The 57,671-nt window shown below is 59.2% G+C and carries 43 protein-coding genes and 2 pseudogenes (2 of these 45 only partly in view); 30 read left to right on the forward strand and 15 right to left on the reverse strand.

The features are described from left to right. The first annotated feature begins 298 nt into the window (after positions 1 to 298). From dnaA to BPHYT_RS00025, 5 genes are all read left to right on the forward strand, one after another. Positions 299 to 1,936 (forward strand): chromosomal replication initiator protein DnaA, encoded by a 1,638-nt coding sequence (gene dnaA, locus BPHYT_RS00005; protein WP_012431114.1) that lies wholly within the window; start codon positions 299 to 301, stop codon positions 1,934 to 1,936. Positions 1,937 to 2,156: 220 nt separating this feature from the next. After that, complete coding sequence (gene dnaN / locus BPHYT_RS00010) at positions 2,157 to 3,260, forward strand: DNA polymerase III subunit beta (protein WP_007180118.1); 1,104 nt, start codon at positions 2,157 to 2,159, stop codon at positions 3,258 to 3,260. A gap of 114 nt (positions 3,261 to 3,374) precedes the next feature. Then, positions 3,375 to 5,846 carry a DNA topoisomerase (ATP-hydrolyzing) subunit B gene (gene gyrB, locus BPHYT_RS00015; protein ID WP_012431115.1) on the forward strand — a complete coding sequence of 824 codons (2,472 nt, stop codon included), beginning with the start codon at positions 3,375 to 3,377 and terminating at the stop codon, positions 5,844 to 5,846. Positions 5,847 to 5,900: 54 nt separating this feature from the next. Next, on the forward strand, positions 5,901 to 6,305 hold the full coding sequence (locus BPHYT_RS39400; RefSeq protein ID WP_012431116.1) for a PAAR domain-containing protein: 405 nt from the start codon (positions 5,901 to 5,903) through the stop codon (positions 6,303 to 6,305). Positions 6,306 to 6,419: 114 nt separating this feature from the next. Then, positions 6,420 to 6,785, forward strand: coding sequence for a contractile injection system protein, VgrG/Pvc8 family (locus BPHYT_RS00025; protein WP_083772024.1), 366 nt, complete (start codon positions 6,420 to 6,422; stop codon positions 6,783 to 6,785). Positions 6,786 to 7,368: 583 nt separating this feature from the next. On the opposite strand, the gene BPHYT_RS37995 is transcribed toward BPHYT_RS00025, so the two are convergent. After that, positions 7,369 to 7,584: a hypothetical protein gene (locus tag BPHYT_RS37995; protein WP_148225053.1), complete on the reverse strand. Its 216-nt coding sequence runs from the start codon at positions 7,582 to 7,584 to the stop codon at positions 7,369 to 7,371. A 101-nt stretch (positions 7,585 to 7,685) separates the two neighbouring features. Here BPHYT_RS37995 and BPHYT_RS00030 point away from each other — a divergent pair, with 101 nt between their 5' ends. The 8 genes from BPHYT_RS00030 to BPHYT_RS00065 all read left to right on the forward strand — a co-directional run bounded on the left by BPHYT_RS00030 (position 7,686) and on the right by BPHYT_RS00065 (position 19,692). Continuing rightward, complete coding sequence (locus tag BPHYT_RS00030) at positions 7,686 to 10,244, forward strand: type VI secretion system Vgr family protein (RefSeq protein ID WP_012431117.1); 2,559 nt, start codon at positions 7,686 to 7,688, stop codon at positions 10,242 to 10,244. Between the two features lie 7 nt (positions 10,245 to 10,251). After that, positions 10,252 to 11,259, forward strand: a complete 1,008-nt coding sequence (locus BPHYT_RS00035; RefSeq protein WP_012431118.1) for a DUF4123 domain-containing protein — start codon at positions 10,252 to 10,254, stop codon at positions 11,257 to 11,259. A 45-nt stretch (positions 11,260 to 11,304) separates the two neighbouring features. Next, a complete protein-coding gene (locus BPHYT_RS00040; RefSeq protein ID WP_012431119.1) occupies positions 11,305 to 14,187 on the forward strand; it encodes a T6SS effector BTH_I2691 family protein in 2,883 nt (960 codons plus the stop codon). Continuing rightward, positions 14,184 to 14,939: a putative type VI secretion system effector gene (locus tag BPHYT_RS00045; protein ID WP_012431120.1), complete on the forward strand. Its 756-nt coding sequence runs from the start codon at positions 14,184 to 14,186 to the stop codon at positions 14,937 to 14,939. The genes BPHYT_RS00040 and BPHYT_RS00045 overlap by 4 nt, the downstream gene beginning before the upstream one ends. Positions 14,940 to 14,957: 18 nt before the next feature. Continuing rightward, positions 14,958 to 15,692: a putative type VI secretion system effector gene (locus tag BPHYT_RS00050; protein ID WP_012431121.1), complete on the forward strand. Its 735-nt coding sequence runs from the start codon at positions 14,958 to 14,960 to the stop codon at positions 15,690 to 15,692. A gap of 72 nt (positions 15,693 to 15,764) precedes the next feature. Further along, complete coding sequence (locus BPHYT_RS00055; protein ID WP_012431122.1) at positions 15,765 to 16,016, forward strand: PAAR domain-containing protein; 252 nt, start codon at positions 15,765 to 15,767, stop codon at positions 16,014 to 16,016. 104 nt (positions 16,017 to 16,120) lie between these two features. After that, complete coding sequence (locus tag BPHYT_RS00060; protein ID WP_012431123.1) at positions 16,121 to 18,958, forward strand: T6SS effector BTH_I2691 family protein; 2,838 nt, start codon at positions 16,121 to 16,123, stop codon at positions 18,956 to 18,958. Further along, the gene (locus BPHYT_RS00065; RefSeq protein WP_012431124.1) at positions 18,955 to 19,692 is read left to right on the forward strand and encodes a putative type VI secretion system effector; all 738 of its coding nucleotides are present in this window, start codon (positions 18,955 to 18,957) and stop codon (positions 19,690 to 19,692) included. Before BPHYT_RS00060 ends, BPHYT_RS00065 begins: the two co-directional genes overlap by 4 nt. A 251-nt stretch (positions 19,693 to 19,943) precedes the next feature. Here BPHYT_RS00065 and BPHYT_RS00070 read toward each other — a convergent pair whose 3' ends face one another. From BPHYT_RS00070 to BPHYT_RS00095, 6 genes are all read right to left on the reverse strand, one after another. Beyond that, entirely contained in the window at positions 19,944 to 21,122 is a 1,179-nt protein-coding gene (locus BPHYT_RS00070) for a Wadjet anti-phage system protein JetD domain-containing protein (protein ID WP_012431125.1), read from the reverse strand. Beyond that, positions 21,119 to 24,493, reverse strand: coding sequence for an ATP-binding protein (locus tag BPHYT_RS00075; RefSeq protein ID WP_012431126.1), 3,375 nt, complete (start codon positions 24,491 to 24,493; stop codon positions 21,119 to 21,121). The genes BPHYT_RS00070 and BPHYT_RS00075 overlap by 4 nt, the downstream gene beginning before the upstream one ends. After that, positions 24,486 to 25,133, reverse strand: a complete 648-nt coding sequence (locus BPHYT_RS00080; RefSeq protein WP_012431127.1) for a DUF4194 domain-containing protein — start codon at positions 25,131 to 25,133, stop codon at positions 24,486 to 24,488. The genes BPHYT_RS00075 and BPHYT_RS00080 overlap by 8 nt, the downstream gene beginning before the upstream one ends. A gap of 2 nt (positions 25,134 to 25,135) precedes the next feature. Then, positions 25,136 to 26,590 carry a DUF3375 domain-containing protein gene (locus BPHYT_RS00085; protein WP_012431128.1) on the reverse strand — a complete coding sequence of 485 codons (1,455 nt, stop codon included), beginning with the start codon at positions 26,588 to 26,590 and terminating at the stop codon, positions 25,136 to 25,138. Between the two features lie 204 nt (positions 26,591 to 26,794). Then, the gene (locus tag BPHYT_RS00090; RefSeq protein WP_322786741.1) at positions 26,795 to 28,060 is read right to left on the reverse strand and encodes a reverse transcriptase family protein; all 1,266 of its coding nucleotides are present in this window, start codon (positions 28,058 to 28,060) and stop codon (positions 26,795 to 26,797) included. Positions 28,061 to 28,837: 777 nt separating this feature from the next. Continuing rightward, positions 28,838 to 29,704 carry an AraC family transcriptional regulator gene (locus BPHYT_RS00095; protein WP_041758156.1) on the reverse strand — a complete coding sequence of 289 codons (867 nt, stop codon included), beginning with the start codon at positions 29,702 to 29,704 and terminating at the stop codon, positions 28,838 to 28,840. A 280-nt stretch (positions 29,705 to 29,984) separates the two neighbouring features. Here BPHYT_RS00095 and eat point away from each other — a divergent pair, with 280 nt between their 5' ends. Genes eat through eutC form a run of 3 tightly spaced genes read left to right on the forward strand, consistent with a single transcriptional unit; the run spans position 29,985 to position 33,620 of the window. Continuing rightward, on the forward strand, positions 29,985 to 31,388 hold the full coding sequence (gene eat, locus BPHYT_RS00100) for an ethanolamine permease (protein WP_012431131.1): 1,404 nt from the start codon (positions 29,985 to 29,987) through the stop codon (positions 31,386 to 31,388). A gap of 43 nt (positions 31,389 to 31,431) precedes the next feature. Beyond that, complete coding sequence (locus BPHYT_RS00105) at positions 31,432 to 32,826, forward strand: ethanolamine ammonia-lyase subunit EutB (RefSeq protein WP_012431132.1); 1,395 nt, start codon at positions 31,432 to 31,434, stop codon at positions 32,824 to 32,826. Beyond that, the gene (gene eutC, locus BPHYT_RS00110) at positions 32,823 to 33,620 is read left to right on the forward strand and encodes an ethanolamine ammonia-lyase subunit EutC (protein ID WP_012431133.1); all 798 of its coding nucleotides are present in this window, start codon (positions 32,823 to 32,825) and stop codon (positions 33,618 to 33,620) included. The genes BPHYT_RS00105 and eutC overlap by 4 nt, the downstream gene beginning before the upstream one ends. Positions 33,621 to 33,625: 5 nt before the next feature. Here the strand turns inward: eutC and BPHYT_RS00115 are convergent, their stop codons facing one another. Together BPHYT_RS00115 and adh are read right to left on the reverse strand one after the other, a co-directional pair. Then, complete coding sequence (locus BPHYT_RS00115; RefSeq protein WP_012431134.1) at positions 33,626 to 34,021, reverse strand: DUF779 domain-containing protein; 396 nt, start codon at positions 34,019 to 34,021, stop codon at positions 33,626 to 33,628. 64 nt (positions 34,022 to 34,085) lie between these two features. After that, positions 34,086 to 35,606, reverse strand: coding sequence for an aldehyde dehydrogenase (adh, locus tag BPHYT_RS00120; protein WP_012431135.1), 1,521 nt, complete (start codon positions 35,604 to 35,606; stop codon positions 34,086 to 34,088). Positions 35,607 to 35,940: 334 nt separating this feature from the next. Here adh and BPHYT_RS00125 point away from each other — a divergent pair, with 334 nt between their 5' ends. Further along, positions 35,941 to 36,990 carry a helix-turn-helix domain-containing protein gene (locus tag BPHYT_RS00125; RefSeq protein WP_012431136.1) on the forward strand — a complete coding sequence of 350 codons (1,050 nt, stop codon included), beginning with the start codon at positions 35,941 to 35,943 and terminating at the stop codon, positions 36,988 to 36,990. 43 nt (positions 36,991 to 37,033) lie between these two features. Here the strand turns inward: BPHYT_RS00125 and BPHYT_RS00130 are convergent, their stop codons facing one another. Next, positions 37,034 to 39,406 carry a heavy metal translocating P-type ATPase gene (locus BPHYT_RS00130; RefSeq protein WP_148225054.1) on the reverse strand — a complete coding sequence of 791 codons (2,373 nt, stop codon included), beginning with the start codon at positions 39,404 to 39,406 and terminating at the stop codon, positions 37,034 to 37,036. 79 nt (positions 39,407 to 39,485) lie between these two features. Between BPHYT_RS00130 and cadR the strand changes: the two genes are divergently transcribed. The 6 genes from cadR (at position 39,486) to BPHYT_RS00165 (ending at position 45,026) form a co-directional block, all read left to right on the forward strand. Then, on the forward strand, positions 39,486 to 39,917 hold the full coding sequence (cadR, locus tag BPHYT_RS00140; protein WP_012431139.1) for a Cd(II)/Pb(II)-responsive transcriptional regulator: 432 nt from the start codon (positions 39,486 to 39,488) through the stop codon (positions 39,915 to 39,917). Between the two features lie 114 nt (positions 39,918 to 40,031). Next, positions 40,032 to 40,232: a hypothetical protein gene (locus BPHYT_RS00145; protein ID WP_012431140.1), complete on the forward strand. Its 201-nt coding sequence runs from the start codon at positions 40,032 to 40,034 to the stop codon at positions 40,230 to 40,232. 43 nt (positions 40,233 to 40,275) lie between these two features. Beyond that, positions 40,276 to 41,679 carry an ATP-dependent RNA helicase DbpA gene (gene dbpA, locus BPHYT_RS00150; protein ID WP_012431141.1) on the forward strand — a complete coding sequence of 468 codons (1,404 nt, stop codon included), beginning with the start codon at positions 40,276 to 40,278 and terminating at the stop codon, positions 41,677 to 41,679. A 302-nt stretch (positions 41,680 to 41,981) separates the two neighbouring features. Then, positions 41,982 to 43,136 carry a pyridoxal phosphate-dependent aminotransferase gene (locus BPHYT_RS00155; RefSeq protein WP_012431142.1) on the forward strand — a complete coding sequence of 385 codons (1,155 nt, stop codon included), beginning with the start codon at positions 41,982 to 41,984 and terminating at the stop codon, positions 43,134 to 43,136. 124 nt (positions 43,137 to 43,260) lie between these two features. After that, a complete protein-coding gene (locus BPHYT_RS00160) occupies positions 43,261 to 44,049 on the forward strand; it encodes an ABC transporter substrate-binding protein (RefSeq protein ID WP_012431143.1) in 789 nt (262 codons plus the stop codon). Between the two features lie 131 nt (positions 44,050 to 44,180). Then, complete coding sequence (locus tag BPHYT_RS00165; protein ID WP_012431144.1) at positions 44,181 to 45,026, forward strand: helix-turn-helix transcriptional regulator; 846 nt, start codon at positions 44,181 to 44,183, stop codon at positions 45,024 to 45,026. A 22-nt stretch (positions 45,027 to 45,048) separates the two neighbouring features. Here BPHYT_RS00165 and BPHYT_RS00170 read toward each other — a convergent pair whose 3' ends face one another. After that, complete coding sequence (locus BPHYT_RS00170; RefSeq protein ID WP_012431145.1) at positions 45,049 to 45,636, reverse strand: LysE family translocator; 588 nt, start codon at positions 45,634 to 45,636, stop codon at positions 45,049 to 45,051. Positions 45,637 to 46,197: 561 nt separating this feature from the next. Beyond that, positions 46,198 to 47,072 (reverse strand): annotated as a pseudogene (locus BPHYT_RS00175) (transposase); the annotation flags it as partial. A gap of 511 nt (positions 47,073 to 47,583) precedes the next feature. Here BPHYT_RS00175 and BPHYT_RS39540 point away from each other — a divergent pair. Beyond that, positions 47,584 to 47,913 (forward strand): annotated as a pseudogene (locus BPHYT_RS39540) (TonB-dependent receptor plug domain-containing protein); the annotation flags it as partial. Positions 47,914 to 48,396: 483 nt separating this feature from the next. Here the strand turns inward: BPHYT_RS39540 and BPHYT_RS36960 are convergent. The 3 genes from BPHYT_RS36960 to BPHYT_RS00190 form a co-directional block, all read right to left on the reverse strand. Further along, positions 48,397 to 48,915 carry a cyclophilin-like fold protein gene (locus tag BPHYT_RS36960; protein WP_012431146.1) on the reverse strand — a complete coding sequence of 173 codons (519 nt, stop codon included), beginning with the start codon at positions 48,913 to 48,915 and terminating at the stop codon, positions 48,397 to 48,399. A gap of 7 nt (positions 48,916 to 48,922) precedes the next feature. Continuing rightward, positions 48,923 to 50,053 (reverse strand): MFS transporter, encoded by a 1,131-nt coding sequence (locus BPHYT_RS00185; RefSeq protein WP_021158343.1) that lies wholly within the window; start codon positions 50,051 to 50,053, stop codon positions 48,923 to 48,925. An 89-nt stretch (positions 50,054 to 50,142) separates the two neighbouring features. Continuing rightward, on the reverse strand, positions 50,143 to 51,294 hold the full coding sequence (locus tag BPHYT_RS00190; RefSeq protein WP_081712824.1) for an alpha/beta hydrolase: 1,152 nt from the start codon (positions 51,292 to 51,294) through the stop codon (positions 50,143 to 50,145). Positions 51,295 to 51,436: 142 nt separating this feature from the next. On the opposite strand from BPHYT_RS00190, the gene BPHYT_RS00195 reads away from it, so the two are divergent. Continuing rightward, the gene (locus tag BPHYT_RS00195; RefSeq protein WP_012431149.1) at positions 51,437 to 52,348 is read left to right on the forward strand and encodes a LysR family transcriptional regulator; all 912 of its coding nucleotides are present in this window, start codon (positions 51,437 to 51,439) and stop codon (positions 52,346 to 52,348) included. A gap of 746 nt (positions 52,349 to 53,094) precedes the next feature. Then, positions 53,095 to 54,552 carry an amidase gene (locus tag BPHYT_RS00200; protein ID WP_202945176.1) on the forward strand — a complete coding sequence of 486 codons (1,458 nt, stop codon included), beginning with the start codon at positions 53,095 to 53,097 and terminating at the stop codon, positions 54,550 to 54,552. 185 nt (positions 54,553 to 54,737) lie between these two features. Further along, positions 54,738 to 55,496 carry a DeoR/GlpR family DNA-binding transcription regulator gene (locus BPHYT_RS00205; protein WP_012431151.1) on the forward strand — a complete coding sequence of 253 codons (759 nt, stop codon included), beginning with the start codon at positions 54,738 to 54,740 and terminating at the stop codon, positions 55,494 to 55,496. Then, the gene (locus tag BPHYT_RS00210; protein WP_012431152.1) at positions 55,474 to 56,766 is read left to right on the forward strand and encodes a Zn-dependent hydrolase; all 1,293 of its coding nucleotides are present in this window, start codon (positions 55,474 to 55,476) and stop codon (positions 56,764 to 56,766) included. The genes BPHYT_RS00205 and BPHYT_RS00210 overlap by 23 nt, the downstream gene beginning before the upstream one ends. Before the next feature lie 10 nt (positions 56,767 to 56,776). Further along, positions 56,777 to 57,671, forward strand: the 5' portion of a protein-coding gene (locus BPHYT_RS00215) for an aminoglycoside phosphotransferase family protein (RefSeq protein WP_012431153.1). The gene runs 56 nt beyond the window's last position; the window shows 895 of its 951 coding nt (coding positions 1-895); the start codon lies at positions 56,777 to 56,779; its stop codon lies off the right edge, out of view. Then, positions 57,652 to 57,671, forward strand: partial view of a choline kinase family protein gene (locus BPHYT_RS00220; protein ID WP_202945177.1) — the start only. The gene runs 1,003 nt beyond the window's last position; only the first 20 of its 1,023 coding nucleotides appear in the window; it begins with the start codon at positions 57,652 to 57,654; the stop codon falls past the right edge of the window. Before BPHYT_RS00215 ends, BPHYT_RS00220 begins: the two co-directional genes overlap by 76 nt.

A 57,671-nucleotide genomic window follows, 5' to 3' on the forward strand; every position in this document is an offset into this window, starting at 1 on the left:
TTAAACCGGTTTTTCGTTGACCGTCAATAGTTTAGCCTGGTTCGGGCCGGCTCCATGAAGAGCAAGCCTCGTGATCCGTCCCTGTGGATAACTCCCTTGCGGGTCCGTTTTGGCGTTAGAATCTCGCCTTACTTCCCAAAAATCCTGCACGCCGCTCCGGCTCGCTTGCCCCGCAAACCCTTGTGGCACAAGCGCCTGGAGCCATTACGCCTGGTTAGCCTGGCTGCTCAGGGCCTTGTTGCGTGCGCGCGACAGGGGCAGCGGCAACCGCCGTGCACACCATAACGACAGCAACTCGATGAACGATTTCTGGCAACACTGTTCCGCATTGCTGGAGCGCGAGCTGACGCCCCAGCAGTACGTGACGTGGATCAAACCGTTGGCCCCGGTCGCCTTCGACGCCGCTGCGAACACGCTCAGCATCGCCGCGCCGAACCGCTTCAAGCTCGACTGGGTCAAGAGCCAGTTCTCCGGCCGCATCGCGGATATGGCCCGCGATTTCTGGCAGGCTCCCGTCGACGTCCAATTCGTGCTCGACCCGAAAGCCGGCATGCGTGCCCCTGCCGCAGCCGCGCCGGCCCCGGCTTCTGCGCGTCCGGCTTCCGCGCCTGGCTCGATGGGCGGCAGCGCCGGCAATGGTGCCGCGGTGGACGCAGCCGTCGGCGCCGTGCAAGCGGCGCAGGCCGCGCGCGCCGCTGGTACGAACGGCGCGAACAACGCGATGGCCAATCTCAACGCCAATGCCCGCGCCGCAGCTGAACAAAATGCGAACGCGCGCGCCGCGGCCGCTGACGATTCCGCCGACCTCGATCTGCCAAGCCTCGACGCGAACGAAGCGGCAGCCGCCCGCCGCACGTGGCGACCGGGCCAAAGCGCCAGCTCGAACGGCAACGGCGAGACCGACTCGATGTACGAGCGCTCCAAGCTGAACCCGGTTCTGACCTTCGACAACTTCGTGACCGGTAAGGCCAACCAGTTGGCACGCGCCGCGGCGATTCAGGTCGCGGACAACCCCGGTATCTCGTACAACCCGCTGTTTCTGTATGGCGGCGTGGGCCTCGGCAAGACCCACCTGATCCACGCGATCGGCAACCAGCTTCTAATGGATAAGGCCGGCGCGCGGATTCGCTACATCCACGCGGAGCAGTACGTGTCCGACGTGGTGAAGGCCTACCAGCGCAAGGCGTTCGACGATTTCAAGCGCTACTATCACTCGCTCGACCTGCTGCTGATCGACGATATTCAATTCTTTTCAGGCAAGTCGCGCACACAAGAAGAATTCTTCTACGCGTTCGAAGCGCTGGTCGCGAACAAGGCGCAGGTGATCATTACCAGCGACACGTATCCGAAGGAAATTTCGGGTATCGACGACCGGTTGATCTCGCGCTTCGACTCCGGCCTGACCGTGGCGATCGAGCCGCCCGAGCTGGAAATGCGCGTCGCGATTCTGATGCGCAAGGCGCAATCCGAGTTCGTGAGCCTGAATGAAGACGTCGCGTTCTTCGTCGCGAAACACTTGCGTTCGAACGTGCGTGAACTCGAAGGCGCACTGCGCAAGATCCTCGCGTACTCGAAGTTCCACGGCCGCGAAATCACGATCGAAGTCACCAAAGAAGCGCTGAAAGACCTGCTGACGGTGCAGAACCGGCAGATTTCGGTGGAAAACATCCAGAAGACCACGGCTGACTTTTACAGCATCAAGGTCGCGGACATGTATTCGAAGAAGCGCCCCGCGAACATCGCGCGGCCGCGGCAGATCGCCATGTATCTGGCGAAAGAGCTGACCCAGAAGAGCTTGCCGGAAATCGGCGAACTGTTCGGCGGACGCGACCACACCACCGTGCTGCACGCGGTGCGCAAAATTGCCGACGAGCGCAGCAAGGACGCGCAACTGAACCACGAACTGCACGTGCTGGAGCAGACGCTGAAGGGCTGAGCGGTCTGTCTGGAAAAAACGACCTGTTTATTTCCAAACTCGCCCCCATTTTAGTGAGGCGGTTCCGTTTTCAGGCACAATACAGGTTTAACCGCCCGGCGGCCGCGGGCGGATTTCACGCCGTGACAGGCGCAGCGTGGCGCCGGCGGGGAGTCGTGGCTGCGCGCGAGAAAGCTTGCCTGGCAAGGCGCGCAGGCCGTTATATCAACGAAGGAACTCTATGCAACTGGTCAAGACCGAACGCGATAACCTCCTCAGGCCGCTGCAAACTGTGAGCGGCATCGTCGAACGCCGCCATACGTTGCCGATCCTCGCCAATTTGCTGATTACCAAGAACGGCCCCGATGTGTCGTTCCTGTCCACCGACCTCGAGTTGCAGATCACCACGCGTGCCGATTTCGGCGTGGGCGGCGATTCGGTGGCGACCACGGTGGCAGCGAGAAAGCTCCTCGACATTCTGCGCGCCATGCCCGACGGGCAGGTCACGCTCACGCTGAACGACAAGCGTTTGACCGTGCAATCCGGCAAGAGCCGCTTTGCGCTGCAAACGCTCGCCGCGGACGAATTCCCGACGGTCGCGCAAGCTAAAGACTACGGCGCGAACCTCGTGGTTCCCCAAAAGACGTTCCGCCAGTTGCTCGGTATGGTCCATTTTTCGATGGCCCAGCAGGACATCCGCTATTACCTGAACGGCATGCTGCTGGTGGTGGACGGCGACCAGCTGATGGCGGTCGCAACGGACGGCCACCGTCTGGCGTTCTCGTCCATGAAGATCGAAGGCTCGTTCCAGCGTCAGGAAGTGATCATTCCGCGCAAGACGATTCTGGAACTCCAGCGCCTGCTGGAAGATATCGACGACACGCTGAAGATCGACATCGCGCAGACGCAGGTCAAGTTTACGTTTGGCCAGGTTGAACTGGTGTCGAAGCTGGTGGAAGGCAAATTCCCCGACTTCCAGCGCGTGATTCCGAAGTCGCACAAGAATCAGTTCGTGATCGGCCGTGAAGAACTGCAGCGCTCGCTGCAACGCGCCGCGATTCTGACCTCGGACAAATTCAAGGGCGTGCGCTGCATTATCGAGCCGGGCCAGTTGAAGATCATGTCGACCAACGCCGATCAGGAAGAGGCGCAGGAAGAACTGGAAATCGCATACGACGGCGACAGCGTCGATATCGGGTTCAACGTCACGTATCTGCTCGACGTGCTCGCGAACCTGAAGGTCGACACGTTGCAAGTGAGCCTGGGCGACGCCAGCTCCAGCGCGTTGATCACGATTCCCGAGAACGACGAATTCAAATACGTCGTGATGCCGATGCGCATCTAACGCGTCCAACACCAAAGAACACACCAAGGGGCGCAGCGCCCCTTTGGCGTTTTTATGGTGATTTGAAAAGTCCCGAGCAGCAACCTTGCAGCAACGCAGAACCGGAAAAAATCCATGACTGAAACGAACAATTCGCAACCCGACAACAGCTACGGCGCATCCTCGATTCAGATCCTCGAAGGTCTGGAGGCGGTGCGCAAGCGGCCCGGGATGTACATCGGGGATACATCGGACGGGACCGGTCTGCATCACCTCGTATTCGAAGTGCTGGACAACTCCATCGACGAAGCGTTGGCGGGGCATTGCAACGACATCCAGGTGATCATTCACGCGGACAACTCCATTTCCATCACCGACAACGGCCGCGGCGTGCCGACCGGTCTGAAGATGGACGACAAGCACGATCCGAAGCGCAGCGCCGCTGAAATCGTGATGACCGAGCTGCACGCCGGCGGCAAGTTCGACCAGAACAGCTACAAGGTGTCCGGCGGCCTGCACGGCGTGGGCGTGTCGTGCGTGAACGCGCTGTCGGCGTGGCTGCGTTTGACCATTCGCCGCGACGGCAAGAAGCACTTCATGGAATTCCACCGTGGCGTGCCGCAGAACCGCATTATCGAAGAGATCGACGGCGTGGCTGTTTCGCCGATCCAAGTCACCGGCGAGACCGAGAACCGCGGTACCGAAGTGCACTTCCTCGCCGACGAGACGATTTTCGGCAACATCGAATATCACTACGACATTCTGGCCAAGCGGATTCGCGAACTGTCGTTCCTGAATAACGGCGTGCGAATCAAGCTGACCGACCAGCGCACCGGCAAGGAAGAAGATTTCGCGTTCGTGGGCGGCGTGAAGGGCTTTGTCGAGTACATCAATAAGAACAAGTCCGTGCTGCACCCGAACATTTTCCACATCAGCGGCGAGAAAGACGGCGTGGGCGTGGAAGTGGCGATGCAGTGGAACGACAGCTACAACGAAAACGTGCTGTGCTTCACGAACAACATTCCGCAGCGTGATGGCGGGACGCACTTGACCGGGTTGCGTGCCGCGATGACGCGCGTGTTGAACAAGTACATCAACGATCACGAAGTCGCGAAGAAGGCGAAGGTTGAGACTTCTGGCGACGATATGCGTGAAGGGTTGTCGTGCGTGCTGTCGGTGAAGGTGCCGGAGCCGAAGTTCAGCGCGCAGACGAAGGACAAGCTGGTGTCGTCGGAAGTGCGCGCGCCGGTGGAAGACGTGGTCGCGAAGGCGCTCGAAGAGTTTCTGCTTGAGACGCCGAATGACGCGAAGATTATTTGCAGCAAGATTGTCGATGCGGCGCGCGCGCGGGATGCGGCTCGGAAGGCGCGTGAGATGACGCGTCGCAAGGGTGTGCTCGACGGCGTGGGTCTGCCTGGGAAGCTGGCAGATTGCCAGGAGAAAGACCCGGCGAAGTCCGAGATTTATATCGTCGAGGGTGACTCGGCAGGCGGGTCGGCGAAGCAGGGCCGGGATCGGAAGTTTCAGGCGATTTTGCCGCTGCGCGGCAAGGTGCTGAATGTGGAGAAGGCGCGGTATGACAAGCTGCTTTCTTCGGAGCAGATTGTGACGCTGATTACGGCGCTCGGCTGCGGGATTGGTAAGGAAGACTACAACCTCGATAAGCTGCGTTATCACCGCATCATCATCATGACCGATGCTGACGTTGACGGTGCGCACATTCGGACGCTGTTGTTGACGTTCTTCTATCGGCAAATGCCGGAGATGATCGAGCGTGGGTATATCTATATCGCGCAGCCGCCGCTGTTTAAGATCAAGGCCGGGAAGGATGAGCGGTATTTGAAGGATGAGGCTGAGGTTAATGCTCACATTCTGAAGCTGGCGCTGCAGGGGTCGGAGTTGTCGGCTTCTGAAGGTTCGACTCCGATTACAGGCGATGCTTTGGGTGAGTTGGCCCGGGCTTATTTGCTGGCTCAGGCGGTTGTTAATCGGTTGAGCCGGTTGTATGACGCTGGGGCGCTCGAGGCCATCATGGATGGGATTGCGATCGACCTGTCCAGCGAGGAAGCGGCTGATGCGTCCGCCAAGGCTCTGGAAGCGAAGCTAAGGGATGATCCGTTGAAGCCTGAAGTTAAGGTTACGACGATGTATGACCCTGTGCGTGAACTGCGCTCGCTGCGGGTTGCGAGGACGCATCATGGGAATCAGAAGATTTCTGTGTTGGATCAGGATTTTCAGCTCACTGCTGACTATCAACAGCTGATCAATACCGCTAATACGTTTAAGGGGTTGATTGGGACTGGCGCTGTCATTAAACGTGGCGAGCGGAGTATGGCTGTTACTGACTTTAAGTCGGCGATGAAGTGGTTGCTGGCTGATGCTGAACGCAACATCTCGAAGCAGCGCTATAAGGGTCTCGGTGAGATGAACCCTGGGCAGCTTTGGGAGACAACGATGGATCCGACTGTGCGTCGTTTGCTGAGGGTGCAGATTGAGGATGCTATTGCGGCTGATGGCATTTTCACTACGCTCATGGGGGATGATGTGGAGCCGCGTAGGGCTTTCATTGAGTCGAATGCGTTGCGGGCGGGGAATATTGATGTTTGATGGCCGAACGCTGCTGAGATAAAACGCATGCCGTAAGAATATAGGGCCCGTAAGTTGAGAAGCTTACGGGTCTTTTTTATAGTTCGGACTGTCCGCGTCCCGCGGTATCTCATAGACGCCTTTGTTGAAGATTTTTCACCGATCCATTTTCGTCCGCACCGGCGATCACGCACTAAAGCAGCCATCGAGTTTCATTCCGCCGACATCATATTAAAGTATTCTCCCGCTTCCCATAGCCACGGCGGGCATGTGACGTCGGGCGCGTCGAACTCGAAAACTGGCGGGCAACCCATCGCCCGTCTGGGTGACGCCGCAATGTGCGAGATCCACGGCATTACTTCGATTTCCAAGGTTTCGGGCAAGGTCATGCTCGACGGCAAGGAGGCCGCGTGTGATGGCGACGAACTCGCCTGCGGCGGTCGATTGATAGCGAGTCAGGTCGACACGGGTAGCCGCTGAACGTTACCGCTGTCGGTGCAGATGGTCACCGACCGTGGCGCCTTGCACCCGATCTGCGCGATCGTCACCGACGCGCGCGCGGGCTAGTCGGACGGGGCGCTGGCGACCTAACAGTTGACCCTGCGCGAGACGTTATCGGTGCTGGAGGGGCGGACCAATACGCCCATCTTCCGCACGCTGAGCGTGTCCGATGTGATCGAGAAGCTGCTGGGCGAATGGCAGAAAAAGAGTCCGGCGTTTGCGCGCGCGCTCGATTTCGACCTGTCGTCGCTGGATCACGCGAAGTATCCGGTGCGCGAGACGCTGTTGCAGTTTCACGAGTCGGACGCAGATTTCATCCGGCAAGGAGAGGGCGGAAGCGTAGCTGCGCGAACCTTGAAGCGCATCCTTTGCGTAGTATGCAGTCCACCCACCTTTGAGCATTTTGTGACGCGCGCTGACGTAACTTGCGTTTTTCTTGGGGTGTGCATACCAAGATAGTGCAACGACACCCCCTCAGTCGCCAGACACTGGCAACAGACAGCGCCATCAAGAAAACAATCACAAATTTTTCATTCTTTCCGCGTCCGGTTGGAGGGCTAAGCATATTTGTGCGCCTCGACATTTCGACAAATGCATCCCTCAATAAAATCCGTTACAGCGCTTCGTCTTGCCGAATTTCCGCTATTTTCTCACGACTTTTGCGAAGATTCACTGTCGAAGCGCTATTGGCGGAATTCACTGTTCTTTCGTGATACGACATGATTCCATTCGAAATTACTTCAGTTTCAATCGCCTTCCCGCTCGGAGCTGCAATCGACGCCCATTCGTGCGAGGTGGCAAGCTGAGTATCATCGACACTACATGACCTTTCTTGACGAAGGCGGCCAACTTTCCGTCTCCTGCTTCGTTAAGCAGACAGACATGAAATTCTTCTGCATGGCCGAATTGTAATTTCGTCTCCGGTTAGCGTATCGCTTTGACGCCGACCTAGTCCAGGACAGAAAACCGAGACATAACTCGCTGGCTCATCTCTCTAACGCCGACGGGCAAAGTAAAAATTCCCCACCAGTGGATACGGGGATCATCTTCCCGCAATAACTACCGGTTTAACAATTGATTTCCCAGTTTGGATTGCCGCTTTCGTCTTACCTTTTGTATTATCGCGGATAATGCTGCGAGCTTCGCGTGTGGCGCCGCGTGATGCCATTTGCATATTCCATTCGAAACCAATGCGGATCAGCGTTTGGCACGGATTTGACAAGCTGCAATTGATGCATTTAACAGATTGGAATTGCATCCGGCAAAGTTTCTGATTGCCCCGTCGGTCTTTATTAGACTGACCGCAATAGCCGGATCGGCCTTCCATCCATAAGAAAGTGAAAAACGAAAGGATTCGCGATGAGTACGCAAGACGGGATAAGCGCCATCACGGGCGGATTAATTCAGCAAGACCGCCTGCTTAAACTGGATACGCCGCTGGGGACAAACGCACTGGTGCCGCAGCGTGCGGTAGGCCGTTCGCGTATTGGCCGTCATTTCGAATTCACCGTCGACGTGGTATCCACGTCGAGCACCGTCGAGCTCAAAACCCTGATCGCACAGCCGGTCACACTGTGGATCCAGCAGGCCGACAAGTCCTATCTGCCGCACAACGGCTATGTGCACACCGCACGGCGCCTCGGATCGGATAGTGGGCTCACAAGCTATCAATTGGGCTTCGCGTCGTGGATGCACTTCCTGAAGTTTCGCCGCGACCAGCGCATCTGGCAGGACAAGAGCGTAGACGAAATCGTGACGGACGTATTCAATGCGCATCCGCAGGCGCAAGGGATGTTTCAGTTCGCCTTGTCACAGCCGCTGCCGTCCCGTTCATACTGCCGTCAGGATGAAGACGACTGGAACTTCGCGCACCGGCTGCTGGAGTCGGAAGGTCTGTTTGGTCTCTGGCAACAGGCGCAGGACGGCAAATCGCATACGCTGGTCATCACGGACAGGTTGGCGACCGCGAAAGGCATGTCTCCGGAAGCGGTCAAGTTCTACCGGGCGGGCACCGGCAGCGAGACTGACGCGTTGACGCAGTGGTCGGGCACGCGCACGTTGCAGAGTACAACGCTCACCACGCGTACATTCGACTACAAAAGTCCCTCAACTCAGTTCAACCCGAAAGGCACCAACGTACCGACCATGCCCAACCAGGGCTCGTTGCCGGATCAGGCTGAAGTGTATGAGTACACGGGCGCATACACCTACCCGAAGCAAGATCGCGGCGACCAACTGTCCAAATTGCGGATGGAGGAATGGGAATCACGCGCGAAGCGCTTCCATGGCGAGGGTGGGTTGCGAGGGATCGACGCCGGACTGCGCTTTACGCTGACCGGCCATCCCGATCACGACCGAGACGCGGCCGATCAGAAAGAATTCGCCGTGATCGAGACCGCGTGGGTAATCGAAAACAATTTGCCGATCGGCGGCCCGGCGGCTGGCTTTCCGAACAGTTTGCAAACAACACTGCTGCAGGTGCGCGAAACCCACGCGGGCGTTAGCACATTCAAGGTGCCGCACGCGGATGGATCGGAAGGGTTTTATCGCGTGGAGATAGAAGCTCAGCGCACGACGGTCCCGTACCGCAGTCCATTCGAACACCGGAAGCCGCAGACGCATCTCGAGTCGGCGATCGTCGTCGGCCCAAGCGGTGAAGAGGTCTATACCGACGAGCTGAATCGCATCAAGGTGCAGTTCATCTGGGACCGCTTGAACAGCGGCGATGAACAGGCTTCATGTTGGGTGCGCGCGGCACAAGCGGACACCGGGAGCGGCTACGGCGGAGTTCACATGCCGCGAGTCGGTGAAGAAGTGCTTATCGATTACGTCGGCGGTGATTGCGACAGACCGGTTGTCATATCGCGGCTCTATAACGGCGCGACAAAGCCGCAATGGCATTCCAATGGTTTGCTGTCTGGCTACCGCTCGAAAGAGTACGGCGGCACCGGTTACAACCAGATGGTAATGGACGATGCCACGGGTCAGAACCGCGTGCAACTCTACAGTAGCAGCGCAAATTCGCAATTGCACCTCGGTTATCTTGTGCAGCAGACGGATAACAGTCGCGGTGCGTTTCTCGGTAATGGCTTCGATCTGAAATCGGATGCCTACGGCGCAATCCGTGCAGGTCAAGGTTTGTACGTGTCGACCTATTCCGCCACGGTCAACCAGCCGCTCGATGTGAGCCAGGCGAACAAACAACTGGTCAGCGCGGAAAGCGTGGTCGAGATGCTGTCTGAGGCAAGTAGCGCGAATCAGGCAGAAAGTCTCGAGGACGGTCAGAACGCACTTAAGAAGTTCACTGATGCTACCCAATACAGCACGTCCGGCAGCAGCGGATCCGGTGGCCACACGGCGGGCGGTGGCACAGGCAACGCTAACGGTTTCTCGACACCGATCATGCTGGTGGCGAGTCCCGCAGGTTTGGGCCTGTCGACGCAGGACTCGACTCAGATCACCGCTAATCAGCATGTGAACATCGTAAGTGGGCAAAGTACTCACATCGCAACGGGCAAGTCGTTGCTCGCAAGCGTATCCGAGAAAATCAGCCTCTTCGTGCAGAACGCCGGAATGAAGTTGTTTGCGGCCAAGGGCAAAGTCGAAATCAAGGCGCTAAGCGATGAGATGACGCTTGCCGCGCTCAGGGATTTTACGATCACCAGCAGCGAAGGCAAGCTCGTGCTGTCGGCCGACAAGGAAGTCTGGATCGGCGCAGGCGGATCGTATATCAAGATCACGCCCGACGGGATCGAGAACGGGACGACGGGCAAGATCCTCGAAAAATGCGCGGCATGGGACAAACCCGGCCCCGCATCGATGCGAATTCCTTCGCCCCTCACTAGCGTCGTAAAGGGGTGTTCGTGGAAGACCGCGGCGGCATCGGCGGACAGTGCGTCCAGCGTCATTCTGGATTGAGGCGACCATGGAATCGTTGAACTATCGCAACGCTAGTGCGCCGCGCGTCGCGGCCAATACGAAAGAGCAAGGGGTTGAAGTTTCAGCCGTCGACCAGACCGTCGGCATGCTGAGGGCGTACTTCAGCCAACGCCCTGATACGCATTGTCTGGTCGTGGTCGATCCAAGTCGACTCGGTTTCCCGGAGAGCCTGGAACAAGAGATTCCTGTCTCCGAACAACCGCACGCGATCGTAACGATTGCGCACGGAGCGTTTCCTGATGAGCACCGTCCCTACCTCGTCGAACTCAATCTCTCGACTCCGGCCGGCGTGGAATTGCTGACGGAAAGCGTACGCCTTGCATTCGAAGACCGGCATCCGGACTCGATAGCCCAAGGCCTCGGTCAGCGTATCGGCGGCTGGCTGGTCAGCAACGGGCCGGCGGACGTCGTCGCCGCTTACTGGTCACAACAAATATTGCAGGCGGATAACCGCGGGCGCCAATGCGCATTGCGCTTTTACGACTCGCGAGCGCTCAGTCTGCTTTGGCCGATGTTGTCACCCGGCCAGCGACAAGCGCTGCTAGGACCGGTGAGCGCGTGGCACGCATTGGATGCGTGCGGCAAGCCCTGCATTTACACGAGCACGGATACGTCACCAGCCGATCTGACGCTAACCGATGCACAGTGGCAGGCAACTCATCGTCACGGGCTGATCAATCGGGCACTCGGCCTGCATATGCTGGCCGTGGAGCGGCAGCCCGATCCGCAGGAGGTCGAGGCCGCGGTCGCTAGCGCCGCGCGCGCGGAGCAATATGGTTTGAACGATCGCGATGACATCATCGCGTTCATCGGTCATGCGCTAGCCTGGCATCCGCTATTCGATCGACATCCGAAAGTGACGCGGGCATTGCAACAGAGAGAACCGGACGACTTTTATACGGCGGCTATCAGCGAATTGACTCCGGACGACATAGGAGAAATCCAGCGCGGTAATTGGTTTAACGAAAAGTCGCTTTCTTCAGCAGCACGGTAATCGACCTAAACCCATTTGTGGGCCCTCAGAGTACGAAAAGAGTGTATGGATCCGACCGAACAACACTGCGCTAATTGCAAAAAGACTGGCTTGCCCATCTTGCCGGTGCGCTATACCGTGCTCCCGAAAACCGTTTCTGCCAAGCTCCCCGGCGGTATCAGCGGCACAGGCGTCACGAATATCGAGTTGCATGAGCATCACTACGGATTGCGCACGTTGCGTGAAGGCTGGCTATACCTATTTTACGTCAAGGGCGCGCGCGGTAGTAACTACTGGGAGGCTTATAAGGTCACGCAGGATGGTCGCCTGTGGAAGCAAACGTTGCCACTCACAACTACCCCAACTACACACCCCGCTTGCGCGCAAAAACGCATTGCCGTCCCGATGGACCTGATTGCGATCGAGCAGCCGGAGAAATGTACGGGTCGCGTCTATATCGCGTTTTCGGAAATCACCTGGCATAGCGATATCTTCAAACAGTACGCAGACAACGAGACATTGCGAAATAAGCGAATGCAGTGGATCGAGCCGGCGAGGTGGATCAAGGGCAGCAAAGACGAAAACGGACATGCCGTGCTTGCGACCGAGGCGAGCATCGACGATGTCGTCGAATACATGCCGGGCCTGGATCCGAAACTACTCGAACCGCAGCGATTGCTGGAACCGAAAAATGCGGCGCTGAGCGATGAGAGCGGCAATTACAAAGCGGAATGGGTGAGGAAGGAAGCGACGCGGTACCCTTTGCACGTCCGGCAAGCCACCCCTGCATCGGCGAGTGGTTCGCTCGTTAAAGTGATGAACTACGTTGGCGAGACGGAAGACGGCAAGCATCGGCCACCAATGCTGCTGGCATTGTGGGACGGTATCGGAAATGCTCACGAACTGAACGGATTTCGCAACGATCCGGCATCGTGGTTCGATCAGTACGTCACCGAGCGCGCACTGCAGGTCACGGCGATGCACAATATCGACACTGCGCACAAGGTCGTTCAGTCTCGCCAGGAGCAAGCGCTTAACAACCAGGAGAGCATGGCGAGGCAAGCGCATGAAATGACGCCGCTCGGCCGACCGGAGGCGCAGACCGCGCTGGCCGCGCAACGTGCGCGAGCGCTAGCCGGTGCGGACCCGGCACGGACGGCGCAAATCAACGCCTACTACGACGACATGAACTGGATGGCTGCCAACAATATTCCGGGCAGCTATCAGACCCAGCTGATTCAGATGGGACGGATGAGCAGCGCGGGCAGTGCAAGCTCGACTGCGCCTTACACCGGTGTATATCGCGACGACATCATGAACAAGGCGCGTGCTTATGCTCAGGCGCGCCCCGGGTTCCATGATCGTAACGTTAAAGACAGCACGACACGTGCGTGGTCGGCATACGAAGCACGACTTAAGCGGGACAACATCGAGGCCTTTCGAAAGAACTATGAAGGTTTGCAATCGACGGTTTATCAATTGCAGGAGACTCGCAGCGACGACGTTGGGAAGTGGGTCAACGCACCACTGCTGCTAGCCGCGCTCGAAGACTGCCATCCCGGCGACACACATGACTCCCTGGTTTTTGAAGCCATTGTTTCCGACGCTGTGACCGGTTTGGCGTCCACTCCCAAGGGTAAAGCGGTTGTGGACGGTTTGATCACTCAATGGGATCCGACTCAACCCGGCAGTTTGATCTGGCGTGTCGTGGCAATGAATCAGATGGATGCCCGCCAGGAACTCGGCCAGGCATTGAAGGCGGCGCAAGCGCATAAGGCTACGCCGCTGGAAACGGGCTTCGAAACATTCGCATCGATTGCGGCTTCTACCAAGAAACTGGTTGGCTACTATAAAAGCCTCTCTCAAACGGCGCTCGAGACCGACCCAAAGAAAATTACGCCGCTTGCCGGATTATTCCAGCGCCTCGGCGCGGATCAGTTCGGCATGAGCGTCGGTGATGCCATCTTTGCAAAATTCAGAATCAATCAGATTGGCGATTATGTTGGCGAGAAATTCATTCAATCGATTCTATTGCAGCGCGCTGGCGTGCCCTATGCGGACGCAATCGCACTGGTTCGCAAACAGGCCGAACTCGAGAAAATAAGCCGCCTGGATACGATCAAACGTCTTTTGACGGCACGCGCGGCTTTGCGCAGCCCAGCTCCTGAAGGGGCTCCTAACGCGACCAAAGAGTTGTACGAGGCTTGGGACAAGATCAAGCTCACTGACGAAAGCCGAAAACCGCTTCTTATGGGGCGTATCGCCGTTGTCAGCGGATTACTGGAAGCCGTTAATTTTGTCCATCTCATCGCGGGAGCGCAGGACAAGGACACCAAGCTCAAACTGATGCAATCGGGCGCGTCGCTATGCTCGTCACTCGTTACTATCAGCATGACGCCTTACTACGCGGTGTTGAAAAACTCGACGCGCTCTCTGACTTGGAAGCTGGTGGGGGGAGGTCTGAGCAGCTTTGGTACATTTGTCTCAGCATGGCTAGATTGGGAAAATGTAGATACGGCGATTTTGAAACACCAATTTGACGTGGTTGGAGTTTTAGGTATCAAGACGCTTGCGGGTGGTCTATCAGGCACGGCAATTCTCTTGGATGCCATCAGCACATCAGCTCCGTTGCTCAAGAAAATCGCGTCTCGGTACGGTACAGAAGCAGTGATTGCGGCAGTTGAAGCGGTATCTGAACGCATTGCCATCATTGCGGGGTTGCGCGCCATTGGTATGTTGGCGGGTTGGGAAGCAACAATCGGTTTGATCTTGCTGCAGGCGTTAGCTGACTGGCTCACTCCGGATGCACTGGAGGCGTGGTGTTCGCGGTGCGCTTTCGGGACTGGGCAGGAGACCATTTATCGCGTGACCGATCACAGCGTTCCGCTCTACACAAAGAACCTGGAACAGGACAAAGAATTTACTGATGCCATGGCTAAGGTCTCATGAAGAACAAAGAACAACACATCTCCACCGTCCTGCTACGCGGCACCATTACGAAGCTGGAGCGTTCACGCCGTAGTCACGACTTCGTATTGACACAGGTGCAGCAACGACAGGTCGGCGCTACCGCCTTGGGTGCGGCAGCGATGGGTATGGGTGCGGCCGGTATGGGACTCGTCAGTATGGCGTCCAACTCCGACGAGGAAGCTGACTGGGTGGAGTTTGAACTCGACGGCAAGAAAATGCAGGGTTGGTTGTGGCTATTGCCAATGCGCAACGGCGATGAAGTCGAAGTCGTCGCAGAGAAGGTGGCAGACGATCGCTACATCGTCTATTCGGTTAAGCGCGATGGCGACGATATCGTGGCGATGTATCCGCATGCCACCGCTGGCAGAAAGGCGCACTACCGAAACATGACGAAGATCATGCTGTGGACATTCTTTGTCCTTTACGCAATTCTCGTCGTCGGGACGTACTTTAAGGGCGAAATTTCAAGTGACCTCTACGCCTATACGGTTTCCATGGCCACCATCGGTGTTGGCGGATTTATCGTATTCGGCATCATTTTCTATCGGACATCCCTGAAGCTGATGGGGTTCGTTCGCTTAGCCGAGGCAGTTTTCAGAACCTATGGTTGGCCAGACGTCCAGAATATCGATCTGAGAAAGACCTCACGGGAACACAGGGGAACGAATACTTTGTCGAACTATGGGCGCCATTACTTCCGATACAAAATAAATGTTGACCCACGGGCGTAAGGGCGGTCACGAGACGCTATGCAAGAACCCAAATTTCACCTTCAACCGATACTGCTGCGCGGGACGATTGCCAACCTGCAGCGCTCCCGGCGCACTCATGATTTTGTGCTCACTCAATTCCAGCAAAATGCGGTGGGCGTAACCGCCGTGGGTACGGCCGCAATGGGTTTTGGCGCAGCTGGTATTGGACTCGTGAATATGGCGTCCAACGCGGACGAGGAAGCCGACTGGGTCGAGTTCCGACTGGACGGAATGCAGATGCAAGGCTGGCTTTGGCTCTTGCCGATGCGCAATGGGGATGTTGTAGAAGTCGTAGCCGAGAAGGTAGGAGAAAGCCGATACGTCGTCTATTCGATCAAGCGAGAGGGGGACGATATCGTTTCCGTCTATCCGCATGCTACCGCGGGCCGCAGGCAGCACTATCGCAGCATGGCAAAAACCTTGCTCTGGGCTTTCGTGTTCGTCAACGCAATCGGCGTGTTTGCGATGCACAAGCCGGGAGACTTCGGCGCCAAATTTCTTTCGTTTGCCGCGTTCATGGGCGTCGCGATGGCGGCAGCTCTTGTCGTCTTTGCAACTATTTTTTACCGTGTCACCCAAAAGATGATGGGCTTTGTTCGGCTTGCCGAAGCTATTTTCAGAACCTATGGCTGGCCGGACGTGGAAAACATCAACCTTCGCAAGACGTCACGCGCGCACCGCGGAACCAATACCCTTGCGAATTACGGCCGCTATTACTTCCGTTACAAGTAAATCGTTCGTGGAGCACGCGATGGACACCAATAAGGTTTGGCAATGTTTCACGGTAGGGAAGGAGACGACTCCATGATGAATCTCATTCGTCTCGATGACGATACTGATCATGGCGGAAAGGTGATCACCGCATCGCAGACCATGTCTTTCGACGGCCGCTTTGTTGCTCGCAAGGGTGACGAAGTCTCCTGTCCAAAGCACGTGGATGTGAAACCCAACGTCATCGTTGAGGGAGACGAGTCGATGACGGACAACGGTGTCCCGATCGCGCGACATGGTGACCAGACGACTTGTGGGTGCAAGTTGATCTCAAGCCTGGTCTGAATGCGGCGAGCCCAAGATCACGCGAAGCACAGCGTAACCATTGAGTAGCGGCGGCGCGAAAGGCCCTGAACCTTGCGTCCAATAATCGAACACAAAAAATCATCATGGCAACGACCGAACAAAAATGCGCTAACTGCGAGAAGACAGGTTTGCCGATCCTTCCGGTGCGTTACACCGTGCTACCGCAGACCGTGGGGGCGAAACTGCCAGCAGGAATTAGCGGTAAAGGCGTAACGGATGTTTCTCTGACGGCGCATCACTACGGTCTGCGCACATTGCGCGAAGGGTGGCTCTACCTTTTCTATGCGAAGGGCCCGCGTGGCAGCAACTACTGGGAAGCGTACACGATAACCGAGGATGGACGCTTGTGGAAGCAGCCTCTGCCACTGATGACTGCTCCGGCGATTCATCCCGCCTGCACTCAGAAGAGCATCGCTGCGCCAATGGACATTATCGCGATTGAACGTCCGGAAAAGTGCGGCGACGTCTATATCGCCTTCTCCGAGTACCCATGGCACAAGGACATCTTCAAATTGTATGCGGGCGACGCGGCACTTCGTGCGCAGCGCATGCAACGGATCGAGCCGGCGAAATGGATCACAGGCGCAAAAGATGAACACGCTGCGGTTGCGACCGAACAGAGCATCGATGCCGTCGTCGAGTACATGCCAGGTTTCGATCCCAAGTTGTTGCAATTGCCAAAACAGAAAGTCAGCAACCCGAACGGCAGTGTCAACGCGGACGTGTTGAAACACGAAGCGACGCGCTATCCGTTGCATATACGCCAGGCGACACCGGCTTCAGCAAGCACCGCGCTTGTGAAACTGATGAATGGCGTTGGAGAAACCAAAGCGGGCAAGCATCATCCCCCAATGCTGTTGGCACTTTGGGACGGCATCGGCAACGTGCACGAACTGAACGGTTATCGCAACGACGCTGCCGTCATGATGACACGCTATGTACAGGAATTGCCCAAAGAGATTGATGCGTTGCAGTCGATCGAAGCGGCAGAGGTTGCGGTAAAGAACGGTGCAGTTGCTTCTAAAAGCCGCTGGCGTTCGGCTCGTCAAGCAGGTTGGGAAGCGATGATCAATTCGCCCGGCGCGATGGATGGTATACCGACGATGCTGTCGCCCGAACAGGAAGCGGCGTCGGAGAAGAACATCGAGGACGCGGGAAAGATCAGCCCGGCGGAGGCTAAAGAGATCGGCGAGGCAGAGTGGCCGAAATATCTGGATAAGCTTAACAAATCCAGGTTCCAGCAGTTTCGCGGCGCATTCCAATCTATGCAAGCTACCGTGAACCAGTTACAGGCTGCCCGTACGGCGGACGTGGCCGCATGGCTGAAAGCACCGCTGTTGCTTGCGACCCTTCACGATTACCACGAGAACGACATTCCTAATGGTGCTGCGTTCGAGGGGGTGGTGAACGAGGCGATTACTGGGCTGCCGTCTGAAGAGAAAGGCGCCCAGGTCGTGGTCGATCTGGTGAACAACATGGATCCCACCCAGCCGACGAGTCTGGTTTGGCGAGCCTTCGCGTTCAACCAGAAACAACCAAAAGTGGAAATTAAGGAATTGCTCGAAAAGGCGACGGCGTACAAAGCGTCGCGCGCAGAGGAGATCGCGGAAATTCTCGAGAAGATCGCCAAGCCGTTGGAGAAGTTAAAAACGTTTGTCGAATTTCGCGAAAAAATGGGCGAAGTCAAGGAACACGAGTACGCGATCTCGGCTACCGAGCGCGCCGTAAAAAAACTGCAAGTCGACCGGCTGAGCATTACGATCGCCAATGCGCTTTTCAAGTGGACGGGGATGGGTAAAGTAAGCGACTGCGCGGGAGCATTCCTGATACGCGGCGCGCTTATGATGCGGGTCGGCATTAGCCAGACCGACACCTTGGGCTTGGTCAAGGAATCGGCGAATGTCGAGCCGAAGTTGCGCGCCAAGCTGGAAAGTGGTTACCGCGCGTTGCGCGCAAAGGGCGTGAAAGCTGCGGAGGCCTATGCACAAACGCTTGAGGCCTTGGCCTCGGATGAAAGGGGGCTCGTGCTCCGGGCGAAGTGGAACGCCGTCAGGCTGACGAGCGAGGGCGCCGAAGCTGCGGCAGGGATTCGAATCGGCGGAACGTTGGCAATCATTGAGCTGTTTGGCTTTGGTGCGAGTCTGGCAAAAGTCGATAAGAGTGGGGAAGACTATGCGATGCTCGTGGCGAGCGGATTTTCAGCTTCATCTGCCTGTTTGCAAGCCTCCAGTAAAGCAATGGCGGCGATGGCGAAAGATGCAGCCCAGACTGCGGCTAATTTAAAGGCCATCACCGGTTATTTTGGTGGCGCATCGGCAGCGATTGGCGCGTTCTTCGACGCGAAAAAAGGTGTGGCGCAAGCGCAGGACAGCAAGATCTGCCTCGCGTCACTCTATTTCATTAAGAGCGGTTTGGGATTTACGGCTGCCGCCGCTAACCTCTTGACGGCTCTAACTTCAAGCGCGCCACTGATCGCGAGGATCACCGGTGGGCGCGGTGTCGTTTGGCTAGGCAAAGCCAGTGCAGGCATGGCCGGAGCGACGGCAAGAATCACCAACCTGGCAACAACCGCCGAAGAAGGTACGACGGCAGCTGCTCGGGCGGCCGCAGCCAAGGCCGCCGGCAGAGAAGCAGTTGGTGTGGCAGCAGGAGAAGTTGTATTGACCGTTGGCGAGCGCGGTGCGCTGCTAATTATTGGGCGAGTTGCACTCTTCATGGCAGGCTGGGAGGTCGCTGTGGTAATCACACTGATTCAAGTCCTGATCTGGTACTTCTCGGATAACGATTTGCAGAGCTGGTTTGAAAAATGTACGTTTGGCAAGTCGCCGAATAGTCCTCCATGGGAAGCGGGCAAGCAGCATGAGGAATTCGAAAAGGCACTCAAGAGCGTTGGGTTGACGGCAAGTGAGGGTTCGGAATGACTATTGAAGCGACATCGTCGGCGACCGCAAAATTGTTGCGCGGCCGCATCACCAATTTGCGTAAAACACGTCGGAGCCAGGACTTTTTCTTTACCGACTCCGACCGAAAAAAAATGGGTGCAACGGCAATTGCGGCTGGGCTAGCAGGGTTGGGCGGCATCGCTGTTGGCTTAGGCGGTATGGCAATGGATACGACTGAGGAGGCAGATCTTCTGGAGTTCGATCTGGCCGGTAAGCCCATCAAGGCCTGGGTGTGGCAGTCAGTCTTCGACGAAGGTGATGAAGTCGAAGTTGTCGCCGAGCAATGGGGTGACACTTGGCAGGGGTACGGCATACGACGTATCAGCGACAAGATCGTGGCTCTGCATCCACATTGCAGTAGGGGTAGATATGCGCACTACAAGGCTTCGCTGCGGTTGTGGCTGAAAGTCTGTCTACCACTGCTCCTGTTTATGTACCTGCTAACTGGCGCGATTGCTTTCTTTGACTCTGTAGATAATTGGACGGGTATCGTGCAAATGTGGGCCGTGGGTGGGTTGGGTATCGTGGCAATACTTGGCGCGATCGCCTACCGCATGTCACGCAAATTCATGGGCTTTGTTAGTCTTGCCGAAGGCATTTTCCAAGGGTTTGGCTGGAAGGACGTCAAGGACATTGATCTGCCGGCGATCACCAAGAAGAGCAAGACATCAGGCGAACCGGGTGCGCTCGGAATTCTCTATTTTAGATATTGATAGTGCGAGACATCGCCGGTGGGTCAAATGGCGACTTTAATAGATGAATGTGCAACCAAGTTCGGTGGCTGAAAAGTGCAGGAACTCAGTTCCTCGTTGGAGAAGCGTTAATCAAAGGCGGCGGAGCTTAAGCCTGCTCTGATTGCCACTCAGGTCAACACAGGTAGCCGCTGACGGCTTGCCGTTGTCGGTGCAGACCGACAGCGGGGCCTTGCACCCGATCTGCGCGCTCGTCACTCGAACTTCACCTCTCACCCCAACCTCCCAAGCGCCGCCTCAACCCACCCAAAACCAATCTTCTCCTGCTCCAACCTCAGGTTCGCACGCAAACGGTTATCACGCAGATCGTCATACAACTGCCCCTCGTCGCGACTCAACCTCGGCAAATCCCGCAAGGTCTGCTTATCCTCTCGATCCCATTGCGATTTAAACGCGAGCAACGTTTCCCGATCCATCAAGAACGATTCCACGTGATCGAACTGATGGCGTAGTTGATCGAGAATCGCGAACCCGTGCGTATCGATATCGCCCCAGTAGTGAATCCGCCGATGCAAAAGCCATGTGGCGCCCGTCAGCATTTCAAAACCATATCCCGCGCCGAAGACAACCATGCTGTCGTCAACCGGCGGAAAGGCAAGAAAATTAGTCTCGTTCTCAGTAATAAAAACACGGCCAACGTCGAGTTCCAGGCGAGCGAAGCTGGCGGCGTCCAGCGTGACGTCCTGCTCAATGCTGCTGGGATCAAAGAGCGCCTTTTTTGCATCCAGCACGCGAAATCGAATACGTAATGGCTTTTCCCGAAACCCATAGCGCGCCGCGAACTGGCCCAAACCCGACCGCTCGAAATCCACCGTTCCCTCGGGAAGCACGACATCCAGTAATTCCGACAGGACACCGCGATAGGCCTCGATAAACTTGGTATGCACATTTGCGATGTCGATCTGCCTTATATACACACCCGGACGGGGATGCCGCTCCAACCACATGCATACATCCAGCAGCCGCCCCCACACGTCCGCCAGCTCAAGCACCCTGAGTGGTCGTTTCGCAAGCCATGCGACAAGGCGCGGTTCGCGCGCACGAGTCACATCCAGCAGCAAGGCGAAGCTGGCCGCATCGCGTTGTTTTCCAATCAGCGCGACGGCGTCCTCGAATGAGTCGATCCAGACTTCAATCGGTAACGTATTGGTGCCGAAAACCTTGTGCCGAAACTCACGCATCTCGACGCGGCAATGTGCCGTCGCCCTAACGCCGCCACTCCACCGACGAATGTCCTCGAAGCGCTCTGTGATTTCGGCCGACGTGGGTCCTTTGAGCACGAGACGCTTTGGGAATAGCGTGGCGCCTGTAGCAAGTCCGGCAAGCAGTTCACCTCGTTCCCAGATCCTGCTCACCTGCATGCGCAGATCCGCCGGTGTCGTCCAACTCACGTTTCGCTCCTGCCTTTTTCCTCGCGATACTCTTCGATCGAAAGATTGCGCAACCTCGATTCACGTCCCTCCCGATTGTCGACAAATCCGACGCTGGCTACAAATGGCTCGATGATATAAATCTTCTGCAACGGGGTGACGATCAGCAGTTGCAGATTCAGCTGAGCGAAAAGCCGCAAGCCGTACTGCGCGGACTCGTCGGATCCGCGCCCAAATGCTTCGTCGATGACGACGAATCGGAAAGAGCGTGAGCGTACGGCACCCCACTCGAGACCGAACTGGTAGGCGAGGCTCGCGGCCAGGATCGTATAGGCGAGCTTTTCTTTCTGTCCGCCAGATTTGCCACCTGAGTCTGAATAATGCTCGTGCTCGCTGTTATCCTCGCGCCAACGCTCACTGGCGGCGAATACGAACCAGTTGCGCACGTCGGTGACTTTCGCTGACCAGCGACGATCCTGCTCGGTCAGCCCCTCGCGTCCACGAAATCGTTCGATGATCTGTTTGATTTGAAGAAACTTGGCTTCGGAATATTGCACGTCTTCCGAGCCTGTCAGCGTGCCTTCGGTGCACGAACGCAAATCGCTCTGAAAGTCTCGAATCTCCGCGTCCTGGCTCAATTGCGCTTCCAGAACGATATAGCGGCCAGCGTTGTAGTCGATCTGCGTGAGTGACTCGTTGATCAACGCGATCCGCTCTCTTATCGTCTCGCGTTCGCGAGCCAGCTGGGACTGGAAGTTGGCGACTTCGCGAATGGTGTTCTCGTTGAGCAAATCTTTAAAGCGAGCTTCGAAGCGCGGCAGATCGTCGGCTTTCAACGTGTCGAGCATCGCCCGATATTCTTGCGCTGCTTCAATGGCCACATCCACTTCCTGCGTCTCGAGGGGGAAGGCCGTGCAGTATTCGCGCATGGCCACCACGATCTTCTCGCGCTGGCGCGAAACCTTTTTGTCCTCGGCGTCGATATTATCCTGTAGCCATTTGCGCATGTCGCTCTCGCGATTGTCACAGGATTCGACAGTCAACTGATGCTTGCCGAGCGCTTCGGACCACAGATCGGCAAGCCGTTCGAAATAAGCCCTATGGGTCGAGTAGGCGGGATCGTCAAGAACTGCTTGGGCTTGCATATGCAAGTCGTCGGCTATCCGCTGCCGCTCTTCGATACGCGTGCGCTCGGCCTTGTCTTCATCGAGCTCCGCCTCCACGGCAACCAGCGCGGCGTCGACCTGATTCAGACGCTGGGTGAGTTCATGCAGCAAGTCAGAGGCGGATTCCAGACGAGCCTTCTCATCACGGAGATCGGCGATCTCGGTCGCTACGCCGCGCCAGTCGATCTCGCGGTACTCCGCATGTTCGCTGAGCAGCGATAGCGCGTTCAAGCGCGTCTTTAATTCAATTTGCTCGGACTGAATTTTACTGATCAGCGTGCCCAACTCGCGCAACTGCGAAGCGGACTGGTCTGATTGCGCTTCGAGCGCCTGAATTTTTGCGGTATTTGTCCAGCCCAGCACGTAACGTCGACGATCGTCCAGCCGATGGCGGTCGTCTTTCTCGTGCCGCTCGCCCGGCGCCTTGATCTGGCCGGCACGTGTAATGGCCCGCGTCTCGCGGCGGAACTGTTCCTGCGTGTCGCAGCAGACGACGTTGAAGCGCTGCGCCACTTCATATTCCAGCCATTCGTAGAACGGCGATTCAGGTTTGACCGACAGCTTACGGGCCAGCGAATCGCGATGCAGTTCGGGACGTTCACGTCTGGCGGATTGCCGAACTCGAAAGTAAACGAGCCGCCCTCTGAGGTGAGTCTTATCAACCCATTCGGTGACAGCGGCGTAATGTTCATCCGAGACCAGGAGCGACAGGCCAAAACTTCGCAGCAGCCGTTCAGCTGCACCCTCCCAATCGCGCTCATCCTCACGCACCTGCAGGAGTTCGCCAGCGAAGCATACATCCGCTTCAGGAAGCGCAAGGGCATTGCACAACGCCGCGCGCATCGCAATCTGTTCCGCAGGGATATTGCTGCGGCGACTCTTCAGACTGTCGATTTCTGCCGACAGCGCGTCATGTTCCTGTCGGCCAGCGCGGAAGCTGACGCCGTGTTCGGTCAAGTCGTTCTGCAAACGCGCCTCGTCCGACTGCGCGGCGTCGAGACGTTCGGTCAGATGTCGGCGCAACGCGAGAAACGACTGTTCGTCCTCAGGTGTCTGTTCGCCGGCCACCTGCGCGAGATCGTCGAAACGCTGTGCTTTCTGTCTGCGCCGGGTACATTCCGCATCTTTCGATTGGATCTCCGCTTCCAGCCGCTCCAGCCGGTCTCCGCCGTTTTCGGCGATGTTGCGCCGCAGTTCGGCTTCTTCGACACGATGTGCAGAGCGTTTGACGTCAAGCCGCTTGACGTGGGCGTCCTGCCGCTCCCACTCCGCCGCGAGAATGTCGATTCGGCGGTCGAGCAATCGAAGCTTGAGGTCGGCGGCATACGATTTCATCGCGTCACGGCAGGCTCGCAGATCCTCTACCTGCGACACAAGCTGCGCATGCCGCTCGCAATCTTCGACGAGCGGACTCAGACTTTCCATTTGCCGCTTCGCCTTCAACACGGCCCCATGCGCGCGGTTCAGGTCGTCGAAATGACCGATCAGCGCGGTCATGCGCGATGCGACATCGAACGGCTCAAGCATGTGGCTGCGGACAAAATCCGTCAGATTGCCCACCGACTTCATGGATACCGTTTGATGGAATAGCTCGAGCGCCTGCTCATTCTCGATTCCGAAGCGCCGGCGGAACCATGCACCGTAGGGCGGAAAACTGTCGAACACGTCCGCGCCGAGCGCTCGTAACTTTTTGCGCAGGCCGGAGATGTCCGGTCCGAAGGCGGCAAAGTCCGTCGCGATCGACAGCGCGCGTTCCGCGCCAATGAACAGTCGCGCGGGCTGACCGTGCGGCTCCTTCATCCAGAACACCTGGGCCAGCGTGACGGTCAGGTCATAGCCCGCATTGTGGAAGCGCCCAAGAATCACCGAATAACTGTCGGAATCGCGCAGAGCCACGGGCTTGGCTGCACCGCTGGCTTCGTTACGTTCTGACTTGTAGTGGCCGAGCACGTACGAGCGAAGCGTTCGCTCCTTGCTATCGGCGCCCGCAGCTTTGTTATAGGCTATCCGGTGTGCGGGTACGAGCAGCGTCGTCACGGCATCGACAAGCGTCGATTTGCCGGAGCCGATGTCGCCCGTCAACAGTGCGTTCTTACCAGCGGGATTCAACGTCCAGACGCGGCGATCGAAAGTCCCCCAGTTAAAGACTTCCAGTTGATGCAGGCGAAAACCGGACAGAGCGTCGTCGGCGACGAAATCGAGTCCGGGCAATTGCATATCAGTCATCCGCGTTCCTTGAGGCTGCTGTGCCGAGTTGCGTCTGATAACCCGCCAGCCGGGCGTCGAAATCAGCGAGCCACTGAGCGTCGACAAACGCTTTGAGGATCCGCTGTACTTCGAACGCGCTGGCTTGCTCCTCACGCTTGCCGGCGGTCGGCTTCAGCTTGCGCAAAAAACCGAGTTCGATGATCTTGTTCACATGTGCGTCGATCTGGTCGATTAATTTGGCCTCGTTGCTGCCTGCTGGTAGAAACACACGGACGGTCTCCACGATCTGCTCGCGTGTAAGAATAAGGCGTGTTTCTGCGCCGCCAGCGTCGGACTCGGCGAGCTTTTTTCGCAGCAACGCCAGCATCAGGCTGACAGGAAACGACAGCGGGCGCCTCGCGATAAGACGGGGTAACGCAGGCGAATCTTCTTCGCCGTTATCAGGGCGTGAGCGCAGGAACGCATATCCCTCTGCTTCATCGAGCACTAACTCGAGATTCAGCACAGTGACGTAATCTCGTACGCGCGCTTGCAAGTCGAGCAGCGCGCCCCAAAGCGCCATATCCGCCTCGCGGTAGATGACACCTTTAAGCAGCGGAATCAAAAGGCTCGATAGATCGTGCATCGAGACCGTTGTGCCATGTTCCTGTTCGTGCATGTTTATCTCACGAAAATGACTCGCGACAGCTTCGCCTGTCGGATCTCCTGTTCGCCGTTGTCGTTCCGTCCGACCCAGACGATCGTTTCACTGACCTGCTCGTCCACTACCGTACTGAACGTATCACCGGCAAGTTGCAGATAGGCGATGAGTTCAGCTAAACCCTGCTGTAGAGGCTGAATTTCGCAAAGCTCCCGCAGCGTCACTTGCGAACGGTCCTGCAGGATATGGCGGACATGCCAGACCAGTCTGGCTTTGTCGACGACCACCTGGGCGTACAAGGCGGCGGCGTCGATGTCGGCGTCGCCGGCTTCTATGGCGATATTGGCAATGCGCGGTTTGAGGCTCGGCGCGTAGAGTGGACGTTCCATCGGCAGTTCGATATCGGCTGCGATATCGGCGATAGTCATGAATTCGCCGGACGGGAGCATGTCACGCAGCGCCAGCGCTCTGGCTTCCACGCCGTGCAGAATATCCATGATGCGACGGTTCTCGAGCCATGCCTGATCGTCGAGAAAGCGCCGCAATTGCTGCGATAAAAACGCGACAGTGCGCTGCGTATGCTCGCCTGCTTCCAGCCAGTCGTAATGAACTCGCCGGGTACGTGCGTCGGGTTTGAGTTCCGCGACGGGCGGGAGCGACAGCACGCGGTCGAGCAATTCGGTGAGTTCTTCCTGGCGGCTGCTCGACATCAGGAAGTCCCAGAACGCGCGGAAGCTGCGTCCTTGATCCGAGTCGGCAATCGCATCGCGCTCGCCCATGATTTCTTCCAGCAGTTCACCTTTTGCGCCATCCCACAGTGCAATACGCTCACGGACCCGGCGATCGAGACCACGAAAGTTATGCTCGACCTCACGGAAATCGGTCAGCAATTCCCGCGCAATCGTTGTGAACTGCTGGAAGCGATCTTTGAGCGCCGTGTCATCCAAAATGGAAATGTCACCTGCTTCTGCGCGTGCAATGTCTGCGTCGATCTCCGCGCGACGCTTATGCAGTTCGGCGAGGCGTGCCTTGGGGTCGCTCTCACTGCCTTCGCTCATCTGTTTGAGCAATTCAAATAGGGTAAGCAAGCGCGATTCTGTACCGACGAAGCTACGGACTGTCAATGTGGCAAGCCATGCGATCGCCTTTTCTGTAGCAGGCGTGAGGTCGAAATGCGGTTCGTCCGAATCCTGACGATAGAACTTGCGCAGCCAGCCTTTGTCGTTGGCGCTCCAATCAGTTAGGTAATCCGAAGCCGCTTTGGGAAAGGCTGCAGTACCGAACTGTTCGCGCAGCGCATACAGTTCGTCCTCGAGAGCTTCGGCCAGATCTGCTTGTGATATGACGCGGACATTGGGCGCGGTGAAGACGCGATGCAGAAAGCTTGCCACGAGCGGCGCGTGGTCGGAGCGCAGCAGGCGCCACGCCGGATGGTTCTGGCGTAACGCGTCGATCGTCGAATAGTCGAAATCCATAGTGCGAAGGCCGAAGAGCGGAAACAGTCAGGTTCGTCGTTCGCATCCTACAACTCGAAGCGGCAAATACCATGATCATTCTTCGCATTCTATGCGCAGAATGATCCTCAATTCTGGAAGATGTTTTGCCAGGACCGACGGCCGCCAATGCCGGTGTTGGAATGACGGGGGTCCTGATCGGGGTACGAAGGATCGATAGCCGCTTCACGCATCCAACGGTTTTTCTTCCTCCCACTCAATCCGCTCAAACACCGCCCTCAACCTCGCCCCTCTCACCGCATTCACCATCGCAACATGCGCCACACGCCCCGCAAGATGCGCCCGAAAATCCGCAAGATCATCCCGATTCTGCGACCGCCACCCATGCCGAACGCAATTGGTCAGCACGGCCTTCAACGCATCGAACTCCGGCCGCGCCACATTCGCATGGCTGTTGACCACCACCCCGGCCAGATGCTGCCGCGCACTACGCCGCATCACGCGCGTCTTCCTCAGATTGACACCGAAGCCTTCTTCAAGAGCAATCGCCGCGACTCGAATGCATAAGCGATCAGCCATACGCGCAAGCTCCTCGTCTCCGGAAAACGCAAGGTCATCGGCATAACGCGTGTAAGTCGCGCCGACGGAACGCGCCAGACCCGCCAGCCGAAGATCGAGCCGAAAAGCGCACAGGTTAGCCAACGCCGGCGATGTCGGCGCGCCCTGCGGCAAATGCCTGTTCCGATAGCGCTGCCGCTCCCGCCAATCGATCCGCTCGCGCACATCCGGCGCGAGCAAGCGGCCGCTCGGGATGCGATTGGTACACAGCGCAGTCAATGCCCTTGCAACGGCCTGTGGGTAACCCAAAGCGTAAAAAGCGGAGTAAACGCGTCCCGCATGAACTGACGCGAAGAAATCGGTCAGATCGAAGCGCATCACCACCGCTTTCCCCACATGCGGCGCGGCAAAAGTCACGATATTCCGGCCATGTCGAAAACCATGCACTGATTCGTGCGCCGGAATACGGTCGAGCAAACCCGACAACACTTTGCGTTGCAAAGCCCGCAATCGCGGCTTGGGAATCTCGATGATCCGACATCGACCGTCGCGCTTTTCGATCGCCTTGTACGCGTAGTGATGAAGCGGCGTCGCCGCGCCACGCGTCGGCACGCGCCAACGGTCGGCAAACCAGCCCAAATCTCCCGGCTCGATATCTAGCCAGGCAGCCAGATCGCCGAGCGTCGGCAATTGAGGCAACGCCACGTCATGCAACCACGGCGGAGGCGGGCGCTGAAACGGCGGCCGCGTCAGCACGCGAACCACTCTCGGCGGCTGCTCGCTGCGCCACGCTGACACGAAGCCGGGCATCCCGGCCACGACCGTCGAAACCTCCTTGCGCCCGACGCTATCCCAACGCGCAGCGAATCGCTTCGCTACGTGGCGCGCCAACCCATCCATCCAGCGGGCGCTTTCCTCCAGCACGAGCGTCATCCGCTCGACCATTCCGCCGGGCTCAGGCGAGCCCGCCAGCATGGCATCGGCAATCGCGTAGGTAACGTGTTGCAATGAAGATAACGACATGCGAAAGGAAGGCGGGGCGGCCAGTCAACGCGTCTTGTGCTGCGTGAGCGCTCTTGCGTAAGACGCAACTGAGGCTCATGCGACGAACTGCGGAGTAGTGTTGATCCACGGGGTAGCCCCGTGGTGCCCGGAACCTATGCGGCCAGCATCCAGGCGTGCTTGACCAGCCGTCCCGCGTGGCGACGATAAGCGAGCCGCCCCGAGCTTGTCAACGCGTTGGCCGTACGAAAGGATTTTTCGCCATAGATGGACGGCGACAATCTGACGGTTGCGTCGTCCAACAGAACGAACAGAACTGACACAGCGTATGTTCATGCAGAACCAACGAGATGCGGTTAGGCAACGTCAAGCCCGCCTGGTTATCCACACCCCCCTCTGGACAACTCGTGTACAAGCCACCTGACACGTTGTGGGTGAAACCTTGATAAAGCCGCCACCTCGCCAAGTCGCACAGAAGTTGTCCCTGGCTCCGTGTTCCTGTCCGAGCACGCTCCGCAGGGTTATCGATTCCGCAGTGCCTTGATCCGTATACGAAGTTTCAGGTTATCCACAGCAGGATGCGAGGCTTGTTAACTATTACTACGTATACATATACAAAGACTATAAAAACCAGAGAGGCACCCGCGCGGCACGCTGCACAAGCGAGCAGAGCAGAGCAGAGCAGAGCAGCGCCGGGCAGGTATACGCTCAAGCAAGCGGTAAACAAATCTCCGTGACGAGATCCGCTGGCGCCGTATCCTTCGGGCTATTCAAATACTCTTCGAACACCGGCGCATCGGCCGCTTCTCGCCCGGACTGCACGAGCCACGTTCCGTACAGCCACTCATACGCGGCACGCATGTCGCTATAAGGTCCGCGATGCCTCAACACCGCGTACTCACCGCCCTTCACATGCGCCACCGAAACCGGCGGACTCACCGTCACGGATGCCTGAACCGGATGCGGCAACAACACACCAGCCTTGGACCGCAACTCACTCTCCGCGACAACACCAGGATCGTCGTAGTAAACGCCGACCATGCGCATCTGCCCTGCAAGTAAATTGTGTTTCGCGAGCCAGCCGAACAACGCGTCGAACGCCTTACCGATCTGCATATACGGCCCAACGTGATCGACCGACAAAACTTCTATCGGCTCCACGTGACGAATCACCACTTCACGCATCGTCATTTGATCGTCTCCTGATAGCGCCGGCCGGAACCGGCTATGGGTGCCTTGCTTGCGATACTGCGCCGGCGGCACGCCGAACACCGCACGAAAGGTTCGAGAAAAAGATTGCAGACTGCTGTAGCCGGAGCGCTCGGCGATTTCCACAATCGGCATCGAACCGTTCGCCAGATAGCCCGCCGCGCGATGCAGCCGTAAACGTCGGACGGTAGTGGCCACCGTCTCGCCATACATCGCCTGATAAATCCGGTGCCAGTGGTACGGCGACAGACAGGCGATTTCCGCTAAACGATCGATATCCAGCGGCTCATCGAGATGATCGTAAATATGGTCGAGCACTCGGCCGAGCCGGGTTTCGTAGCGAGCCCGATTACCTGATTCATTCATGGCTGGGTGAATAAAAAACGAGTACAAAATGAGCACAAATATTGTCAAACGGATGCGACGAAAGTACCACGTCCCCATTTACCAAATCCTGCGAACTTCACTTGAAAGGCCGGTGAGCGCAATGCGCAATTAAGCATGCACTGACACGGCACCGCCCAGAACTTTGCCGAATTTCGATAACACCTCGAATAATGGCTCACTACCATCGGCTGAAGCCTGTCCGCCCGTGCACCGCAAAGCCTTGCGGCGTCGGGCTGCCGGCACCATCAGGGAGCGTCCGATGAAATCAGAGTCCACCAATCAGCACGTCGGCAAAGTCACGCATCACGAGTTGAAGCAGACGCTCGGCACGTGGCAACTGTGGGGCATCGCGGTCGGCCTCGTCATTTCCGGCGAATATTTCGGCTGGAGCTACGGCTGGGCGAGCGCCGGCACGCTCGGCTTCGTCATCACCGCGATTTTCATTGCCGCGATGTATACGACGTTCATCTTCAGTTTCACCGAGCTCACCACATCTATTCCGCACGCGGGCGGTCCGTTCGCCTACGCTCGCCACGCCTTCGGTCCGACCGGCGGTTATCTGGCCGGCGCGGCGACGCTGGTTGAGTTCGTGTTTGCGCCGCCGGCCATCGCGCTTGCGATCGGCGCGTACCTGCACGTGCAGTTTCCCGGTCTCGAACCGAAACACGCGGCGATGGGCGCATACCTCATCTTCATGGCGCTGAATATCGTCGGCGTGCAGATCGCCGCGGCGTTCGAGCTGTGCGTGACGCTGCTTGCGATCTTCGAATTGCTGGTGTTCATGGGCGTCGTATCGCCCGGCTTTCAGTGGTCGAACTTCACCAAGGGCGGCTGGGCCGGCGCCGACAACTTCAGCATGGGTTCGTTTCACGGCATGTTCGCGGCGATTCCATTCGCCATCTGGTTTTTCCTCGCGATCGAAGGCGTGGCGATGGCCGCCGAAGAAGCCAAGAACCCGAAACGCTCGATTCCGATCGCCTATGTCGCCGGCATTCTGACGCTCGTGGTGCTTGCCATCGGCGTGATGGTGTTTGCCGGCGCGGCAGGCGACTGGACCAAGCTGTCCAACATCAACGATCCGCTGCCGCAGGCGATGAAATACATCGTCGGCGAACATAGCGGCTGGATGCATATGCTGGTGTGGCTCGGGCTGTTCGGGCTCGTCGCGTCGTTTCACGGCATCATCCTCGGCTATTCGCGGCAAATTTTCGCGCTGGCTCGCGCGGGCTATCTGCCGGAATGGCTCTCGAAAGTGCATCCGCGCTTCAAGACGCCGCATCGCGCGATCATTGCGGGCGGCGTGGTCGGCATCGCCGCGATCTACAGCGACGAACTGATCCAGTTCGGCGGCCAGACGCTGACAGCGAACATCGTGACGATGTCGGTATTTGGCGCTATCGTGATGTATATCATCAGCATGTTGTCGCTGTTCAAGCTGCGCCGCACCGAACCGAATATGGAGCGCCCGTTCCGCGCGCCACTGTTTCCGGTCTTTCCGGCGTTCGCGCTGGTGGCCGCGGTCATCTGTCTGGCGACGATGGTCTACTTCAATTTTCTGGTGGCAATCGTGTTCGCAATCTTTCTCGCGCTGGGCTACGTCTACTTCCTGATGACGCGCCATCAGCGCGAAGCCGCGCCGGCGGACGCCTTGCTCGAGGAATGACGGATCGAGCCGCTGCGCAAGCAGCGGCGATGGAGTCGTAAAGATGAGCTACACCGAGACGATCGGCACCCGCACGTATCGCTTTGCCGATCTGAAAACCCTGCTGGCGAAGGCCAGCCCGCAGCGTTCCGGCGACCAGCTCGCGGGCGTGGCGGCGGCGAGCGAGGAAGAACGTGTCGCGGCCAAGATGGCGCTGGCGCAAGTGCCGCTACGCACTTTCCTCAACGAGGCGCTGATTCCCTACGAAAGCGACGAAGTCACGCGTCTCGTGATCGACGATCATTCGCCGCAGGCATTCGCCGAGATCTCTCACCTCACGGTCGGTGATTTTCGCAACTGGCTGCTGAGCAGCACGACGGATGCCGATGCGCTCACGCGTATCTCCGCGGGCCTGACGCCGGAGATGGTCGCGGCCGTATCCAAGCTGATGCGCAATCAGGATCTGATCGCGGCGGCGCGTAAACGTCCGGTGATTACGCGCTTTCGCAACACGGTCGGTTTACCGGGGCACATGTCGGTGCGTCTGCAACCCAATCACCCGACCGACGACGTCAAAGGCATTGCCGCATCGATGCTCGACGGCCTGATGTACGGCTGCGGCGACGCGATGATCGGCATCAACCCCGCCAGCGACAATCTCGCCGCGATCACCAAGCTGTTGCTGATGATCGACGACTTCCGCCAACGTTATCAGGTGCCGACGCAATCGTGCGTGCTGACTCACGTCACCAACACGATTGCCGCAATCGAAAAAGGCGCGCCGGTCGATCTGGTGTTTCAATCGATTGCGGGCACAGAGAAAGCGAACGCGGGCTTCGGCATTTCGCTCGCGCTACTGCAGGAAGCGTATGAAGCGGGACTCTCCTTGAAGCGCGGTACGGTCGGCAATAACCTGATGTACTTCGAAACGGGTCAGGGCAGCGCGTTGTCGGCGGATGCACATTTCGGCGTGGATCAACAGACTTGCGAAGTACGCGCCTATGCAGTCGCACGCAGGTTCAATCCATTCCTGGTCAACACGGTGGTCGGCTTTATCGGCCCGGAATATCTCTACGACGGTAAACAGATCACGCGCGCCGGCCTCGAAGATCACTTCTGCGGCAAACTGCTCGGCGTGCCGATGGGTTGCGACATTTGCTATACGAACCATGCGGAAGCGGATCAGGACGACATGGACAATCTGCTCACGCTGCTCGGCGTAGCGGGCATTAACTTCATCATGGGCATTCCAGGCGCGGACGACGTCATGCTCAACTACCAGAGCACGTCGTTCCACGACGCGCTTTACGTGCGCGACGTACTCGGCTTGCGCCGCGCGCCGGAATTCGAAGAATGGCTGGAGTCGATGCAAATCACCGACGCGCGCGGCGCGTTGCTGAGTGCATCGACGCAACAACCGTTGCTGGAAGGCGCGCGCGACTGGATGGGCATTGCATGAGCGACTTCCTCGAAAAGAATCCATGGAACGCGCTGCGGCAGTTCACCAACGCGCGCATCGCGCTGGGCCGCGCGGGCAATAGTTTGCCGACCGCGCCGCTGCTCGCGTTCAACCTGTCGCACGCGCAGGCGCGCGACGCTGTGCATCATCCGCTCGATACCGAGGTGCTGCACGAGCAATTGCGCGCGCAAAACTTCAAAACGCTCGACGTGCATAGCGCCGCGCCGGATCGCGAGCATTATTTGCGGCGTCCCGATCTCGGGCGGCGTTTATCGGAAGAAAGTCGAGTGACGCTGGCAGCGGTGCCGAACGATTCGCCTGAAGTGGTCTTCGTGATCGGCGACGGTCTTTCGGCGTTCGCCGCATCGAAGCAATCGATTCCCTTGCTGCAAGCCGTCGTTCCGCGACTCGCGGATTGGAAGATCGGCCCGGTCGTGGTTGCGCGTCAGGCGCGCGTCGCGTTGGGTGACGAGATCGGCGAGTTGCTCAATGCAAAGTTGGTGGTGATGCTGATCGGTGAGCGGCCGGGTTTGAGTTCGCCGGATAGCCTCGGAATTTATCTGACGTACGCGCCGAAAGTCGGCTGTAGCGACGCGCAACGCAACTGCATTTCGAATGTGCGTCCGGAGGGACTCGACTATCCGTTGGCCGCACACAAGCTGCACTATCTGTTGACGCATGCAAGGCGCTTGGGTCTGACCGGTGTCGGCCTGAAAGACGACAGCGATGCGCTGCTGGCAGAGACACCAGCGGCACCCGCCGTCAGCGATGATTCAAACTCAAGCGCACCATAAAACGCTCAAGCATCGGCGCGTTCCACCGGATGCGTTTCCAGCCACGCATTCTCTTCGTCCTCGAAAAGACGGGAGCGCGTCAAGAACCGTAAACCGCTGGGCCGCTCCAGAGAAAACATTCCGCCATTTCCCGGCACCGCGTCGATGATCAACTGCGTGTGCTGCAAGTATTCGAATTGCGACTCGCTCATGTAAAACGGCACACCCGCAATCGTGCCGAGTTTGACATCGGACGAGCCGACCATGAACTCACCTTGGGGGAACATCATCGGTGCGCTGCCGTCGCAGCATCCGCCGGATTGATGGAACAGCACCGCACCATGCTCCGCGCGCAACTTGTCGATCAACTCGACAGCGGCAGGCGTTGCGATCACGCGGGCAACTTCCTTCTCATCAGCCATCACATGTCCTCGCAGAAAAAGAGCGAGCCGCGCAATGCGGCCCGCTCGAACAGGAACGCGACGCTTAGAAGAAACCGAGCGGCTTGTCGCTATAGCTGACCAGCAGATTCTTGGTCTGCTGATAGTGGTCGAGCATCATCTTGTGATTCTCCCGTCCGATGCCTGATTGCTTGTAGCCACCGAATGCCGCATGCGCCGGATAGGCGTGATAGCAGTTGGTCCACACGCGGCCTGCCTGAATCTGCCGGCCGAAGCGATAGGCGCGCGTACCGTCGCGCGTCCATACGCCGGCGCCGAGACCGTAAAGCGTATCGTTGGCGACCTCGAGCGCTTCTTCTTCGGTCTTGAACGTCGTGACCGACACCACCGGCCCGAAGATTTCTTCCTGGAAGATGCGCATCTTGTTGTGGCCGCGGAACACAGTCGGCTTCACGTAATAGCCTTTGCTCAATTCACCGTCGAGCGCATTGCGTTCACCGCCGATCAGGCATTCGGCGCCTTCCTGTTTGCCGAGGTCGACATACGAGAGGATCTTTTCCAGCTGCTCTTGCGAGGCCTGCGCGCCGATCATCGTCCTGGTGTCGAGCGGATGGCCTTGCGTGATCGCCGCGACGCGCTTGAGCGCACGTTCCATGAAGCGGTCGTAGATCTTTTCATCGATCAATACGCGCGACGGACACGTGCACACTTCGCCCTGATTCAGCGCGAACATCGCGAAGCCTTCGAGCGCTTTGTCGAAATAGCTGTCGTCGGCGTTCATCACGTCGTCGAAGAAAATATTCGGGCTCTTGCCGCCGAGCTCGAGCGTCACCGGAATGATGTTCTGGCTCGCGTACTGCATGATCAGACGGCCGGTCGTGGTCTCGCCGGTAAACGCGATCTTGGCGATGCGCTTGCTGGAAGCGAGCGGCTTGCCGGCTTCGAGACCGAAGCCGTTCACCACGTTCAGCACGCCCGCGGGCAACAGGTCCTGAATCAGTTCGACGAGGACGAGAATCGAAGCGGGCGTTTGCTCGGCCGGCTTGAGCACCACGCAGTTGCCGGCAGCGAGTGCGGGCGCGAGCTTCCATACGGCCATCAGGATCGGGAAATTCCACGGAATGATCTGGCCGACCACGCCGAGCGGTTCATGAAAGTGATAGGCGACGGTATCGTGATCGATCTCGGAGATCGAGCCTTCCTGCGCACGCACGGCGCCGGCGAAGTAGCGGAAGTGATCGATCGCGAGCGGAATGTCGGCGGCCATGGTTTCGCGTAGCGGCTTGCCGTTGTCGATCGTCTCGGCCACGGCGAGACGTTGCAGGTTCGCTTCCATCCGGTCGGCAATGCGCATCAGAATATTCGACCGGTCGCCGGCGGAGGTTTTTCCCCACGCGGCTTTCGCACGGTGCGCCGCATCGAGCGCGAGTTCGACGTCGGCTTCGCGCGAACGTGGGATCGACGTGAAAGCTTCACCGGTGATCGGCGACACGTTGTCGAAGTACTCGCCGCCTACAGGCTTTACCCATTCGCCGCCGATAAAATTCGCATACTGCTTCTTGTACGGGAATTCGGTGGTCAGAAATTGCATCTCTGCGTGATTCATCTGTGTGCTCCTCACATGTTTGAATGGGCTATATTCGGCTCGATATATCGATTGGCCGCGAGAAGCCAGAGCCAGAAGTGTGCCAATGCACCGCGCAGGTGATCCGTGCACACGTAGCAGGCGCTCGCGCACGGTATGTGGTGTCGCGCTGTTCAACCGGCGCAAGGTGAGCGTTTCGTTTCTGAGCAGAGTGTGCAGGGCTGTTCATCCAATGAACACTGGCTTGGAAGTCTGGCGATACAAAGGCGCGAGCAGGCATGGGTTTCGTTCGGCATGGGAATTGCCTTCTTTTTGCGTTCGATCCTCCTCGATATTCCATTTGGGCAGATCCGGTATGACGATCGACACTCTCAGCGACAGCCTGTCCAGTCCAACGCTCACGCCGCAGCCGAGCTTCCGTGTGCAGACCTGCGTTGCGCACGACGCCGACGAACAGGCGCGCAATCTTCATGGGTGGAGCCAGACCTACGACCAGTTGACGGCAGGATGTTTTGTCGGCGGCCTGACGGAGCTGTGCCTCGATCACATGCAGGTGTTCGTCGAAACGACCAGCCACACGCTGCGGCAAACCTGCGAGGTGCAAAAGGACGCGTACTGGTTCGGTGTCCCGACTTGCCCCGCGGGTTCGGGACGCATCGACGCTCAGGTAATTGCCGGCGATGCGCTCGCGTTTCGTCCAGGCGGCATCGAATTCGAACTGCTGACTTCGGCGGGTTACGAGATTTTTGGTGTGGTCGTCAAAGGCGAAGTGCTGCGCCGTTACGCGGCGGAAGTGGAGCGCGTCGGTCTGACGGATCATGTGCCGAACACGCAAGTCGTGCCGATCGGCATGGCTCGCAAGCAGCAGTTGTGCGCCACGCTGCGTCAATTGCTCGACGATGGCGCGGCGCGCGGCACGCCGCTCTCTTCGGTCGCGCGCAACAATCTGCAGGCGTCGGTGCTGGCTTCGCTCTTCGACGTCGGCGCGTTGCCGGCGTCGGAGCCGGTCGCGATGCCGGCGCGGCCACGTCGTCAGTCGATCGTGTCGGAAGCGCGTGACTATGTGCTGATCAATCGCGAGCGGGCCGTGAGCGTGCCGGAGTTGTGCGAGCAGCTGCACGTGAGCCGGCGTACGCTGCAGTACTGCTTTCAGGACGTGCTCGGCATAGCGCCCGCCACGTATCTGCGCGCAATCCGTCTGAATGGCGCGCGGCGCGATCTTTCGAATGCGTCGCGCGAATCACGCTCGGTGCAAGACGTGGCGGCGGCGTGGGGTTTCTGGCACCTGAGCCAGTTCGCAACCGATTACCGGAAGCTCTTCGGCATGCGGCCCTCGGATACGTTGAAGGCCGCGATTGGTTCGCATCACCATCCGATTGCGGATGAGCGCTCATTCGCGCATTGACTTGAAGGCGCGCGTCGCGCAGTCGCTACCTGCGGGCGCGCGCTCATTTGCGCAACAGCCGCAACCCGTTTGCCACCACTAGCAGACTCGCGCCCACGTCGGCGAACACGGCCATCCACATCGTGCCCAGACCGATTACGGTCAGCACGAGGAAGACGCTCTTGATGCCGAGCGCGAGCGTGATGTTCTGCACCAGCACCGCATGCGTCGCCTTCGACAGACGAATGAACGACGGGATCTTGCGCAGGTCGTCGTCCATCAGCGCGACGTCGGCGGTTTCGATCGCCGTGTCGGTGCCCATCGCGCCCATCGCGAAACCGATGTCGGCGCGGGCGAGCGCGGGCGCGTCGTTGATGCCGTCGCCGACCATGCCGACCGTCGCGCCGTCGTCCGACCACTGCGCGACTGCGTTTAGTTTGTCTTCCGGCAGCTGATTGCCGCGCGCTTCGTCGATACCGACCTGTTGCGCGATCGCGGCGGCGGTGTGCGGGTTGTCGCCGGTGAGCATGGCCGTGCTCACGCCGAGCCGCTGCAACTCGGCGATGGCTGCGCGGCTGGTTTCCTTCACCGTATCGGCGACCGCGAACAGCGCGAGCACGCGTTCGGCGTCCACCAGCATCACGACGGTCTTGCCTTGACTTTCGAGCGCATCCAGCCGCGCTTCGAGCGACGCGGAGCAGCGTCCCAGTTCTTCGATCAGCCGATGGTTGCCGAGCCAGTACGGCACGCCGTCTATCTCGCCGCGCACGCCGCGTCCCGCGATTGCCTCGAAGGCCGCGACAGTGATGTGCTTCAGGCCATCGGCCTTCGCCGCCGTCGCAATCGCCATCGAGACAGGATGATCGGAGCGCCCCGAAAGACTCGCCGCAAGCGTGCGGCAACGCAGGGCGTCGATCTCAGCGAGTATTTCGAACTCGGTCTGCACGGGCTTGCCGTGAGTGAGCGTGCCGGTTTTGTCGAGCGCCAGCCGCGTTAGCTTGCGGCCTTGCTCGAGATAGGCGCCGCCTTTGATCAGAATGCCTTTGCGGGCCGCCGCAGCGAGACCGCTGACGATGGTCACCGGCGTCGAGATCACGAGCGCGCACGGGCACGCGATCACCAACATGACCAGCGCCTTGTAGACCCACGCCTGCCACGATCCGTCGAACAGCAGCGGCGGCACAATGGCCACGGCAAGCGCGACGGCGAACACGATCGGCGTATACACGCGGGCGAACTGGTCGACGAAACGCTGCGTCGGCGCCTTGGTGCCTTGCGCTTCTTCAACTGCGTGGATGATGCGTGCGAGTGTCGTATTGCTGGCCGCGGCGGTGACGCGATAGTCGAACGAGCCGGTCTGATTGATCGTGCCGGCGAACACCGCGTCACCCACGGCTTTGTCGACCGGCAGGCTTTCGCCGGTGATCGGCGCCTGATCCACGCTCGAGCGGCCCGCGACGATTTCGCCGTCCAGCGCGATCCGCTCGCCCGGCTTCACGCGAACCACCGCGCCGAGCGCAATGGCCTTGAGGTCCACCAATCGCCAACTGCCGTCGAGTTGCTGCACGCTCGCTTGTTCAGGCGTGAGTTGCATCAAACCCTGGATCGCGTTGCGGGCGCGGTCGAGCGATTTCGCCTCGATCAGTTCGGCGATGGTGAAGAGCACCATGACCATCGCGGCTTCCGGCCATTGGCGCAGAAGCAGCGCGCCGGTCACGGCAATGCTCATCAGCGCGTTGATGTTCAGGTTGCCGTTGCGGATGGCGAGCCAGCCCTTCTTGTACGTCGTAAGGCCGCAGGAGAGGATGGCGAGGATCGCCAGACCCGCAGGCAGCCAAACGGGTGCGCCGAGCCAGCCAGCGGCCTCTGAGCCTGCCGCAGCCATGCCGGCGAGCGCCAGCGGCCACCACGGCTTGCTCGGCGCGCGCGGCGCGGCCGAGGCCCCGGACGCGGCGTTCGGCCCGGCATCGGCGAGTTCGGGCGTGAAGTCGAGCGAACGCAGCGCGGCGAGGATCGAGTCGAGCGCCTCGGGCGCGTGGACGACCGTCAGGACGCGCTGCATCAGGTTGAATTCCATGCTGCGTACGTGTGGCATGCGGCTGAATTTCTTGCGGATCAGCGCTTCTTCGGTCGGGCAATCCATCTGCATGATGCGGATGGCGGTGCGCATGTTGCTGCCGATGGCTTCGGATGGCGGCAGTGGGGCCGGCGCGGCTACGGCTGCCGCTGTTGCCGCGCCTGTCCCGCAACACGCCGCATCGGCATGACTGTGGGCGGGCGCGTGGCTGTGGCTGACGTGAGCGTGGTCGTGATCGTGCGCATGGTGGCGATGACCGCAGGTCGCGCCGTCGTGGGCATGCGTGTCCGCTTCGTGCCCGTCCACAGGGACTTTCGCCTGTTCGAGGCGATCGGCGTCGGCGTGGTCGGCTTGAGGCATGGTGGCTTCCTGGTTCGATTTGTGGTCTAGTAAACACCCTGAAGCCACTACAAGGTCAAGGCCGCCATCCGGAGGGTCCATGAAAATCGGCGAATTGGCGAAAATCGCCCATTGCACGACCGAAACCATCCGTTTCTACGAAAAAGAAGGCTTGTTGCCCGAAGCGGAGCGCACCGAGGCCAATTACCGCAGTTACACGGCGAAGCATGTCGAACGGCTGCGTTTCATCCGTAATTGCCGCGCGCTCGACATGACCCACGACGAAATCCGTGCGCTGCTGCGTCTGACCGACGCGCCGGCGGACGGCTGCGGCGGCATCAATGCCTTGATCGACGAGCACATTGCGCACGTCGACATGCGCATCGACGAACTGAAGCAGCTGAAAGTGCAATTGACCACCTTGCGCGAGCAGTGCCACGGCGAACAGGCCGTGGAAGACTGCGGCATCGTGCAGGGCCTCACCGAGATGGATGTGAGCGCGCCGCGGGCACGGCATACGCATCTGGGTTGACGTGCCGGGTCGACGTGGTTAGCCGTCGCCACCTTGGCAGCAACCGTTCCATTCACGGAGGGCCGCCCGTACGGCTCGCCGGACAAGCAATCGAATCCAGTTGGAGAATCAAACGTGTTTACCTGTAGAAACCAGTCCTGCCAGGCGCAGTGGGAGCAATCGGACGTCGTCATCAAGAACGAAGGGCAGGGCCTCCTGTTCCGTTGCCCGATGTGCGGCGCGCGCAATTACGTCGAGCGTTTCGACGGGGACGATGGCTCGGTGCTGTACGAGCAGATCGAAGGCCGTCCCGACACCGGCCCGATGGCCGAATAATCGTTGTCCCTAGCCGCCTATCCGCTTTGCGAGTCATCACCCTATGAACAGTCCCACCACCGCCGGCGCGCCGTTTAGCCAGCTACCGCTGCCGCCCGCGACGCTCGCCAACCTGACGCAGCTCGGCTACGTCGAGATGACGCCGATTCAGGCCGCAAGTCTGCCGATCGCGCTCGCCGGCCACGATCTGATCGCCCAGGCAAAAACCGGCAGCGGCAAGACCGCGGCGTTTTCGCTGGCACTGCTGGCGCGTCTCGACGCACGCAACTTCGCCGTGCAGGCGATGGTGCTGTGCCCCACGCGCGAACTCGCCGATCAGGTCACGCAGGAAATCCGCCGCCTCGCGCGTGCCGAAGAAAACATCAAGGTGCTGACGCTGTGCGGCGGCACGCCGATGCGTCCGCAAACGGCCAGCCTCGAACACGGCGCGCACATCGTGGTCGGCACGCCGGGCCGCATCATGGATCACCTTGAGCGCGGCAGCCTGCCGCTGCAGTCGCTCAACACGCTGGTGCTCGACGAAGCGGACCGCATGCTCGACATGGGTTTCTTCGACGATATCGCCACCGTCGTGAAGCAATGCCCGAAAGAGCGCCAAACGCTGCTGTTTTCGGCGACGTATCCCGAGGGCATCGTCAAACTAAGCCAGCAATTCCTGCGTAATCCGAAGGAAGTGAAGCTCGCCGAACGGCATGACAACACCAAGATTCGTCAGCGGTTCTATGAAGTAACCGAAGACGGACGGCTGCATGCCGTCGGTCTGCTGCTGAATCACTATCGTCCGGTGAGCACGCTGGCGTTCTGCAACACCAAGCAGCAATGCCGCGATCTGCTCGACGTGCTGCGCGCGCAGGGTTTTCATGCGCTCGCGTTGCACGGCGAACTCGACCAGCGTGAACGCGACCAGGTGCTGATCCAGTTCGCCAATCGCAGTTGCTCGGTGCTGGTCGCCACCGACGTCGCCGCGCGTGGTCTCGACATCGCGCAGCTCGAAGCGGTGATCAACGTCGACGTGACGCCGGATCCGGAAGTGCATGTGCACCGCATTGGCCGTACGGGCCGCGCCGATCAGGAAGGCTGGGCGCTGAGCCTGGCGAGCATGAACGAGATGGGCCGCGTCGGCAGTCTCGAGCAGGCGCAAAAGCGCGAGGTGGAATGGCACAAGCTGTCCGAACTCACCGCGGCGAGCAATGAGCGGCTGCTGCCGCCCATGGAAACGCTGCAGATTCTCGGCGGCCGCAAGGAAAAGATCCGTCCGGGCGACGTGCTCGGCGCGCTGACCGGCGAGGCCGGTTTCGCCGGCTCGCAGATCGGCAAGATCAACGTGACGGAAATGTCGACCTATGTGGCTGTTGAACGCAGCATCGCGCGTGAGGCGCTGCGCAAGCTCAGCGCCGGCAAGGTGAAGGGCAAGAAAGTCAAAGTCCGCATGATGGACGACGCCTGATAGAGGGCGAGGCCGGTCACGAGCGCTTCGCTTGTGGCCGGCCGCATCACATTACGTCATACCTCTGCAGTTTTCCGCGTTCTCAGCGCAGTCCCGTTTCTTCCCCGAAAGTACCGATCAGACCGGCTTTGCGCGCGGCGGCGCGCCTTCGCGTGAGGCATGACGTAAATGCATGCCGCGCATGACAAAGTTTCGATTGTGACGGTTCTTTGGCTGATGCCTAATCACCAAACCGGAAGGGACCGCCGCACAGCAGGCTGTTCCGTGAATCCGCTGCCGGATGGAGAAAGGGAGATAGCCTTATGCAGAGCGCCACGCAAGCCCGCTCGAAGTTGCCTGACGTAGGCACGACGATTTTTACCGTGATCGGCCAACTGGCCGCTCAGCACGACGCGCTGAATCTGTCGCAAGGCGCGCCGAATTTCGCGCCGGACGCCAAACTGATCGACGGCGTTGCGCAAGCCATGCGCGCCGGTCATAACCAGTACGCGCCGATGGCCGGCATCGCCGCCTTGCGCGAAGCGCTCGCCGACAAGGTCGCCACGCTGTACGGCGTGCGCTACGACCCGGCGAGCGAAGTCACCGTGATCGCCAGCGCAAGCGAAGGTCTGTATTCGACGATCAGCGCATTGGTGCATCCGGGCGACGAGGTGATCTACTTCGAGCCCTCGTTCGACAGCTACGGTCCGATCGTGCGGCTGCAAGGCGCGACGCCCGTGCCGATCAAGCTGTCGCTGGACGACTTCCGTGTGAACTGGGACGAAGTGGCCGCCGCGATCACGCCGAAGACGCGCATGATCATCACCAACACGCCGCACAATCCGACCGCGACCGTGTTCAGCGAGGCCGACGTCGAACGACTGAAGGCCGTTACGCGCAATACCGATATCGTGATTCTCGCCGACGAGGTCTACGAACACGTGGTGTTCGACGGCGCGAAACATCAGAGCATGGCGTGCCATTCCGAACTCGCGGAACGCAGCGTGATCGTCTCGTCGTTCGGCAAGTCGTATCACGTGACGGGCTGGCGTGTCGGCTACTGCCTCGCGCCCGCTGCCTTAATGGACGAGATTCGCAAAGTCCATCAGTTCATGGTGTTTTCAGCCGATACGCCGATGCAGTATGCGTTCGTCGACGCATTGGCCAATCGCGAAAGCTACCTCGGCTTGTCCGCCTTCTATCAGAAGAAGCGCGATCTGCTCGCAGAGGCACTGCGCGATTCGCGCTTCGAGTTGTTGCCGAGCGAAGGCAGCTTCTTCATGCTCGCGCGTTTTCGCGGCTTCTCCGATGAAAGCGATAGCGATTTCGTGCTGCGTCTGATTCGCGATGCACGTGTCGCGACTATTCCGCTGTCGGCGTTTTATACCGATGGTACGGACTCCGGCTTGATTCGCCTGAGCTTCTCGAAAGACGATGCGACCTTGATCGAAGGCGCGCGGCGTCTCAGCGAGATCTGATCGTAAAGACAACACGGCACGACGCGACAGATGCATTATTGAACGAAGTATGATCGTCGCACGGGCACGCATCAGCGCGCCGCAATGCGGCATGACAACAAAATCGAAGGGAAAGGGACCTGCTATGAAATTGCTCAAGCCTCTTTTGGCTCTGGCCTGTGCATTCGCGTCGCTCGCGGCGTCGTCGGGTGCAAGCGCCGCCGATACGCTGCGTTTCGGCCTCGAAGCGCAGTATCCGCCGTTCGAATCGAAAGGCCCGAACGGGGAGTTGCAAGGCTTGGATATCGACGTCGGCAATGCGGTTTGCGTGGCCGCCCATATGACGTGCAAATGGGTCGAGACCTCGTTCGACGGGCTGATTCCCGCGCTGCAGGGCCGCAAGTTCGACGCCATCAATTCGGCGATGAACGCGACCGACGCACGCCGTCAGGCGATCGATTTCACTACCGTCGTGTATCGCGTGCCGACGCAGTTGATCGCGAAGCGCGACAGCGGTCTGCTGCCGACGCCGGCCTCGCTGAAGGGCAAGCGCGTGGGCGTGTTGCAGGCGTCGATTCAGGAAACCTACGCGAAGGCGCATTGGGAATCGGCGGGCGTGACCGTCGTGCCGTATCAGGACCAGAACCAGGTTTATACGGATCTCGTGGCGGGGCGTCTGGACGCGACGCTCGTGCTGGCGCCGGCCGGACAAACCGGCTTTCTGTCGAAGCCGAGCGGTGAAGGTTACGCTTTCGTCGGCGAACCGGTGCGCGACGACAAGATTCTCGGCAGCGGCATTGCATACGGAATTCGCAAGGGCGATACGGCATTGCGTGACCGCTTGAATGCGGCGATTGCCAAGGTGCAAGCCGACGGCACGGTGAAGACGCTGGCCGCGAAATATCTCGGCAACATCGACGTGTCGGCGAAATAGTCTTTCGCGTATCTGCTTGCGCCTCGGTGTTTGGGTTGGTCGCGAGGCTGCTTGTTGATGGTGCGATTGGCGGCTACGATACGTAGGCTTCGCTTTGACGAGGCCTACGCAAATATCGGAGAGCGCGCTAGATGGGCGAGATCACGGCGGCGGCACTTCAGGCGAAACGCGTTTCTGTGCCGCAGTTTTGGCACGACGATGCGTTGCCGTTCATTGAGGTGCGTTCAATTGAAGGCGGTCGCGACGTCTGCTACGCGAAACATTCGCACGAAACCTTCTCGATTGGCGCGGTCACTGGCGGCCGCAGCGAATATCTGAATCGCCACGCGCGTGAATGGATCGGCGCGGGCGCAGTCGTCATGATGAATCCGGACGACGTGCACGCGCGCAATCCGGTAGCCGACGAACGCTGGTCGTATCGCATGATGCATGTCGATGTGGCGTGGCTCACGGGCTTGCAGCATGAGTTGGGTTTCAGCGAGAACCACGCGTTTCGCGCGTTCTCGCAGACCGTGACAACGGACGCCGGATTGTTCAACGGCTTGAACCGGCTGCACGCGATTCTTGTCGACGGTGACGCGGACATGCTGCGCAAGCAAAGCGCGGCCATCACCTTTTTCTCCGACGTGCAAAACACACTGAACCCGGCGGTCTTGCCGGATCATGATGCGAGCCTCCAACTCACGCACGCAGCGGAATTCATTGCGGAAAACTGCACGCGGTCGCTAAAGCTGGAGGACATTTGCGAGGCGGCTGGTTTGTCCGCGTCGCATCTGATTCGCGCGTTCAGGCAACGCTATGGCATGACGCCGCACGCTTATCTGATCAACCGGCGTATTCAATACAGCCGCGCGCAACTCAGACGCGGACGTGTGATCGCCGATGTCGCACTCGACGCCGGTTTTGCGGACCAGGCGCATTTGCAGAGAGTCTTCAAGCGGCTGGTCGCGGCGACGCCGGGACAGTATCGCAGTTGAAACCGTGGGCCGCGCGGCGTCTTCACGCCGCAAGCAGATAAAGCGCACTCGCCGCGAGCAATGCCGCCATCACGCGATTGAAGAACCTCACACGCCGCGGTCGCTGCAAATGTTTGCGCAGAAACGTGCCTGCGTACGCCCAACTGGCGATCGACACATAGCAGACCACGAAATACACGACGCTGAATTGCCAGACGAGCCTGCCGTCGCCGTCCGCCGCGTAGGCGCCCATGCCGGCCAGCGACGCGAGCCAGGCTTTCGGGTTGAGCCATTGCATCGCCGCGCCATATGCGAAGGATGGTCCGCGAGCCGGTTTGTCTGCGCCGAGTTGGCCGTCGTCGGTGGCGAGTTTGTAGGCCATGTAGAACAGGAACGCTACGCCCGCCCATTTGACGAAGGTGATGAGGTTGGGGAAATGCGCGAGCAGTTCATGCAGTCCCAGGCCGATCAGCAAAAGCAGCACGGTAAAACCGATGGTCGCGCCGGTGACATGCCGCATGCTCGCGGCAAGCCCGTGCTGCGCGCCGGCGCTGAGTGCCACGATATTCACCGGGCCCGGCGAAATTGAGCTGGCCAACGCGAAGGCGGCCATGGAGAGTAAAGCGGTCATCGGATGCCTCAATACGGATGTGCGCAGGATTTGCGACGGTCAACGGTATGGGGCGAAGGGGTGGGGTGTATTGAAGGAAATTGCTGTGGGCTGGCGATACGCAGTGTGGCAGTGTGCGAGCGCACCCCGAAACGCAAAAAGCCCGGTCGCATGGACCGGGCTTTTTGCTTTGAATCTTTGGTGGGGCGTGAGTGACTCGAACACTCGACCTACGGATTAAGAGTCCCCTTCGACGCGTCACTTCACATAACTTTGTCTTAAAAATCAACTACTTGAAAATTGTCATCTCACAAGAAAGCGCGGTTACGTCACTACGCCGTTGAACCTTTGTTGAACCCGTTTTGCTGCCGGCCATGGATAATCCACCTGCGGTTTGCCGGCCGGATTGCCGTTGCCGGCTAAGCTAGGGCAATTGAGAGTTTTTGGCCCTGTCCATCGTGTGGTGAATTATCTTGATCTCTTGCAGCGATATGCAGTCGGCAACGATCTACGCCGACATATAGGTCAGCTAGCTGAGCTAACGTCAAGAGTGGTGTATGAGCCGCATCATTACGGTCGATTTCAAGCGGCGAGTTTCTGCTGGACTGGTCGATCGTCTTGCACCGGTTCGCCGTCCTCGAAGGGGGGCCTTCCAGCAATTGCTTGATCGTTTCCGGTCCGTTGATGCGGCGCCAAGTTTTCTCCGCCTCCTCAATCAGGTTGAATGCAAGACCAAGAAAGGTAGGCCGCGACACGCAGTTACGCATACGCGTCGTTCGATGACGTACCTTCGCGGATGTCGACTCGATCGCGTTGGTCGTCCGCAAATGCTGCCAGTCCTCAGCGGGGAGGTCGTAGAACGCCAACAGGCTCTCGCGATCCATTTTCAGCGTCTCGGTTGCCTTCGGATATTTCGCTGAATGGATCGACACGAAAGGGGCGAAAGCGGCGTACGCGTCGGCTCGTGTGGCAGCCATCCAGATCGTCTACATGTCCGCCTTTGCGCGTGCCCAGAAGCCCATTGCACTATCGCCGACGGCCAGTCGTGGACCCGCTTGCAAGCCCCGCGCTTCAGATCAAGCAGCGGCTCAAGCCATGATGCCTTTGTTTCCCGATACCCGTCACCGATTGCCCCGCGCTCTTTACGCCAATCCCCTCACGCCGATGATCACTAGCATGAATTGGTCATCGGAGTTCTCGCTGCGCAGCCCGGGGTGTATACCGTCGACCCGCCAATAGACGTAGTACGACTTCGACAGATCACGCCGGCTCCACGTGGCATGCTCCTCGGCCCTACGCCTTCAGCCGACTCACGACACTCCCCGACAAGCCCTTCGCGTCAGCAGCACACGCAGCGCTTCGCCCATATTGCCCGCCGAGCGGCCCTTAAGACACAGACACAGCCACGGCAGCGCCGCGCTAACACGGGGCGATTTCCTGACGTACGGCGGGACGATCTATGAATTGAACACGAGAGCTAACAAGCCCGACATCAGGATATATCGTTCGATAATGGCAATAGCTCCGATCAATAGCGGGCTAGAGTGCCAGGCCACCATAGGCGGTGGGATAGGGCTGACCGTTTTTGCTCGACGCGACCGTTCGGCGCCAACCCTCCCGGATACAACACCTTTGCGACGAAAGTTGTTTACACGATTGTAAAGGAAACATTACACTTCGCTTCTAAAAGTAAATGAGGATGCTTCTCATTTACTGGATTAAGACGATCCATTTCGCATCCGTGTGCCCCATGCAACGTGGGGATCATCCATCTTCAAGACCGCCACCATGCCCGCTCTGTTCAACACGCGGACGCGCCTGCTCGCGTCCGTCGGCGCCCTCTATTGCGCAAGTTTTCTCTCCCCCTCGCAAGCGTTCGCGCAGGCCGCGCCTGTGCAGGAGTCGGGCGATTCCTCGCCGCAAACATTGCCTGCCGTAACCGTGAATGCGACTGCGGTCCAATCGGATATGCAGGTTAAGGCGCTACCGTCTTATAAATTCACCGCGCCGTTGCTGGACACGCCACGTTCGATCACGGTCATCCCCGAAGAACTGATCAGGCAAACCAACGCAACAACCTTCGCGGACGCGCTCAAGACCGTTCCTGGTATCACCTTTCTGGGCGGCGATGCGGCGGCGAACCCGTCGGCAGATCGACCGGTGATCCGCGGCTTCGAATCGCGCAATTCGATCTTTGTGGATGGCATTCGGGACTCCGGCGTCCAGAATCGCGAGACCTTCGACATCGAGAACATCACGGTCATCAAGGGCCCGGATTCGGTTTATGCCGGCCGCGGCGCGGTGGGCGGTTCGATCGACATCGAAACCAAGATGCCGAAGAACGAGAACTTCATCACGGGCAGTGCCGGCATCGGTACTGACGCATATAAGCGCCTGACGCTCGACGTCAACCAGAAGTTCGCAGGCGATAACGCATTTCGTTTCAATGCGATGGGCTTCGATGCGAATCAGGCGGGGCGCAACAACGTCTACAGCAAGCGGTGGGGCGTCGCGCCGTCCGTCGCGTTCGGCCTGAACAGCCCGACGACGGTCACGCTCAGCTACTACGATGATTCTATGCCGACGCGGCGGCGCTCGATCGGCGCGCGTCGACCCATTGGCGAGCTTCGATCACCACAACTCTGTGGCCGCGTCAAAGCGGAGAAGCTGTCATTCGCTGACGTTCTGGGAATCCGCGGCGTCACCGCTCTTTCATCACGAACGCGGGGCGAGTTCCGCAAGCCAGCCTTGAGGCTGCTGGGGGGAATTGGCAGAGCCCGATTAGTCCCTGGAAAACGTAACTCGTACATTGCGGTCGCCGAGCGTTTGGGCAAGGCTAGTGGGATCGTCCACGCGACCAATGCGGGTGTACGAATAGGACGAGTCGAAGGTCTGATAAAAAACGACCAGGGTCCTTGACCCGTACAGCATCAGGTCGCCGTTACGAATCGTCCCTGGGCGGCTGGCGTTTATCGGCAACGATTTGGATACCTCGCCATGCTTCTCGTTGCCATTGAGTTCCGCCATATCCAGCGTCAGGGGTAGCAGCCCTGCGAGCGCGCGGGCGGCGGCGTTGTCAGCCAGCGTAATGGCGAAACGATGTTCGCCGATTGTCATCCACATACGTGATTCCTCCGGTTTCAGGGACGCCGCACTGGCATCCGCAGCAGTAACGGCGAGTGAGCCCGAAACCGACTGCTGGCCGGCTTCGCCGCTGCTGCTAAAAATGAATAACCCGAGCACCAGGCTCAGTCCACGCAGGCTCCACCCCTTTCGATTTCGTCGATGTTCGATCTTCATTGCATACTCAAGCGGTGTGGGACGTCAGCGAGCGTGAGGTCAGGAAGGTCAGGAAGGCCGCGAGCAGCAGCACGACGGCACTTGCCACGAAGGTACTCCGGTAGCCGCTGGTGTCGAACAGCAGACCGCCCACCGTCGAACCCAGGGCGATGGACAACTGGATTACGGCCACCATCAGCCCGCCGCCCGCTTCGGCGCTCTGCGGCATGGCTTCGGCGATCCAGCTCCACCAGCCGACGGGTGCTGCTGTCGCTATCAGACCCCACACGCCAAGCAACGCCCCAACGTCCGCGATCGAAGCTCCGAGGGGGATCAATGCCAGGGCGATCAGCGCCATCAGAACCGGAATGACGATCAGGGTCCTGTACAGACCGAGCTTGAGGACCGCCCCGATGAGCGCGGTGCCGATGAAGCCTGCCACCCCGATCACGAGCAGGATGAGCGACAGCGTGGACACGCCGACATGCGTCACCGTTTCAAGGAACGGCCGCACGTAGGTGAACAAGGCGAACTGCCCCATGAAGAAAGCGCCACAGGCGGCCATGCCGAGCGCGACGGAGCGGCTCCTGAGCAACCTGAACACGTTGGGGGAGCCGGCTGCGCGGGCCTCGGGCTGCATCGAAGGCAGGCTGACCCATTGCCAGACCAGCGTGACCGCCGCCACCGGCGCCAGACAGAAGAAGGCACCGCGCCAGCCCATGACCAAGCCCAGATAGCTGCCCAGCGGCGCGGCAATCACCGTGGCCAGCGCGTTGCCACCGTTGAAGATCGCCAGCGCGCGCGGCACCTGATGGGCTGGCACCAGCCGCATGGCCGTCGCGGCCGACATGGACCAGAAACCGCCGATGACCACGCCGATGAGCGCACGGCCTGCCATATACGCCGGATAGTTCGATGCCAGCGCGATCACGGCACCGGAGACGGCCATCAGTGCCGTCAATCCCAGCAGCAGGGTCTTCCGGTTCAGGCTGCCGGCCAGCGCGGAGATTGACAGGCTGGTCAGTACAGCGAACGCCCCGGAGATCGCAATGCCCTGCCCGGCCATTCCCTCGGTGACATGGAGGTCGTTCGCCATGGACGTCAGCAGGCTGACAGGCATGAACTCGGAAGCGATCAGCGCGAACACGCACAGCGACATCGCGAATACGCCGCTCCAACAGCCGGCCCGTTCGCTCGTCGTATCCGCGGAGAAGTTGCCTTGATCTCGGGCCTCACAGGGTCGTGCCGTCATGAAGTTACCGTCTGCGCCAGATGCCTGCTGAAGAAGGACGTGAGCTTGTCCCAGGGAATGAGGTCCACGCGGTCGTAGAGATCGACATGGCCGGCGCCCGCCACCCAGACCAGTTCCTTCGGCTCGGCGGCGCGCCGGTAGGCGTCCTCGCTGAACTCCCTGGAATGCGCCTGGTCACCGCTGATGAACAGCAGCGGGCGCGGCGAGATCGCCTCGATGTCGTTGAACGGGTAGAAGTTCATGAACTTCACGTTGCTGGTCAGCGTCGGACGCGTGGTGGTCTGCGGCGACACGCCCTTCGGCGTGAACTCGCCGCGCGGAGTGCGGTAGAAGTCGTAGAACTCGCGCTGCACGGGATCGGTATGGGCGTCCAGTTTCAGCACCGTCCCACCGGTGTACCGTGTCGTTCCGCCGGTGAACTCCACATACCGCTGCTGCGCTGCCTCCGCGATGATCTGCTTGCGCTGCTCGAGCGTCAGCGAGTGGTTCAGGGCGTCACGGTTGGCCGCCCCCATGTCGTACATGCTGACTGTTGCAATGGCTTTCATGCGCGGGTCGATCTTCGCCGCGCTGATGACGAAGCTGCCGCTGCCACAGATACCGAGAACGCCAATGCGCTCGCGATCCACGAACGGTTGCGTACCGAGGTAGTCCACCGCCGCGCTGAATGCCTCGGCATAGATGTCCGGTGCGACGGCGTTGCGCGGCTGGCCCTCGCTCTCTCCCCAGAACGACTGGTCGATCGCCAGGGTGACGAAGCCCTGTTCGGCCAGCTTTTGCGCGTACAGGTTCGAGCTTTGCTCCTTCACCGCGCCCATCGGATGGCCGACGATGATCGCGGGATGCCTGACGTTCCGGTCGAACCCGTTTGGAACAAACAGATTGCCTGCGACCTGCATCCTGTACTGGTTGTCGAAGGAGACTGTCTGCAAGGTCACCTTGTCGCTCCGGTAAAAATTGTCTGCGCCATTGGACATATCGGGGCTCGCTTTCGTATTTGCAGCAAAGGCGATGTTGCCAGTGATAGACAGAACGCTCAGTGCGGTGAGGGTGGTTCCAGCCACTTTCAGAAAGCCGCGTCGATCCGTTACCTGGCTGCGCGTGGGATCTGCAGCTTCTTTTTCCGCACAGTTGAATGGCTTGCTCATGTTCGGGGCGTTCACTTTCAGATAGATGCCGCATTGGCGGTCATATGCTGAATCTTCCTTCAGGACGGTGCGCCCGACTAGCTAATGAATTCTTAAAGAGGATATAAGATCGGCTAATTAATCACCTCTGAGGATGGCCCTCATGGTCAGACGTAACCTCAACGATCTCCTGTATTTCGTGACAGTGGCGCGGGAAGGCAGCTTCACGCGTGCCGCTGCTTTGCTGGGCGTGACCCAGTCGGCACTCAGTCAGGCCATCGCCGGCCTGGAGGCAAGGCTTGAGATCCGGCTGCTGACGCGAACCACCCGCAGTGTGTCGGCCACGGCTGCGGGCGAACGTCTGTTGAAGGCCATCGGCCATCGCTTCGAGGAAATCGAAGCCGAACTGGATGAGCTGACGCAGATGCGGAACAAGCCAGCCGGCACGGTGCGGATTACCTGCGGTGAGCATGTCCTGCGGACAACGTTGCTGCCCAAGCTCAAGCCGCTATTGCGCGACTATCCCGATATCAATGTCGAGTTCGATGTCAACTACGGGTTCAGGGACATCGTGGCCGATCGCTTCGACGCGGGTGTGCGCCTGGGGGACACCATCGACAAGGACATGATTGCGGTGCCCATCGGGCCGCCGGTGCGCATGGCTGTTGTGGCGTCGCCGGCATACTTCGCTGCCCGCCCGGTTCCCAAAACGCCGCGTGACCTGTTGAGCCACAATTGCATCAACCAGCGCATGCAGACGGCAGGTGGGTTGTACGTCTGGGATTTCGAGCGCCGGGGCAAGAGGCAGAATGTGCGGGTCAACGGACAGCTCATCTTTAACACGTCGCCCGGCATGGTGGACGCCGCGTTGGCGGGATTGGGCATCGCCTTCCTCCCCGAGGATGAATTCGCGCCGCACATCAAGGAAGGCCGTCTGGTGCGCGTCCTGAACGAGTGGTGCGCTTCCTTTCCCGGCTATTACCTGTATTACCCAAGCCGGCGTCAGCCTTCTCCGGCGTTTTCGCTGGTTGCCAACGCGCTGCGTGTGACGGGTACCACGGCTCCCGGACAATGACGAATCCATGAGCATCGGGTCAGCAGATAGCCGAATCAGGCGTCGGTCGTCAATTCTTCAGTTGATGTGGAGAAAAAAGGGCTCCAATGCGCGCACCGGAGCCCTCAAAACACACATCGCGGCGCGGGAAATGCCTGCCGCTCAATAACTTTATTGGGTTGCTCCAGGTGAGGCAATGATCGACGCAGTTGCCCTGGCAACTGTTGGTTGCCACTCGGGTGCACGTCGTAAGGAGTCCCCAGCTGATTATCGAATGATGAATGGCTTACGACGCAGCTCGTGCGCTATTTTGAGGCTCTTTCATCGTTTTCATACTCAGCCCTGCGGTACGGATCCCGGATCCCAGACTTTACCCGCGCTTTCGAAGGCCACGCCCGTCATAGCAACGCCGGTCGTTCGTGGACGACAGCTACACAATTCCGCTCCCTCTTGATCTTGAGCGCCATAAGCCTGCCCACGAACAGTTTCGGCCGCGCGTCAGGTCGCTGCGTCCATGATGGAGGGCCGCCTCCCGGACACAGCTTCAGAACCCCTCCTGGGGACAAATCTCTCCGGTAACTCGCGCGGACTGGTTGGCTCATGCCACTGGCCGTCGATCGACGTCAAGAGCGACCAGGGTGAGATCTGCGGCTGTACGTCGAATCTATGCACCAAACCAAAACCAACAAAACCAACAATCACAACATTCCCAACAAATTTTTCTTGACGCGGATTTTTGGCTTGCCTGTAATGGAATCGCCCTATCAATGCTGATGACGACGCCCCATTCCGCCATGAATCCGCAAGTAAACAAGAACTTAATGCCGACCGTCGCCGACGCGGCCGCATCGATACGATGCGGCGAACTGACGCCGGTTGAGCTCGTTCAGCGCTGTCTGGATTCGATCAAAACCCACAATCCAACATTGCATGCGTTCGGTGACGTCTATGCGGAAGAGGCGCTTCGCTACGCGGAAACCCTCACGCGCGAGGCTAAAGAGAACCGGACGCGTGGAGGCCTGCACGGCGTCCCGTTCGCAATCAAGGACCTGTTTGCCACCGCAGGGCTGCGCACTACGCGAGGCTCGTTGACCGCTATGAACTGGGTACCGCAGGAAGATGCTCCCGTTATCAGGCGGCTCAAGGAAGCGGGGGCAATCCTGCTCGGAAAAGCTGCGACGACCGAGTTTGGCTGGAGTGGGGCGAGCTATTCGCGGGTTTTTGGTAATGGCTGCAATCCGTGGGATGCGCGCCTCACAAGTGGGGGGTCGAGTTCCGGTTCGGCTATCTCGGTTGCTGCGCGCATGGTCCCTGCATCACTCGGCTCGGACGGAGGGGGATCGGTCAGAATCCCCAGCGCGTTTTGTGGCGTATTCGCGATGAAGGGGTCCCACGGTCGCATCCCAACGTGGCCCTGGTCGGCGACAGAAATGCTGAGCCACGCGGGTCCCATCACCCGGACCGTACGTGACAGCGCGCTGCTTTTTGACGTTCTTGCCGGGCCCGATTCGCGTGATCACCAGGCGTTGCCTGCAGCGACCGGATCGTATCTCGCACGCTGCGAAGAGCCGTTGAAGCGGGTACGCGTCGCGTTCTGTCCAACGCTATTTGGTGTCGATGTTGATCCGGAAATATCGCGTGTCGTCGGCGCAGCTGTTGAGCGAATTGCACGTGCGCTCCCGATCGACCTGGAAATGCCGGTGCTCGGCTGGCATGATCCGCTCCCCACGTTCGAAACGCTTTGGGTCGCCGGGCGCGGTATCGTGTATGGCCAGACCTTGAAAAACTGTGCGGACCAGCTCGACCCCGGGTTCGCCAGGCTGATAGGCCGGGCATCAGATTACAGTCTCGAGGACTATCTCACTGCAATCCAGCGGCGAGCGACGTTCGCCTGCCAGGTTCATGCGCTGTTCGACACGTACGATTTCCTGCTGACGCCAACGCTGCCAATCCTTCCGTTCGACGCGGATCTCATCGCTCCGCCTGAACTCGATACGCATGACAGTGCGTTGCCCTGGGCGTGTTGGACGCCCTTCACGTACCCGTTCAATCTATCCGGTAATCCGGCCGCGAGCCTGCCGTGCGGCTGGAGCGACACGGGTTTGCCAGTTGGATTGCAGGTCGTGGGTCCGCGTTTCGCAGACGCAGATGTGCTGCAGTTCTGCTCCGCCATCGAAGCAATCATGCCATGGGCGCATCGGCTACCCCCGATGCTCGGCGTCTGAGGCCCACCATGCTACGTTGCCAACGCTTCGTGGTTCACGATCGATCAGTGAGATGGGTCACTTCGGCGCCCGACGCCCGTGATGTGACGGTCGCGCATCGCGCACATCGTGATGGGCGTACCTCACGCAGGGCACGACGGTCTCGCTACACTGCTAGGACTCTAGTCACCGGGATCGACCACTTCATGCTCACTCAGCCACGTATTCAGGAAATCCTGCGCTTGCTGGACGCGCAGCAGCGCGTGAAAGCATCTGATCTGGCAGCACTTTTACTGGTTTCCGAAGAAACCATTCGACGGGATTTCAAATATCTTGAGTCGATCGGCAAACTCCGCCGGATTCACGGCGGCGCGATTGCGCCAAGGAGCAGCGAGGAGCAGCCGCTGCAGGTGCGCAGCCGACTTCAGACAAAGGCGAAGACCCAGATCGCCACGTGTGCGGCAGGATTTGTCCAGGAGGGTATGGCAATTTTTCTTGATACCGGCACGACGACATTTGCGATGGCGCAGGCGTTGACGAGATTCAGCCGGTTACGGATTGTCACGAACTCACTGGATATCGCACAACTCGTCGCGCAGCAAAGCGACAACCATGTGGTCGTCACGCCTGGTGATGTTCGCCGTAACGACAATGCGCTGATTGGTCCTCATACGCTCGAATTTTCCCGGCAGTTCCACTACGACATCGCGTTCATGGGAATCGGCGGCATCGACCTGGAACTCGGTTTCATGGATTACGAGGAACCCGAGGCAGTGTTGAGGCGGACGCTCGCCAGGCATTGCGTACGAAGCGTGATTCTCGCCGACTACGGCAAGTTTGGCCATCGCACGTTCATCAACACCCTGCCATTCAGCGCAGTCACGACTCTTGTCACGAATCTCCCGCCACCAGGAGACTATCGTCAACGTATGGAACAGGAACATGTCGACATACTCTATCCCTAGCTCTCCAATCGCAGTCAACTTGCCTGATGCCGATGCAATAAGTGAGTTCGATGCGCTGTTTCGAGCCACCTCGGCGATCGGCGTAACCAGCGCGGGAGGTCTGCATCGACTTGCCGCATCTGAGGAAGATGGCCGTGTACGCGACCTGCTGCGCGACTGGTTAGTCCGCCATGGCTTCCATGTGCAAGTCGATCGCGTCGGCAACCTGTTCGGTCTCGTCACGTTCGACCCGTCAGCGCCCTACGTGCTGTGCGGCTCGCATCTTGATAGTCAGCCGAGTGCGGGACGTTTCGACGGGGTCTACGGCGTGCTTGCCGGTGCAGTCGCAATTGCCGGCATTGCAAGACGGCTACGGGAACGTGGCGTTCGCCCTCCATGCAATCTCGCTGTCGTCGACTGGACAAACGAAGAAGGCGCCCGCTTCCAGCCCAGCCTGACGGGCAGCAGCGTATTCACTGGCGCGTTATCGGTTGACGACGCGCTCGCCTGTACCGATGCACAGGGCATCACGTTGTGCCAGGCGCTCGAGCGCATCGGCTACCTCGGCGAAGAGATGCTCGACATCCCGGTCGCCGCATACGTGGAAACGCATGTCGAGCAGGGCGAAAGACTCGAGCGGGAGCAGATCTCAATCGGCGTAGTGAGGGAAACCTGGGCGGCCCTAAAGCTGCGCGTGCGCTTTGACGGCGAACAAAGCCACACGGGTCCTACGCCGATGGACCAGCGGCGGGACGCGCTACGGGCCGCTGCACGCGCGATTTCGGCCGTGTACTCGGAAGTCGGGAAGCACGGCGACCAGATGCATGGTTCGGTGGGACGTCTCGACGTTTATCCAAATTCGCCAAACGTGGTGCCATCGAAGGCGACGCTCTACGTCGAATTCCGCTCCCTGTCCACAGATAGACTCGAGGACGTCGGCAAACGCTTTGCCCAGATACTCGACGACATCGCTGCGCAGACCGGCACGCATGTCGAAGTGGAGAGCCGTCAGCTACGCGCGCCGGTTGCGCTCGATAGCAGGTTGGCACAGTGCGCACACGACGTTTGCAGATCGCTCGGGCTGCGGTCCGTCGACAGCGTGACGGTCGCCGGGCACGACGCGATCAGTCTAAGTCGAACGGTTCCCTCCTGTCTGCTCTTCATACCGAGCCATCGCGGCATCGCTCATAACGAAGCTGAGTTCACGGAAGAGGCAGATCTGCACAATGGCCTGCGCGCGCTAAGTGCGCTGTTGGAAACGCTCTGCGTGACAACGCAGAACAGTCGGTGAGGGTTGGGAAATGAAAACCTCCTCCGAACAGGCACGCCTGATCGAGGCACTCGCCGATACGGACCTGACTGCGCTCGAGTATAGCTGCAGCGGACTTGGCGGTGTCGCGTCGCCGATGCGCCTCCGGACCGAATGGGCGGGATTTCTCGTTCAAACAGGCGACGGCGAGAAACGATACGCGAAAGTGCTGTACGACGATATGCGTCCGCTGATCGATGTGGAGCAGACCGTACTCGCCAGCCGGGCGGCAGCGTTGACCGGTGTCACGCCAGCTCTCTATCTGGCCGATGTCGAGCGCGGTGTGTTGCTATTCGATGCGCTCCCGGACGATGCGTGGCGGTGGGCACGGGTCGACGATCTCACTGCGCCTGACCGACTCGAGCGTTTGTGGGATCTCAAGCGCAAGGTTCATTGCGGACCGGATCCCGGATTTCACCGCTCGTTTGTGGCCGATATTGCCCGCCTGCGCGCACTGTGTGATCGCGACGCCGTCGTTCTGCCGTCAGGTCATGAATGGCTCGACGAGTGCGTCGAAATGGCATCGAGCGCGCTCGAAAGTGGACGCGACACCACCCCTGTCCCGCTACACGGTGACGGTGCAGCTTCAAACGTGATGGTTGGCCCTGACGATACGCTGGCCCTGGTCGACTTTGATCGAGGTGGAACGGGCGATGCCTGGTACGACGTCGCTGTCGTTCTGAATGAGCTTTACCAGTTTGAACCGCAATGGCGTGACGGAATCAGGTTTTGGAGTGGTCAGTGTGAAGAAGCCGACTACGCACGCTGCCGTCTCTATGCGTTTGTTGACGACTGGTACTGGACGTTGTGGGGACTATGGCTTGGCACGACGTCCTCGCGCCGCCTTGAGTTCACCAAGCTTTCTCAATGGACACTACAGCGCTGTC

This window comes from Paraburkholderia phytofirmans PsJN, from assembly GCF_000020125.1.
In the GTDB taxonomy this organism is placed as follows: Bacteria; Pseudomonadota; Gammaproteobacteria; order Burkholderiales; family Burkholderiaceae; genus Paraburkholderia; species Paraburkholderia phytofirmans.

Bases quoted from the DNA above. Each gene is read 5' to 3' on its own strand.
- BPHYT_RS00115 (WP_012431134.1), bottom strand. From the start codon at position 34,021: ATGGCTGATGAGAAGGAAGTTGCCCGCGTGATCGCAACGCCTGCCGCT.
- BPHYT_RS00065 (WP_012431124.1), top strand. From the start codon at position 18,955: ATGACTATTGAAGCGACATCGTCGGCGACCGCAAAATTGTTGCGCGGC.
- BPHYT_RS00200 (WP_202945176.1), top strand. From the start codon at position 53,095: ATGCTGATGACGACGCCCCATTCCGCCATGAATCCGCAAGTAAACAAG.
- dbpA (WP_012431141.1), top strand. From the start codon at position 40,276: ATGAACAGTCCCACCACCGCCGGCGCGCCGTTTAGCCAGCTACCGCTG.
- BPHYT_RS36960 (WP_012431146.1), bottom strand. From the start codon at position 48,915: ATGAAGATCGAACATCGACGAAATCGAAAGGGGTGGAGCCTGCGTGGA.
- BPHYT_RS00035 (WP_012431118.1), top strand. From the start codon at position 10,252: ATGGAATCGTTGAACTATCGCAACGCTAGTGCGCCGCGCGTCGCGGCC.
- BPHYT_RS00160 (WP_012431143.1), top strand. From the start codon at position 43,261: ATGAAATTGCTCAAGCCTCTTTTGGCTCTGGCCTGTGCATTCGCGTCG.
- BPHYT_RS00080 (WP_012431127.1), bottom strand. From the start codon at position 25,133: ATGCACGAACAGGAACATGGCACAACGGTCTCGATGCACGATCTATCG.
- BPHYT_RS00085 (WP_012431128.1), bottom strand. From the start codon at position 26,590: ATGGATTTCGACTATTCGACGATCGACGCGTTACGCCAGAACCATCCG.
- BPHYT_RS00060 (WP_012431123.1), top strand. From the start codon at position 16,121: ATGGCAACGACCGAACAAAAATGCGCTAACTGCGAGAAGACAGGTTTG.
- BPHYT_RS00030 (WP_012431117.1), top strand. From the start codon at position 7,686: ATGAGTACGCAAGACGGGATAAGCGCCATCACGGGCGGATTAATTCAG.
- BPHYT_RS00170 (WP_012431145.1), bottom strand. From the start codon at position 45,636: ATGACCGCTTTACTCTCCATGGCCGCCTTCGCGTTGGCCAGCTCAATT.
- gyrB (WP_012431115.1), top strand. From the start codon at position 3,375: ATGACTGAAACGAACAATTCGCAACCCGACAACAGCTACGGCGCATCC.
- BPHYT_RS00190 (WP_081712824.1), bottom strand. From the start codon at position 51,294: ATGAGCAAGCCATTCAACTGTGCGGAAAAAGAAGCTGCAGATCCCACG.
- BPHYT_RS00195 (WP_012431149.1), top strand. From the start codon at position 51,437: ATGGTCAGACGTAACCTCAACGATCTCCTGTATTTCGTGACAGTGGCG.
- BPHYT_RS00075 (WP_012431126.1), bottom strand. From the start codon at position 24,493: ATGACTGATATGCAATTGCCCGGACTCGATTTCGTCGCCGACGACGCT.
- dnaA (WP_012431114.1), top strand. From the start codon at position 299: ATGAACGATTTCTGGCAACACTGTTCCGCATTGCTGGAGCGCGAGCTG.
- BPHYT_RS00125 (WP_012431136.1), top strand. From the start codon at position 35,941: ATGACGATCGACACTCTCAGCGACAGCCTGTCCAGTCCAACGCTCACG.
- eat (WP_012431131.1), top strand. From the start codon at position 29,985: ATGAAATCAGAGTCCACCAATCAGCACGTCGGCAAAGTCACGCATCAC.
- BPHYT_RS00105 (WP_012431132.1), top strand. From the start codon at position 31,432: ATGAGCTACACCGAGACGATCGGCACCCGCACGTATCGCTTTGCCGAT.
- BPHYT_RS00165 (WP_012431144.1), top strand. From the start codon at position 44,181: ATGGGCGAGATCACGGCGGCGGCACTTCAGGCGAAACGCGTTTCTGTG.
- BPHYT_RS00155 (WP_012431142.1), top strand. From the start codon at position 41,982: ATGCAGAGCGCCACGCAAGCCCGCTCGAAGTTGCCTGACGTAGGCACG.
- adh (WP_012431135.1), bottom strand. From the start codon at position 35,606: ATGAATCACGCAGAGATGCAATTTCTGACCACCGAATTCCCGTACAAG.
- BPHYT_RS37995 (WP_148225053.1), bottom strand. From the start codon at position 7,584: ATGCAATTCCAATCTGTTAAATGCATCAATTGCAGCTTGTCAAATCCG.
- BPHYT_RS00205 (WP_012431151.1), top strand. From the start codon at position 54,738: ATGCTCACTCAGCCACGTATTCAGGAAATCCTGCGCTTGCTGGACGCG.
- BPHYT_RS00040 (WP_012431119.1), top strand. From the start codon at position 11,305: ATGGATCCGACCGAACAACACTGCGCTAATTGCAAAAAGACTGGCTTG.
- BPHYT_RS00210 (WP_012431152.1), top strand. From the start codon at position 55,474: ATGTCGACATACTCTATCCCTAGCTCTCCAATCGCAGTCAACTTGCCT.
- eutC (WP_012431133.1), top strand. From the start codon at position 32,823: ATGAGCGACTTCCTCGAAAAGAATCCATGGAACGCGCTGCGGCAGTTC.
- BPHYT_RS00050 (WP_012431121.1), top strand. From the start codon at position 14,958: ATGCAAGAACCCAAATTTCACCTTCAACCGATACTGCTGCGCGGGACG.
- dnaN (WP_007180118.1), top strand. From the start codon at position 2,157: ATGCAACTGGTCAAGACCGAACGCGATAACCTCCTCAGGCCGCTGCAA.
- BPHYT_RS00185 (WP_021158343.1), bottom strand. From the start codon at position 50,053: ATGTCGCTGTGCGTGTTCGCGCTGATCGCTTCCGAGTTCATGCCTGTC.
- BPHYT_RS00095 (WP_041758156.1), bottom strand. From the start codon at position 29,704: ATGAATGAATCAGGTAATCGGGCTCGCTACGAAACCCGGCTCGGCCGA.
- cadR (WP_012431139.1), top strand. From the start codon at position 39,486: ATGAAAATCGGCGAATTGGCGAAAATCGCCCATTGCACGACCGAAACC.
- BPHYT_RS00090 (WP_322786741.1), bottom strand. From the start codon at position 28,060: ATGACGCTCGTGCTGGAGGAAAGCGCCCGCTGGATGGATGGGTTGGCG.
- BPHYT_RS00045 (WP_012431120.1), top strand. From the start codon at position 14,184: ATGAAGAACAAAGAACAACACATCTCCACCGTCCTGCTACGCGGCACC.
- BPHYT_RS00055 (WP_012431122.1), top strand. From the start codon at position 15,765: ATGATGAATCTCATTCGTCTCGATGACGATACTGATCATGGCGGAAAG.
- BPHYT_RS00130 (WP_148225054.1), bottom strand. From the start codon at position 39,406: ATGCCTCAAGCCGACCACGCCGACGCCGATCGCCTCGAACAGGCGAAA.